The organism is Alkalihalobacterium sp. APHAB7 (assembly GCF_048323755.1).
Lineage (GTDB): Bacteria > Bacillota > Bacilli > Bacillales > Bacillaceae_F > Alkalihalobacterium.
Window position 1 is genome coordinate 1 of the sequence record NZ_JBLWFS010000031.1, and the last position, 40,818, is coordinate 40,818.

37 protein-coding genes and 3 pseudogenes are annotated in these 40,818 nt (G+C 36.0%); 4 read left to right on the forward strand and 36 right to left on the reverse strand.

Annotated elements, in window-relative coordinates; all coding sequences use genetic code 11:
* Positions 1–354: 354 nt before the first annotated feature.
* Positions 355–1,077, reverse strand: a complete 723-nt coding sequence (locus tag ACNSTQ_RS20195) for a hypothetical protein (protein WP_418201562.1) — start codon at positions 1,075–1,077, stop codon at positions 355–357.
* Between the two features lie 277 nt (positions 1,078–1,354).
* Here ACNSTQ_RS20195 and ACNSTQ_RS20200 point away from each other — a divergent pair, with 277 nt between their 5' ends.
* Positions 1,355–2,461, forward strand: a complete 1,107-nt coding sequence (locus ACNSTQ_RS20200; protein WP_418201563.1) for a hypothetical protein — start codon at positions 1,355–1,357, stop codon at positions 2,459–2,461.
* 43 nt (positions 2,462–2,504) lie between these two features.
* The gene (locus ACNSTQ_RS20205) at positions 2,505–3,260 is read left to right on the forward strand and encodes a lysostaphin resistance A-like protein (protein WP_418201564.1); all 756 of its coding nucleotides are present in this window, start codon (positions 2,505–2,507) and stop codon (positions 3,258–3,260) included.
* A gap of 283 nt (positions 3,261–3,543) precedes the next feature.
* Here the strand turns inward: ACNSTQ_RS20205 and ACNSTQ_RS20210 are convergent, their stop codons facing one another.
* The 12 genes and pseudogenes from ACNSTQ_RS20210 to ACNSTQ_RS20265 form a co-directional block, all read right to left on the reverse strand.
* Positions 3,544–5,508: a serine hydrolase domain-containing protein gene (locus ACNSTQ_RS20210; RefSeq protein WP_418201565.1), complete on the reverse strand. Its 1,965-nt coding sequence runs from the start codon at positions 5,506–5,508 to the stop codon at positions 3,544–3,546.
* Positions 5,509–5,981: 473 nt separating this feature from the next.
* Positions 5,982–6,113: pseudogene (locus ACNSTQ_RS20215) on the reverse strand (immunoglobulin-like domain-containing protein); the annotation flags it as partial.
* Positions 6,114–6,138: 25 nt separating this feature from the next.
* Positions 6,139–6,507, reverse strand: coding sequence for a hypothetical protein (locus tag ACNSTQ_RS20220; RefSeq protein ID WP_418201566.1), 369 nt, complete (start codon positions 6,505–6,507; stop codon positions 6,139–6,141).
* A gap of 229 nt (positions 6,508–6,736) precedes the next feature.
* The gene (locus ACNSTQ_RS20225) at positions 6,737–7,030 is read right to left on the reverse strand and encodes a DUF3953 domain-containing protein (protein ID WP_418201567.1); all 294 of its coding nucleotides are present in this window, start codon (positions 7,028–7,030) and stop codon (positions 6,737–6,739) included.
* A gap of 16 nt (positions 7,031–7,046) precedes the next feature.
* A complete protein-coding gene (locus ACNSTQ_RS20230; protein ID WP_418201568.1) occupies positions 7,047–7,874 on the reverse strand; it encodes an AraC family transcriptional regulator in 828 nt (275 codons plus the stop codon).
* 402 nt (positions 7,875–8,276) lie between these two features.
* Positions 8,277–8,441, reverse strand: a pseudogene (locus ACNSTQ_RS20235) (GrpB family protein); the annotation flags it as partial.
* 632 nt (positions 8,442–9,073) lie between these two features.
* Positions 9,074–9,976 (reverse strand): oxidoreductase, encoded by a 903-nt coding sequence (locus ACNSTQ_RS20240; RefSeq protein ID WP_418201569.1) that lies wholly within the window; start codon positions 9,974–9,976, stop codon positions 9,074–9,076.
* A gap of 103 nt (positions 9,977–10,079) precedes the next feature.
* On the reverse strand, positions 10,080–11,063 hold the full coding sequence (locus ACNSTQ_RS20245) for a tRNA dihydrouridine synthase (RefSeq protein WP_418201597.1): 984 nt from the start codon (positions 11,061–11,063) through the stop codon (positions 10,080–10,082).
* A gap of 260 nt (positions 11,064–11,323) precedes the next feature.
* Positions 11,324–11,953: a metal-dependent hydrolase gene (locus tag ACNSTQ_RS20250; RefSeq protein ID WP_418201570.1), complete on the reverse strand. Its 630-nt coding sequence runs from the start codon at positions 11,951–11,953 to the stop codon at positions 11,324–11,326.
* A 15-nt stretch (positions 11,954–11,968) separates the two neighbouring features.
* Entirely contained in the window at positions 11,969–12,241 is a 273-nt protein-coding gene (locus ACNSTQ_RS20255) for a hypothetical protein (RefSeq protein ID WP_418201571.1), read from the reverse strand.
* A gap of 289 nt (positions 12,242–12,530) precedes the next feature.
* Positions 12,531–12,740, reverse strand: coding sequence for a hypothetical protein (locus ACNSTQ_RS20260; protein WP_418201572.1), 210 nt, complete (start codon positions 12,738–12,740; stop codon positions 12,531–12,533).
* 286 nt (positions 12,741–13,026) lie between these two features.
* A complete protein-coding gene (locus tag ACNSTQ_RS20265) occupies positions 13,027–13,842 on the reverse strand; it encodes a PRC-barrel domain-containing protein (RefSeq protein WP_418201598.1) in 816 nt (271 codons plus the stop codon).
* 359 nt (positions 13,843–14,201) lie between these two features.
* On the opposite strand from ACNSTQ_RS20265, the gene ACNSTQ_RS20270 reads away from it, so the two are divergent.
* On the forward strand, positions 14,202–14,822 hold the full coding sequence (locus ACNSTQ_RS20270) for an NAD(P)-dependent oxidoreductase (RefSeq protein WP_418201573.1): 621 nt from the start codon (positions 14,202–14,204) through the stop codon (positions 14,820–14,822).
* Positions 14,823–15,077: 255 nt separating this feature from the next.
* Here ACNSTQ_RS20270 and ACNSTQ_RS20275 read toward each other — a convergent pair whose 3' ends face one another.
* From ACNSTQ_RS20275 to ACNSTQ_RS20340, 14 genes are all read right to left on the reverse strand, one after another.
* The gene (locus ACNSTQ_RS20275; protein ID WP_418201574.1) at positions 15,078–15,290 is read right to left on the reverse strand and encodes a mechanosensitive ion channel domain-containing protein; all 213 of its coding nucleotides are present in this window, start codon (positions 15,288–15,290) and stop codon (positions 15,078–15,080) included.
* Between the two features lie 93 nt (positions 15,291–15,383).
* Positions 15,384–16,337 (reverse strand): calcium/sodium antiporter, encoded by a 954-nt coding sequence (locus ACNSTQ_RS20280; RefSeq protein WP_418201575.1) that lies wholly within the window; start codon positions 16,335–16,337, stop codon positions 15,384–15,386.
* A 55-nt stretch (positions 16,338–16,392) separates the two neighbouring features.
* Positions 16,393–17,004: a protein kinase family protein gene (locus tag ACNSTQ_RS20285; RefSeq protein WP_418201576.1), complete on the reverse strand. Its 612-nt coding sequence runs from the start codon at positions 17,002–17,004 to the stop codon at positions 16,393–16,395.
* A 239-nt stretch (positions 17,005–17,243) separates the two neighbouring features.
* The gene (locus tag ACNSTQ_RS20290; protein ID WP_418201577.1) at positions 17,244–17,771 is read right to left on the reverse strand and encodes a CBO0543 family protein; all 528 of its coding nucleotides are present in this window, start codon (positions 17,769–17,771) and stop codon (positions 17,244–17,246) included.
* A 440-nt stretch (positions 17,772–18,211) separates the two neighbouring features.
* Positions 18,212–19,795, reverse strand: coding sequence for a SagB family peptide dehydrogenase (locus tag ACNSTQ_RS20295; RefSeq protein ID WP_418201578.1), 1,584 nt, complete (start codon positions 19,793–19,795; stop codon positions 18,212–18,214).
* Between the two features lie 23 nt (positions 19,796–19,818).
* On the reverse strand, positions 19,819–21,759 hold the full coding sequence (locus ACNSTQ_RS20300; protein WP_418201579.1) for a TOMM precursor leader peptide-binding protein: 1,941 nt from the start codon (positions 21,757–21,759) through the stop codon (positions 19,819–19,821).
* Positions 21,747–23,699: a putative thiazole-containing bacteriocin maturation protein gene (locus tag ACNSTQ_RS20305; RefSeq protein WP_418201580.1), complete on the reverse strand. Its 1,953-nt coding sequence runs from the start codon at positions 23,697–23,699 to the stop codon at positions 21,747–21,749. The genes ACNSTQ_RS20300 and ACNSTQ_RS20305 overlap by 13 nt, the downstream gene beginning before the upstream one ends.
* Positions 23,700–23,851: 152 nt before the next feature.
* Complete coding sequence (locus ACNSTQ_RS20310; protein WP_418201581.1) at positions 23,852–24,169, reverse strand: heterocycloanthracin/sonorensin family bacteriocin; 318 nt, start codon at positions 24,167–24,169, stop codon at positions 23,852–23,854.
* Between the two features lie 578 nt (positions 24,170–24,747).
* Positions 24,748–25,476, reverse strand: coding sequence for a hypothetical protein (locus ACNSTQ_RS20315; protein ID WP_418201582.1), 729 nt, complete (start codon positions 25,474–25,476; stop codon positions 24,748–24,750).
* Positions 25,477–25,478: 2 nt separating this feature from the next.
* The gene (locus tag ACNSTQ_RS20320; RefSeq protein ID WP_418201583.1) at positions 25,479–26,351 is read right to left on the reverse strand and encodes an ATP-binding cassette domain-containing protein; all 873 of its coding nucleotides are present in this window, start codon (positions 26,349–26,351) and stop codon (positions 25,479–25,481) included.
* Complete coding sequence (locus ACNSTQ_RS20325; protein WP_418201584.1) at positions 26,351–26,725, reverse strand: GntR family transcriptional regulator; 375 nt, start codon at positions 26,723–26,725, stop codon at positions 26,351–26,353. Before ACNSTQ_RS20325 ends, ACNSTQ_RS20320 begins: the two co-directional genes overlap by 1 nt.
* 824 nt (positions 26,726–27,549) lie before the next feature.
* Positions 27,550–30,006 (reverse strand): EAL domain-containing protein, encoded by a 2,457-nt coding sequence (locus ACNSTQ_RS20330; RefSeq protein ID WP_418201585.1) that lies wholly within the window; start codon positions 30,004–30,006, stop codon positions 27,550–27,552.
* A 533-nt stretch (positions 30,007–30,539) separates the two neighbouring features.
* Positions 30,540–31,010 carry a hypothetical protein gene (locus tag ACNSTQ_RS20335; protein ID WP_418201586.1) on the reverse strand — a complete coding sequence of 157 codons (471 nt, stop codon included), beginning with the start codon at positions 31,008–31,010 and terminating at the stop codon, positions 30,540–30,542.
* Between the two features lies 1 nt (position 31,011).
* Positions 31,012–31,791 carry a hypothetical protein gene (locus tag ACNSTQ_RS20340; protein ID WP_418201587.1) on the reverse strand — a complete coding sequence of 260 codons (780 nt, stop codon included), beginning with the start codon at positions 31,789–31,791 and terminating at the stop codon, positions 31,012–31,014.
* A gap of 513 nt (positions 31,792–32,304) precedes the next feature.
* Between ACNSTQ_RS20340 and ACNSTQ_RS20345 the strand changes: the two genes are divergently transcribed.
* Positions 32,305–32,808, forward strand: coding sequence for a hypothetical protein (locus ACNSTQ_RS20345; RefSeq protein WP_418201588.1), 504 nt, complete (start codon positions 32,305–32,307; stop codon positions 32,806–32,808).
* A 528-nt stretch (positions 32,809–33,336) separates the two neighbouring features.
* On the opposite strand, the pseudogene ACNSTQ_RS20350 reads toward ACNSTQ_RS20345, so the two are convergent.
* The 9 genes and pseudogenes from ACNSTQ_RS20350 to ACNSTQ_RS20390 form a co-directional block, all read right to left on the reverse strand.
* Positions 33,337–33,528, reverse strand: a pseudogene (locus ACNSTQ_RS20350) (dihydrofolate reductase family protein); the annotation flags it as partial.
* Positions 33,529–33,654: 126 nt separating this feature from the next.
* Entirely contained in the window at positions 33,655–33,864 is a 210-nt protein-coding gene (locus ACNSTQ_RS20355; protein ID WP_418201589.1) for a hypothetical protein, read from the reverse strand.
* A gap of 271 nt (positions 33,865–34,135) precedes the next feature.
* The gene (locus ACNSTQ_RS20360) at positions 34,136–34,651 is read right to left on the reverse strand and encodes a hypothetical protein (protein ID WP_418201590.1); all 516 of its coding nucleotides are present in this window, start codon (positions 34,649–34,651) and stop codon (positions 34,136–34,138) included.
* A 149-nt stretch (positions 34,652–34,800) separates the two neighbouring features.
* On the reverse strand, positions 34,801–35,313 hold the full coding sequence (locus ACNSTQ_RS20365) for a GrpB family protein (RefSeq protein ID WP_418201591.1): 513 nt from the start codon (positions 35,311–35,313) through the stop codon (positions 34,801–34,803).
* 172 nt (positions 35,314–35,485) lie between these two features.
* Positions 35,486–35,980, reverse strand: coding sequence for a hypothetical protein (locus tag ACNSTQ_RS20370; protein ID WP_418201592.1), 495 nt, complete (start codon positions 35,978–35,980; stop codon positions 35,486–35,488).
* Positions 35,981–36,125: 145 nt separating this feature from the next.
* Positions 36,126–36,953 (reverse strand): DUF368 domain-containing protein, encoded by an 828-nt coding sequence (locus ACNSTQ_RS20375; protein WP_418201593.1) that lies wholly within the window; start codon positions 36,951–36,953, stop codon positions 36,126–36,128.
* A 266-nt stretch (positions 36,954–37,219) separates the two neighbouring features.
* On the reverse strand, positions 37,220–38,347 hold the full coding sequence (locus ACNSTQ_RS20380) for a tetratricopeptide repeat protein (protein ID WP_418201594.1): 1,128 nt from the start codon (positions 38,345–38,347) through the stop codon (positions 37,220–37,222).
* Between the two features lie 136 nt (positions 38,348–38,483).
* Positions 38,484–39,317 (reverse strand): alpha/beta fold hydrolase, encoded by an 834-nt coding sequence (locus tag ACNSTQ_RS20385; protein ID WP_418201595.1) that lies wholly within the window; start codon positions 39,315–39,317, stop codon positions 38,484–38,486.
* Between the two features lie 425 nt (positions 39,318–39,742).
* Positions 39,743–40,818: sulfatase-like hydrolase/transferase (locus tag ACNSTQ_RS20390; protein WP_418201596.1), on the reverse strand; the 1,076-nt coding region annotated here is incomplete at its 5' end.

Consider the following 40,818-nt stretch of genomic DNA (forward strand, 5'->3'; position numbering starts at 1 on the left):
GACTAAATACAACAAAACCTTCCAATAATGTACTTAGGGAAGGTTATTTAGTATGTCTATTTTTAGTATAGCATGTGGTTTTCAAGATTTTTATAGAAAAATATTGACAAACTATTAGCTGGTTTAGTTTAAGTGAATTTTATTCAAAATCTTAAGGAACTCCATAACAATAATAACAAATAATAAGTAATGTCGATAAATCCTTACCATTTTTGAGATATTTAAATAAGGTGTTCAGTTTCGTTTTTTAAGTCGGATTGAGATGGTCTTTCTGTATATCTCCTTAAATGATAAGGGGGCAATTTTTCTTCCAACTTTTAATAACTTAGTAACACTGACTCTCATCTATTCTTATCACCACTCAAAAAAGTATTTAAGTGTTAATGTAATTGATGTGTAAGAAACGATAGCCATGGAAAATGATAGAAAGTGAGCATTGCGCTCCTTTGGTAACTCGTTTTTTAAGACGTTTAAGATCATTGCACCTGAAATGAAGGCATAAATAAACGCTTGCACTACCGATGATACCGTTACCCAAATGGCAAGTCCCCATCCAGTTAATATCCCAAAAGCGAGTACGAATTTTCCAACTTTATTATATTGATCTGGGTTTTCCAGCGATAAGTCATTAGCAACGGCGATATAGTGCAGACCAATTGCAGCCCCATAAAATGCGGCTTGAATACCTTGTACGTTCGATGCGACGACAGTATAAGAAATAAGCATATTGTATAAAGTGTAAAAACCAACTTGGAGCCAAAAAACGGTATTTTTTTCTGCAGAACCTTTGAGTTGTGCATAGGATAAAGATTTCTCAAGGGAATAAAACAACAGTAACCCCAATAGGCCAATAACATATAATTCCGATTCCATTGTTAGTGTACTAGAGTAGTCTTTAAGTTTTTGTTGCTCTTGATGTAAAGAAGGTAACACATATACGAATACATATGAAACTGCTAATCCACCTGAAAACGACAACCATCGTAAACGTTTAAATTGTTCAGATGGAATGATTTTATTTGCTAATAAATGAATGGTAATGAAAAAAACCACAATAATGATAATGTCGATGGACATTACTCTCGCTCCTTAAAATTTCTTTTATCTTTCATATCCCCTTTCACCGCTAAACAAAACTACTATCTTTTTTCACGTTAATTTTCATCATAAGCTAAACTAAAAAATTAATATTTCCTTATTTCACTACATTGTCACACTTCTTTTATCTTTATTTGCTTTTATTGATATATCCTAAATTTGACATTATAAAATACACCGCTAACTTCGGAAATGTCTTCCACTACTGAACTGCTGATGTTTTAATCTTTTCATTCCAATAAAAGGAGTGCAACATATGAAAATAGTCGAAAAAAAAGAGTTTGTCCGTTCCCCAAAACAAACAGTGGTCATTCCCTTTCGTATTAACCTGATCCCGTTAAAAAAGCTAGCACTAGTTAATTTCAAGAAAAATGCTGATAGCAAGTACGTTGGTCTAGAACCCCAGTACATCGATGACAAGGTGATTGGCCAAGGCTACCGGGTCATTGCCTATCGCTCTGATGGCTATGTGGATGTATACGACGAAATGAGCTTGAATGATGATAAAGACGACAGTTTTGATGTAACCGGCAAAGGTCTATGTGAACGAGTCAAAGTAGAGATGAAAAATACTCGTTTTGAAAAGGAAAAGAATTGCGTATTGATTTCCTTTCAGTTTACCGATAAGTATGGCAGAAACATCGACGTGTCTATTGCCGAGAACTCCACGAAGAAAACAAAAGGATTAAATCTATTAGCTCCTGTAGGTTCAAGCACAGAAAACCCTTCTTATCTACCAATATTCTTTCTTTATAATTTTGATTTCGTCCGAAAGAGTAATACTACTTTTCAAATGAACATTGACACAAACACCATAAAGCCAGCAAATTTTCCTGTACCGATGCCAAAGGATTTTCAGTGGCGTTCGTATACTCGTTACAGTGATGACTGTCAACTCATTGAATTTGCGAATGCAACAACAGAACCGCTTGAGGAAATTACCCCTTATGAGGATGGCAAGGTCGCTTTAGACAACGGTTTGGTATATGAATTTTGCGAGTCTAATAGCTTAAAGAAAATTTCACTTAAGCAAGGTGATCACCCTTTAACGGTAGTGTTTACCCGTGGTTTTCCAGATGTGCGTAACTTTTCAGATGATATTGTATTTATGGATACTTTTGAAATCCGTGCTGAAAGTGGGATGGGAGTTGTATCAGGTCATTATTCTGTAAAAAGAGAAGATACACATGTCATCATTGAGTTAGTCCCAAGTGGAGGATGGACACCAAAACCTAATTCTCCTTTCACCAAACTTTTGTTTAAAGAAAAATCAATCTTCTGCAGCTGGCCCAAAACCTACAAATACAAACAAGTTGTCGATGTATTAACACTAAAATCTACCTCCAACTGGGAGAGAATATGAGGATTGGATAATTTAGTGCTTTTAATTAAGGAGAAATGATGAAATGGAGACAGGAAATAAGAACGTTTATGATCAATTAAGTTTGCGCAAGGTACTTCTGCTTATTTTTCTACCTACTTCACTATTAACACTAGTTTATCTATGGGTTGGTCATGTACTTGGTGATACGATACCAACGATTTTACTATTTCTTCTAATAGCCCTGATCATACTTTTTCCAATCCAGCTTTTTGTGGTCTTTCGCGCAAGTAAGAAAGAGTATGGAAGTTATTCATTGAAAAGTGCATTCACCCGTTACGAAAAATTAAGTTGGTGGAAAATTGTCATATACTCTCTTTTCCTTTGGGGGTTCGCTGGTTTAATGAGCATCACTGTTGCCCCAATGGAAGTTTGGCTATTTTCACCCATTTCAGAGCAACTGTTCAACATATTACCACCGTATTTTGACTGGGTGAATATCGATTATTCACAATACTATTCAAGGAACATTCTGCTGTTAACTTGTGTAATTATTTTCATCCTAAATGTCTTTATTGGTCCGATCGTCGAGGAATTGTTTTTTCGAGGCTATCTTTCGGCAAAAATGAGTAGATTCGGGAATTATACACCATTGATCGTAACTGTATTATTTTCTTTATACCATTTGTGGCTTCCATTTAATAATTTGTTTAGAATTATTGCCTTTTATCCTGCTTTCTATATTGCTTGGAAAAAGAAAAATATATACATAGCGATCGTCGTGCACTGTCTATGTAATGCCGTTTCGACCATTGGTTTTATCGCTATTTTGCTAGGTTGATAAAAAAGGATCATTTCACACAGTGAAGTGATCCTTTTCATTATTCACAAATCTTCAATAATCATTAGGATGTCTTTTGACTGTAGTAAATTTTAGATAGCAAAAGACACAACGAAGGATATTGACTTCTCGTTGTGTCTTTATTTTTCTATATGATTCGTCCTAAACGCAGAATGTGATTTCCGAAAAAGATAAAAATCGTGTTATACCTTTTATTCTCGCTTTCTCACATTTCTTGGCTATTAACTACCCAACCATACTAAGATGTGAATTTTACTATTTATTAAAGAAGATTCCAAAAATAAAATATCCACGATAAAACTGCCGAAAAAATTGCAAACATCGTATAATGAACTCTTCCAGCAAGCTTCCAGTACCCTTTCACCCATGAAACGACTGAAAAAGCTAGTACTGCTCCGGTTACTAAAACGATCCCATAGGAAACGATGATGTCTAAAAATGCACTAAATGGAGAAGGATCGGTAAATGCCGATTTCGGAAAACCGTAGACAGGGTCAGGTTGACCATTCGCAAGAAAGGTAACTAGGAAAGTAAAGGTAAGTACACCTTGAATAACAGCCACTCTCTTAGCCCATCTTGAACCTTTGGTAACTTCTAAAACATGTTTTCCGCGTATTTTACGAACAAGAGCCCTAATCCCCCAATATAGAAGACTAGCAATGATGAATAGTAACGACGAAATAAGCATCAAAAAGGTGAACCCACTGGACTCATACCAATCTGCTTTTGAGTAACTCATCGGCCCATCAGTCATAAGCATTGTTTTGCCGTGAGAATCTGTACCAAATACAATCGTACTGAAATCACCACCATAATCACTGCTTCGCTCTTCGCTAGCATTATAGTAAATGCCGGGCTCTACTTCTACGAATCGATTCGTTTCCCCTAAATGATTTACTAATAAATACCCTTCATCATCGACATTAACTCGTATTACCCCAATCATTAAGCTCAAAATGGCATCATCAGTCGTAAATGAGCGCCTATTTTGGTAATACTCCCCGACAAATTGTTTAGATCTTTGTTCCATATTTACAGTTGGTAAAGGCGCTGGTACAGCTACTTCCTCTGAAGGAAAATAGCGGTCCATAAACGCTTCAAAAATACTTACGTTCACAAAATAACTCCCACCACTATGGGAGATAAAGAAACCAACTTCCTCTTCAGGCATTAAATAAAAAGCTGTATCATAAAGCATTGTTCCTCCTGGATGATGGAAAATATCGTTTCCATTAAAGCTCGCTCTAATAAAGCCATGAGCCATGCCTTTTAGACGTGGATGCTGAGTATCAACCTCAGAAAACATTTTCTGAATCGTATCTTCTTTTAAAATAATTTCACCTTCATCATGCCCACCTTGAAGATAGGCCAACATAAACTTTGCCATATCTAATGCACTACTATACATGCTTCCTGCTGGCTCAGAAAAAAATTCAACTTCAGCTTGTAGTAACTCGCTATTTACATAGCGGTAGGGAATAGATACTTGATCAGCTAATCGTATCGGTAGTGGCTGACTGAACGTACTATTTTCCATCCCAAGTTGTTTATAAATATTTTCCTCAATATATTGTGCAAAAGGAACTCCTGACACAACCTCGACAATATAGCCTGCTAAATTCGTTCCATAATTCGAGTAAGCCGTCACCTCACCCGGCACAAAAACCCTTTTAGGCCTGTGTTCACGAACATATTGGCTAAGAGGAATCAAACTATCATCAGATATTGAAAAAACGTCTGTCATATAATCTTCAAAACCTGGCGTATGACTCATGAGATGTCTAATTGTAATGGGCGCCGTTTGAGAATCCCCACGTTGGTATTCAAGCGTATTAGGAATTTCAAAATCCAGGTACTCGTTAATATCCGTATCTAAATCAAGTCTCCCTTCTTCAACTAGTTGCATAATAGCTGTCCACGTAAACAGCTTAGATGTGGATCCAATGCGAAAAAGAGTTTTTTCAGGATCTACAGGCATTTTCGTTTCATAATCCGCATACCCATATCCTTTTGCGAAAATGACTTCTCCCCCAGATACAACTGAAACTGTCATATTTGGAATATGAAACTCTTCCATCTGCCGAGCGATGACCGTATCTAAAAACTCCTCGACATCTGTCGTATCTAATTTTACCGCTGACGCTGCTGCAAGTTTCATATTCATACTAGGATGTAATAAAAAACTTACAATCAAAAAACAACACAACAATCTTCTTAATCTCTCCATTTTTCCACTCCCTTTTGAAGGGGCCGTCCTTGTTCCCATTTACATGTTCGGTCCCCTCGTATCTAATTTTTTCATCAAAATATTGTTTAGTTACCTTAAAGCTTTACATGCAGTTAAGTATAATTTCATCAACCAAAATCCCCATGCTGTTATACGAAATTAACCATAAACAAGAATAAGGGCCAAATGGCTAATAGTAGTGTAAAAATAGATTAACAGTAACTTTTGCAGTTTACATATCATTCTAAAATAGTTAACAATATACTCAAAAAATGATGGCAAATTATAGAAAGTTTTGTATAAAACAGGTATTTAATGTCCTTCAATAATACAATTTAGAAAACAAAAAAAAGGAGCTGCCATGACAACTCCAAATCATCTCTTAACCGACCATATGCTAAATAAATCACAATCAAATAGCTTATTTTAAGTACAATATTTCACAGTCTTCGTAACATCCTATTATTATTTTGCTAATTAATTGTAAACTCCGCTGTCAGATAGTACTTATCATAGTCTCCTGCTTTTCTAAAATCGAGGATATCTTTCACTATACGGTAATCACCAGGATCTAGACTTCCATAGAGCCAATCCCAATCAACTGCCCATTCCCATTCAACTGTTCATTACTTATAAACCACTATTAAGGCGATTTGATTTTATCAAACCTAATACCATATAACACAGTAACCCTACAAAAATAATAGTCGGCGTATATAATAGAATGAGTAAATTTCCAATAGGTAACGGTGTAATCCGAGCTAAAATAAAACTCGATGTCACGATTATAATAAACAAGAATAAGTGCCCAAATAAATATTGTTTAACTATCAAAATATTATATTTATCTTTTCTGTATTTATAAAAATAAAAGATACTCATTGATATGAACAATAATAAAAACGATAATTCAAAAACCTCTGTCCAATCGGCTAATCGGGTAATTGTTTCCATATCTTCTTCCCTTAAATTATTCATTGATTGCCAGTGCTCTGACATATTTATTCGATGACTCCACAATAACATGTATCCTAAATAAAAGAGCAACATGAATAGAAAGTAAATGTAAAACAATAATTTAAATTTACTTTCTTTTTGTTCAAACAACATGTAAAATCTCCTCCTTCTTAAGTTATCCTGCTCTTTAACGAAATAGGAGCCGCCACATTCGACAGCCCCCTGTTCAGCTATTCCCCCTGTTAGTACAAGAAATAGTTCATGAAAAAAACTAGTAATATTGAAGTAATATAGCAACAAAAATTATAAATGCGGAAGCACTAATGTTTACATAACCCCCAAATGATTTTCTGTCTTTTTTAAGTTCAATTAGTCCTAATACAAATGAAAAGACACCTAATAAGTACAACAGATAAGGCATTAAATCAAAATTGGGATTTAAAAGCATATAGCCCCCCAATGTGACAATCAATATTAAAAATATAAGCCTTAATACTTTTAGCAAAGTTTCTCCCCCTAAATAAGTTCTAGCTTTCGTTTGTTTAATAAGTAAAAGAGAGGTCACAAAGACCTCCCCCTAATTATTGCTTTTTCTTAACAGGAACCCAAATTTCCGTTTTTGTATCGTTAATTCCTTTAACAAATTCGGGAGCTTCAGCTAATTCATAACCAGATGTTGGGAACCACTCAGTATATACTCGCTCCCATGTCGTTAATAAAGCGTCTGGCATTTCTCCTGTTGCTTGAAATACTGCCCATGTCTGAGAAGAAATTTCCAAAACCTCAAGTTCTTTGGGACATGGCTTAGTAGTAGCTGTAGCAATATAGTAATCAATGTCTCCATTCTCTTTTGTCACAGAAATATTTAGTATACCTGAAAACGAAGTATTATTGTATGGGTTAACAGCTTCTTCTATTTCCTCGATATGATCCCACATTTTTGGATTGAATTCATCTCCATTAGAAGCTACTGTTTCTTTTTTCCCAACTACGGTAAAAGTCTCTTTCTCAACGAATTTGTAATTCATTTCAACATCTCCTTTAATCGAAATATGGAAGGTCATCCGTGGATACGCTTTTAAAGGAACGTCAGAACTTTTCACTGAACTTGGATTTACCCCATGTAATGCTTGAAATGCTCGTGAAAATGAATCTGGTGAATTGTAACCATACTTCATAGCTATATCAATCACTCTCATATCACTATCTTTTAAATCAAAGGCAGCTAAGGTCAATCGTCTTCTACGCACATAGTCTGCCAAGGTAATCCCCGCTATAAAAGAGAACATTCGTTTAAAATGATGGTCAGAAAAATGTGTAATCTTTGCAACTTCTTTGTAATTAATATCTTCATCCAAATGGTTTTCGATATAGTCTACTGCTGCGTTCATATTTACAAGCAAATCCATATAAATAACCTCCCTTCGCTAATAAGGATAACAAGATAAACATTTAACGTCCCGATATAATCCGTTCAGGTTTGTAGGATGTATATGAAAATTTTAGTTACTTTTTCACGAGCAATTTTTCTTTATTCATCATAATGCCCCAGTTGCGGTACATAAGACATAGAGAATGTTCAACTATCATGCTTTGTTAGTGCTACAACAGCAGTAACAGCTTGTTAAACTAACTGCTTCTTAGTTTAACATCATTTTCCAGTCGATGGGCATAAAAAAACGAACTGTATCTATTGCAGCGATAGCCTTTAATAAGCTACCGCTTCCGTTTTGCTTAGTAAAGATAGCTTTTAAACCTTTTCTAATATTGATTTAACAAAAATAGTTTTCTCTTCCGCGTATTTTATGTTTAGGTTTTGCACTTAAATGATTTATTGACGTACTTCCAATGTGATGTATATCCATTATGTATTGACCTATTGTATCTTGTATTTTTTCTTTCTCTAGTAAAAATTCTTTGTTCCACTCTTTTGTCCAAGGAACTAAGAAGACCTCTCCTTTTGGTAAGCCTAACATCTTATTCCTCCTTTAATTTTCTCATTGGAATAACTTAAGTGAATATATTAACAATCTCATGGAACCACATAAAAATAATACCAAATAATAGCCGAGTATTGTTCTTAGTTTTTATAAAAATTGGTAATAAAAACAATTTAATTAAGAAGTCCAATTTTATTTTTCTTATCAAGGTAATAGTCATACTAATTAAGCTAAATCTTGTTATAAGTTTTGGAGCCTCACGTCCATCATCCGTCACCCCCGAAAATGGATTTACATGGATTGACGCTAGCCAACTTCCTTTAGTTCCTCTTTTCCTTTTTTACAGAAATAATCAAATATCCGAAAACTTTCTGTATCACACAGCGGCGGATGTTCCTACGAACGAAATAGTTACACCTCAAGACATGGGAAACTATTATCCATTCGGTAAATATGTAAACACTATGTATTTTCAACAGATATAGCAAAGAGTGTTGGCACAAGCCATGCCAACACTCTTTTTAGTTACTAAACTTTACTTTTTAATGAACATACATTCGCAACATCTTTCTAAGTTTCATATTATTACCATAAAAAAACAAAAAAAAGAGCCATTCATCCCCCACTTACTTGTTCCACTCGATGAAGATGGGGGGTACTGGCTAATATTATGATAAAGATATTATTTTGTATTTTAAGTCATAACGAACGGATGTTAGCTCCTCTGATACATCCCATAACCTCTTCATCGTTTCTTTGTTATAGACGGTTGGTTTAGGTACTTCGATTGTCGGCTTCCCGGTACGATTGCCTCGACCGTCGGGACCGATGTATTCTCCGCCCACTAATTTCTCATCTGTTGCTGCCATGATTGTAGGTAAGGCACCTTGTTCAGCAGACTGAGCAATTATTTTCATGAGGGGTTTGATATACCAGGGTGTAGTTTCTTTTCCTATTTTAAAGAGATTGGTCGATGATACGCCAGGATGTGCTGCGACACTAATCGTTTTATACCCATTCTCTTTCAAACGATCATCTAGCTCCTTAGCAAACAATAAGTTGGCTAGCTTACTCTGACTATAGAATTTCATCCCTTTATATCCTTTAGAACCATCCAAATTCTCAAAATCTATGACTCCACTTCGATGTGCTATGGAGCTTAATGTTACCACACGAGAACACTCTCCATTCTCGAGTAATGGAAGTAGCAGTCCTGTTAATGCAAAATGACCTAAATGATTACTACCAAACTGAAGTTCAAATCCATCTTCTGTTTTTGTATACGGTGGGAGCATGACGCCTGCATTATTGATCAATAGATCTACTCTCTCATATTTCTTTGAAAATTCATCTGCAAACGCATGTACACTGGATAAGCTTGCTAAATCTAGCTTCATGACCTCAATTTGCCCATCCGGATACATTTGAAGCAATTTTTTCTTTGCTTGTTCACCTTTATTTATCGTTCTTACGGCCATAATGACTGTATCTTTTGTACTGACAAAATACTTCGCTGTTTCAAAACCTAAACCACTATTTGCACCTGTAATGATTACTATTTTATTAGACATATGGGACACTCCTAACAGCCAATTAACTGTTTACTATGAACTATAACTTTTTTGGACCGCAGTTTAACGTCCTACTTCGCCTTTACCTTAAATGGAGACACTACTACTGTTCCCCGATTTCATCGATATCCTTTGATGTAAAACTATCGAGTAACTCACGCACTTCATCTGTTGACTCCGTGTTCATTAGTTCATTTCTTAAGCCACTTGCTCCTCGAAAACCTTTGACATATATCTTAAAAAAGCGATGAAGAGCCTTAAACGGACGTAGCTCTAATCCGGAGTATTTATCATGGAGATCCATATGCAATCGTAAAAGATCGAGTAATTCCTCACTACTATGATCTCTCGGCTCTTTTTCAAAGGCAAACGGATTATTGAAAATACCGCGGCCGATCATCACCCCATCCACACCATATTGGTTGGCGAGCTTCAACCCAGTTTGACGATCTAGAATATCGCCATTGATCGTCAATAGCGTATCAGGTGCCACTTGGTCACGAAGTTTCTTGATCTCCGGGATCAGCTCCCAATGAGCATCTACTTTGCTCATTTCATCTCTGGTGCGCAGATGAATGGAAAGATTAGCAATATCTTGTTTCAATATGTGTGTCAGCCATTCGTGCCATTCGTCGATCTCCGTGTAACCAAGCCTTGTCTTGACACTAACCGGCAATCCCCCGGCTTTTGCTGCTTGTATTAACTCGGCTGCAACTTCCGGACGACGGATAAGGCCACTTCCCTTCCCATGCCGTGCCACATTAGGTACAGGACAGCCCATATTGATATCCACACCCCTAAACCCAAGTTCCGCCATACCAATACTCATTTGCCGAAAGTGTTCAGGTTTATCTCCCCATATATGGGCTACAATGGGTTGTTCATCCTCTGTAAAAGTCAAACGCCCGCGTACACTTTTGTTTCCCTCGGGGTGACAATAACTCTCACTGTTTGCAAACTCTGTAAAAAACACATCCGGTCTGGCTGCCGCGCTTACTACATGACGAAAAACAACATCCGTTACTTCTTCCATTGGTGCCAGTATAAAAAAAGGTCGTGGTAAATCACGCCAAAAATTATCTTTCATCTTCAAATTCCAATCCTTTCATTATGGGATACCAGGCTAAACCTCTCCCCCAAGATAAAAATGTCCTTGCTTCTTTTAAACTTATACCATGCTTTAGCACTTTTTATCAAACTCTTGGGTGCCTGTGAACATGTTCAACAATAACAATTGTGGATTTAGCTTCGATAAGCTCTAAAATCAGCATATCTGATTTCCAAAACAAATAAACGACCAACATGGTTGATCGTATTACTTATTGTGTATTTGCTACATATAAAAATTTAAAACTCTAATTTAATAAACGGTTGAAAAAGCTTAATCCCTTTGCGGTTGACAGGAAGCCATTTCATATCACAAAGTAAATGGGAGGCATACCCGATCAACCCTGCTGCCATCAACATATCCATCCCCACAAACGCTTGGAATTCAGATAAAATCCAGCCAAAAAAGGCAAATCCCCAGATGCTGTGAGTGATGCCGCGGTGAGGCGCAAAGGCGGATATAATCATATAGATCGCAAGGCCGATAATCCAAAAGTGAGACAGTAAGATACCAACTACTAATGTACATGAACCCGTGAGTATGAGCATGGATTTAGGCTTAATAATCAGTTGTGGTAATACGATTAAACTACATCCAATGACCATTCCTACTATTTTTTCTGATCCGTCCAATAGCCAATAGCCATATCCGGTAATCATTAATCCAACAATACCTAAAAAGGCATACACCAGCGTAACTGGGATCGTTAGTTTTCTAGTAATCTTACTGTTCGTATCCATATCAGGGATAATGGATGCTATTGCACAAGTTGTGACTATTCCTATCGTCTCAACCAGATCATATTTGCCGATGTATGCAAAGGCTCCCCCTAGTGCGACACCGACTACTAAATGAGTTGATCCTTTCATTGAACGTCCCTTCCATTAAAACAAACTAATTTGTTCCTCAATCATTTTTGGCTTCTTTTCTTCAATCACTTCATTTTCTTCTTCTACAATTTGCTCTTCTTCTTCAAGGTCCATTAAATGATCTACTTCTTTAACTCTGCGAGGTTGATAGTTAAACATGCCAAAATAGAAGCTGCAACTTGGACATTGATGTACTTTATTCGGCCTTAACCTTTTGGACAATTCCTTTCTTTCCTCGACGGATCGTTCTTCTTCTATGGCACATGTTCCACACATGAGAGATATCAATATAAACAGTCCTCTCTTTTGTCATTTGGTTAATCATAACATAATGATACGATCATACATTCGTCTATGTGTGAATTATACCAGTATATAAATAAATAGAACACTCATTCTACTAAATTTATTAAATAAATTTACCGGTCTTCAATATAAGCTTCTGTTATTAGCCAGGGAAAGCGACTTCAAAAATAGTTCTAGATTGAGGTTCGCTCGCCGTTAGCTTACACTATAAAAAAAATAGCGCCAACTTCTAACTAAATAGAAACTAGCACTTCGTCTTTTCGGTATACGTTTAGCGTGACGCTTTGGGTGGTTGGCATACGTCACATTTACGTTGATTATTATTTTTAAATTTAGTAAATGTTTTTTCAAAATGGCTACCACATGCACATTTAAACAGTAACTTTTGAGAAAAACCCAAATATTCCGTCGATATCAACTTACTTTCCGAATTCTTCTCAACAAATTCTTTAATTTTACCGATTGTCCATCGTTTATTCATTCTCTTACACAGCAAAGTGGAACTGACCCCTTTACCTCTTGGTTTCATCGCTATTTTGCTAGGTTGATAAAAAAGGTTCATTTCACATGGTGAAATGAACCTTTTTCATTATCAACGAATCTTCAATAACTATAGAGTTATTGAAAAAGAGAGTCGTATTAATTTTGTTAATTACTCTCTAATGTTATAAATGACTATAAATCAACTGTATCTAGTAAGGGAAACCTTGTTCTTAAAGGCTTCCCTTACTGTTAATTCATTGCACAACGTTGAAGTTTATTAAGCCCTAATAATGAGTGGATTGTCTTTCCTTCCAATAGGCTTCTTTTCCATAGCTTCTATATAAATGTTCTTCATAGTCACGAGTAAACGGCATTCCTGGTTCATATGGAGGTGCATTTTTAATTTGGTCATTTGTTAGATGAACGGAAACTGTTTTTGTATACCAATCAACGCTTTGAATCGACTCTGGTGGTATTAATACTAACCTTCCTGGTAATATGGTACTTGTTTCTACCAGAATATAACGAACAAACCAGCTATCACCATCAATAACCAAGTCTGAAACACGTCCAATTTCGCCGTCTATTGCTTGTATCTTGTATCCTGTAAACTCACCTTGTATTTCGTTCATACTTCTTAAATGCGATTCTTTTTCTAGTTCTCTATCTAATGGATTTTTTATTTGACCACTATCGTAAGCATTTATTAACCCTCGTGGAGTTTGAAAAGAACCCCAAAGTCCTTGGTCTGCCCAATAATAAGGCCAGTCAAAATAATCACTAATCATTCTTTCGTGCTTTTTCGATACCGGTTCTATTTCATTCACTTTCGGACTATCCTTAATCTTTTCTTTCGTTTCTTTAATTTCGACTTGGCGATTCAGCTCATTAATGTTGTCCATTCCAAGCGGAGAAACCAACACCTTTTTACCAGGTAACCACTTTAATGTGTCCACAATTAAATAACGAACAATCCAATTCTCATCATCCATGTAAAGATCTTTTACCTTCCCTAATTCACCATCAGTTGCTTTTACATTATATTGCTTTAAGACAGAAGCAAAATGTAAAATAATATCCCTCCTATTTACTAGACTTATATATCCTTTTCACATTTTTCTTATAAGTAAACATGTTTATTTTTGTAAAATTATAAGGTCGTTTATGCCTAAATTCTATAACAATAGAAACCTCCTGTACCCACTTTTTATGATACATGAGGTCCTCGTAGGTTACTATTTAAGTGGAATAATGATTTGTGAACCACTCGTTATTTCATACGGAACAACCATTTCTTTGACTATTGCTGTTGGTTAATTTATTCTGATCAATTGTTGATAAGCGACAGCTCTTGATCGGCTATCGCATCCCATTAATGATAGATACAAAATCCTCAAAGTACTTCTTTAAATAACTTTTATAGTAAACTATTAGTATGTGCAAAAGGAGGCTCATTCTTATGAATTTACTGATTTTAGGTGCAACTGGACGAGTTGGAAGTCAAATAGTTGCTCATGCCCTTCATGACAGACATCATGTTACTGTATTAGTTCGCACTCCAGAGAAAATTCAAATAAAAAATCAAAATTTAACTATTTTTCAAGGTAATGTTTTAAATAAAGATGATATCGTACGTGCAATGCATGGGATTGATTTAGTTATTAGTGCTCTAAATACTGATGGTACCACCACTCTATCAGAAAGTATGCCACTAATTATCGAAGCAATGGAAAAAGAAGGTATAAAACGAATAATAACTATAGGAACTGCAGGTATCCTGCAAAGTAGAACCACCGCAAATTTACTGCGTTATCAGTCAAGTGAATCAAAGCGTAAGTCAACCCGTGCAGCGAAAGAACATCATAAAGTTTACGATATGCTTAAACATTCAACCCTCGAGTGGACGATTGTCTGTCCTACCTACTTGCCGGATGGAGAAAGGATTGGCAAATATCGTATAGAGCGAGATTTCTTGCCAGAGGATGGAGTTGAAATATCTGTACCGGATACAGCAGAATTTACATTTAGCCAGATCAAGTCGAGCGATTATATAAAATCACGTGTAGGTATTGCCTACTAACAATATTCAATCACAAGGAATTCTAAGTAAAGAGATGTGTAAAAATAACATCTCTTTTTTTAGTAAACTGGATCGTTAAAGTGAAATTATTCACATATTTTTTTACATTTAACCATTTATAACTAATTTATTCATGCATTCATCGACCTTACACTAAAAAGGAACGATCCTCTTTCTTAGAGAATTGTTCCAAGTATCTTTGATTGAAATATGAACATGTAAATCAGTTTTTTAAACAGCCGTTCTGCTTAAACATTAAATTTTAACAAAATGAAACATTTTCTGATCAATGACATCTCCAGCACTGTTATTCAAATATATGCGGTCACCTACTTCAAAAGGCTTTTGAAGTACGATAATGATTAGGGCCGCTATGTTTGTAAAAATTTCTCGCAACGCTATCGCTAACCCAGCAGAGATGAACCCTATATATATGGTTAAATCTAATCGTGCTTCTGACCATATCAAAGTTAATATTGCTACTATAATTGCAAAGTGCAGAAAATAGAGCCTTTTTCGCGTGGTATAGTAAGCGTTACTATCTTTAATACTCTTAAATGATCAATTCCTAATAATGATAAATATCATATAAGCTAGATAAGCTATTACTAACAAAGAACCTTCAATCTTACCAATTGTATATTTTGTTCTTGAAAATATTAGTAATAACACTGTTAAAATAATCATTAGAATCACATCAAAGAATAGTTTGCTATCTACATTAAGAGGGGATATTGTAGCCGCTGCCCCAAGAACAAATAAAATATTAAATATATTACTGCCCACTATATTCCCAAGGGCAATGTCACTTTCTCTTTTAACCGCTGCTGTAATGGACGTAATTAATTCAGGTAATGATGTACCAACAGCTACAATAGTAAGCCCTACTAACGTCTCGCTCATACCAAATGAAACGGCAATTTCTGTTGCACCCTTAACAACAAGATCTCCGCCAAAAATAATGGCAGCCAAACCACCCAGGGTAAGTATTATATTCCTTCTCCACGAAGTAGCTTGAGTAGGGGGAATTGCAACATCTTGTTCTCTGCTGCGCCTTGCAACTTCAAAAATATAATAAAGAAAAATCGTAAAAAATAACAATAAAATTAAGCCGTCACTTCTCATCAAAAAATTAGAACTTAAGGACTGTAAAAACACATCACTTATTAAAACCAATAACACTACACTTGCCAATAAGGTAAAAGGTATTTCTTTTTGAATAGTACTACTCTCAACACGTAAAGGTGTTATAAGTGCGGTTAACCCTACTACAAGAGTAATATTAAAAATATTACTCCCAACAACATTCCCAATAGCAACACCTGCATTTCCTTCTATGGCAGCTAAAACACTTACGGTTGCTTCAGGTGAACTTGTTCCAAAGGCTACAATCGTTAACCCTATTAAAAGCGGTGAAACACGTAATGCTTTCGCTATATTGGACGAACCTTTGACAAAGAGGTCAGCACCTTTTATAAGCAATGCAAACCCGACTAATAAGCCGATATATTCCATTACCATCTTCCTTTTTCATTTATATACGATATAGCCTTAACATTAAATAAAAACATTATAAGAAAAAATGAAGAACCTTCCTCTTATATAGATAGGATATTCCATTCATGATCACTTTTGGAATTCTCTTTGGAAAAATTGTAGAACTATAATATTTATAGGCTTGTTTTAAATGCGCCCATTGTAAACAACTTCCTTTTTGTTGAAAACGAGCAACATCAATCAACTTGATTTTGCCTTCTGTTGTTAGCAGGATATTTCGCAAATGAATATCCGCAGGGTTTAACCCTTTTTCTTTTGCTAACTTGAGAGCATTGTCAATTTCAATAATGTGTTTATTTTTTATGATTATCCCTTTTTCTAAACAATTAAAAAGGGTGTATCCCTCAATAAAATCAATAACAAGGTAATTTTCTCCTGATTCATACATTGTGGGGTAAAATGGATTGCTCGATAAAATGTTATAAACTTCTGCCTCCCTTTTTACAATAAAGGTATGAGAAGGAAAAAAGACCTTTAATACTAGATTTGTAGATTTAATTTTAAATGCAAATGCACTCCTCCCCATACCAATTAACTCCAGATCTTCATCTTTTTCAGATAAAACGACCTTTGACCCACTCTGGTTATATTTTACACTTTGAGCTAAATGACAATATTTTTTCATATTGCAACTCCTAAATCATATTTTTCCAATCAAAAAAACCTCTACCACAATTGGTAAAGGTTTAGAAAAATATAAAAACCTTTACCTAGCTTTGGTAAAGGTCTTGCTAACAACATGAGGTTGCCAATATTGCCGAGAACATTCGTTCTGTAATGACGACAAATATTGTAAAAGCTACTCCCCTTTAAGGGATATTTAATTAAAGTAATTGTATTTTTTTATGTTACTTTTGTCAATAGCTATTCAATCCTTTCGTTATGTAACCCTGTCTTACTCTTACTTTCAAATACGTGTTGCTGCAAATTAGAAAAGTATCTGATTATAGCCATTATTATACGAACAGATAAATATTTAGTAAAAATTGAGATATATGTATGGTACCATTTCCATCCATTTTTCCATTTTATTAAATTTGTATTTTTTTCTAACCATGTTTCGAATAGAGACATTGGAGTTATAAATAAAAATAGCTTCAAAAAGGACTGCCATGCATTATTCTTATATGTAGCTTGGTTATAAATAACATTTAAAAGAGGACACAGTACAAAATCAAACGTACAAGATACTAAGAAGTAATTTTTAAATTTTTTTACTGGATATTTTAGTTTCCCTCTTGTTACAAGGATATTGTCAATGATCCCTGAAACAAAACCAACGATGAAATAAACAATTACCCAATCTTTTAATGGTTTTTTTCTAAAAAAAACAAAAGGTATAGCTAAAATGCCAAAATAAAACATATAATTAAGGAATTTTTTTTCGTTCATAAGTTTACTCCCCTTTATAAGCTGATTCACTTTATAAGTTGCTTCCATAATTAATTTTCTATACTCTGGAAGGTGTCGGGGAGAAAAGTACTCGATCCGCTGTCCCAATACAGACAAATACCAAGCAAAAGAGGTATTAGAAAAATTAGGAGGCAAAATCGAAAACCGTCACTTTCAATATGAAAACACTATAGCAGCATTTTTTGCATTGCACAATTTGAAATAGGTAAATATATTTCCTCTTGAATTAATGGCGCTGACGGTCTATTAAGTATTAATAAATCTGTTCAACCTCACCTCCTTTAAGCGTAGTTTGTTCAAAAGCGGCATAAAGGAGGCGTTTTCCGATTTTCTATGACCTTTATCTAATTCAATACTAATGAAATCCTATTCGATAATTATTCATTCTCTCATAAAAATAGTGCGTTCCTCTTGTTTACCTAGCTAAGTAATCTCCCTTTCAACCAGGCACGTGGACGATATGGTCCGACGGGAATTTGGATCAAGCTCGTTTTCCCCTTCGAATCAATCCTGTAAAGGTCATCACATTGGTTTGCATCAAACCCTAACAACGGATGTCCTCCCATTCCTAAAGCACACGACACCAAGAGCAGCCGTTGCACGAGAATGCCCGCTTCCATTTGTTGAATACGGTATCCTCTAAAGCCTAATCGCTCTTTCAGGTGGCCCTTGCCTCCAACGAGATGCATACAGAGAGGAACTTGATACAAATTGACATTGGGAAGCGTTAAACCAGATTGTAAAAATTCACGGTAATCCCCCTCGGCTATCCTCCGAAGTGCATGAGTGCCATTATCATAAGAATAGACACCATTAGGAATTCCCTCTACATTATAAAAACTGCCATATAAAGAAAGACGAGTCTCAACCTTTCCCTCAGTATCGTCAAGGTCATTGTGATATGAGAAAGAAAATGTCTCTTTTAACAAAGTAGCTACCTGCGTTTGGCTCACTTCTCCTAACATAAAATCAAGATCAGGAGAATACCGCTCCCGGCAAACAGATGCGAGATCGTACGATAAGGATTTTGTAACTGGCAGCAAAACCATTTCCCTATCTAACGCCAGTTTCTCACAGTTATTATTTTTTAATTTCACAAAAGACTTCGGTGTTTCAAACATCGATACTTCATTCAGTTTTCTCACCATCGGATAGTCTAGGACCTTCTTTGAACGATTATAGGAAACATGATCTAACAAAGGCACTTCCTGGCACAATTCAGATGCAGCAACCTTTTCTTCAATTTTTTGAACGTCGTGTACACAAGTAATGGATGGTTTCATACTCAATGGGATAACGGCATATACACTTTCCTCTTTTTCGGACAACCCAAGCAAATGATTAATAGACCGATCAAGAAATTGATAACATACCCGTGTAAAGAAACCCATCCGATCGGCCACTTCTAAAGATTGCCCAATGACCACACCAGCATCTAAGCCTTGAAGTCTATAGGAAAAATTATTGTATTTATGAAAATTTTTCCAAAAAACAATTGAGACAAAAGCGATGCAAAAACAATCCGAAACAGGAAGACCGTTTTCAAGACTTCTAGATAAGTAGGTATCGTAATTCCCTTCTCGTAACAAAACAAGACGATGATGCGCTGCATCATAATGGTAAATTCCCTCGGGAACGTTATCCAGTTTTACATAAACATATAATTCATTAGGATACATCGCTCCTCCAGAAGGAACAAATCTCCGTAAAGACTGAGTAAAACTAGCATTTTTCTCCTTAGTTCCGTCCATGACAGGAGATTGAGAGTATTGAGTAAGGCCGTATACATACCATAAAAAATGCCCAAGCTCTTCAAGACTAGGGTTTTGATCCTTTTCTTTCTTCTCGAGTGTTAAGGGTACTTCTGCAGAAAATGGGATCGTTGGTAAGCCTCTGTACAATTTATAAGGAAGTGGCGCATCTCCCCAATCTACCTCCCAATTGGGCGGAAAGATTTTATCCGTTTCAAAATGCAGTTGATGTAGAAATGTTTCTAGCTCCAATTCTTTGTCCTCCTTCTCTTCCACTATGGGAATGGATGGGGAAATGGATTTAGCTGTTCATACACTAACGGTTTTTTCTCATAACCTAGTTGCATAGGTACGTTGAGGACCCTCTCCAACCCTTTCACACGGGTGAGGTGATGGCCGAATGTCATTGGCAACATCCCTGGAATTAATACTTTGACACAGTGTAATCCGTTCCGTTTAGTTACAGACGAGCTTTGGTCAACTACAATAACATCAAGGTTTAAACGGCGGAACCTTTGAAGGATTTCTTCAAGATCTTCTTTTAAATCAGCATTAGCCGGCGGTTCCTGAAATTCCTCAGCAAATGTACGTAACGGACGTAGACCATCCAATAAAAAATTAAATCGTTCCTCTGCTTCTTTTAAACCGTACACCATCCCATGATCCTCCATCGTACGTACCGCAAACGGGTCTTGAAGCATCCTTTCATATTTCTGTCGGTTTTTCTCCAATTTTTCGTCATCCCTAAACATCATTCCTGCAAGCTCATAAATCGAACTTTTTACAGCTCTTATCGGATCAGGGTTAGCACCTGCTGCACAAATAATGTGTACGCCCTTGGATCTTCTGTTTTTTGCCACTGCCCAAACACTTGGAATCCCATGTTCCATCGTTGAATTGTAAAAATAAAGGTCGTAACCGGTAACTTCAGTAATACGGTCGACCATCAGCTGTAATTCGATATCGTTAGCTGAACGTAGATCAAGCTGCGGGAGGGGGAGCTTTGCATACCAGGTGATCAAAAACGAATCTCGCTCGACAACCTCCATAATGGCATGGAAAATGGCTTCTTCTAGCGTTCCCCCTAATGCACAACCGTTTGATGTTTCATATACAAAGCCATCCCCGCATCCTAAACTATAGTAGGCCAGTAACTCTGGTACCAAAATCGGACGTTCTTGTAAGAACGAGTAACCCCAGACCCAATTCATGGGAGTATCAGGTTTAAATGGTTTAAACGGAAAATTAGGCTTTTCATATTGATTTGTTTCATGTACACCAACACTTGCCGGATTGAGTGCGATCTTTTCTAATTGTTGATAACAGTCTCGAACAACTGTTCTCTTTCCTCGAGATTCGATTCCGCAATATCGTTCCAAACCTTCTAAAATGGCAGTTAGCTCACTCATTTCATAAGAATTAGACCTTCCTGCTACCCCCTCATCGCCGCCAAACATCGGCATGTTCACTAACACATCTGCAAAAGGCAGCTTGATATCTTGCATTTTACCATTCATCAGCCCCGTACGATAATCAAGATAATCTTTGACTAGCACGGTTTTTAATTCATCTATCGAACGGGTACGATAATCGCCACTATTGATTTTAGGACTAGATTTTAACCGGATTTGCGCTAATTCTGATGTATCATCGGGTAATGAACTGCACATCGGGCAGGATGGGTTTGGCAAGAAAAAGTGACGGGAGGTCGATAACGTTCTCAGGTTGGTAATGTACACGTTTTCTTCAAAATGACTGGATTCACCTTGAAGTATCCTTTGTACTTCATTACTGATCAAAGCTGCCATTTGTGACAGTCCGATTCGTGTGGCCCAAGCGTCTTGCAGTCCCCCTTCTTCTGCTGGCATTCTCCTTTTAATCTCCCACATTTCTTGACGATCAGGTCCCGCTATCATCCGTCGCATATCAGCACAACTCGAACATCCCGAAGTATCAGAGCGTACGAATGGACCAATAATGCCCTCGCCAAATGAAATGAAACCTCGAAGCCATGGAATACCTGCCTCCCTGAATCTTTCTTCTGCTTTTTGATGAACAGATGGATGCCAGAAATCATGGAGCACTAGGGCTAATTCGGCTTCATCCGGAAGGTCTTCTACTAAACTTTGACGTTTTATGTGATAGTTTTCGGCCAATTGATGATAGACCGTTTCTGCTAATAAACCACTTCCATCCATTAGAATTAGGGCTGCCATTCATATTCCTCCTCTCGAACCTTTACACCAAACACCCCTGCTAGTTCATCCTTTAAAAAAGGTTCGAACGATAGATCATAAATATCTAATCGTTTTCTGGATTGTTTTAAGACCTGAATGGAAGATTGTAAGAGCTCTAGTGGAGTCATCCCGTCACAAGAAGGAATGTTGAGTTTGGATTTCTTTTTATCTACAAATTCGGCTGGCACCGTTTCATCCCTTACTAGTGATTTCACCTCGTCCGGAGTATTTAAAAGTGCTTGTTCTAACGCATAGCGTAATGCCATCGTTCGATTTAAACCTGCCCTTGCATACCATCGACCATTTGATTTGATCCGTATGACTGGGAAGCCGAGAATATCGTCTCTTAAATCGATACTCGGTGGTCCATATAAAGTGGTCAACGCATCTAAATAGTATCTGACTTGCTGATCTTCTATTGAATCTAGCTGCAGTTCAAAGAGCAAGTTCGGTTGATCCACCTTTCGTTCTCTCAACTTTTCATCTAAATGGTTTTGCAGTCCGCGACATACAGCCTCTTCTATTGTTTGCCCTGCACCGATACTCATAAAACTTTCTGGAATGCTAGATTTATATCGCTTTTCTTGTGGATTGATCAATTGTGACACATACATTTCAATGCCTGTCAGTCCGGCATGTCTTTTTGCTTGCTCATGTGTAAACCCCGCACAAACAACTTCTGGAAGAAGTGTTGCTGGACCGTCACTCATCGGGCTAACGGCTTGAACGTAACACTGTGCAAGAGGAAGCTGTGGCAAATCTCGTTCCTCCCATGAATGAAAAATTCCTACCTCTTCGGACGTTAATCGACTGAAATATTCCAACAGGGTACTAGGTGAAGTATTTCTGTTCACTTCATGTTTAATCTTTAAATCAAGGTCTTCAATCAGCCTGGGCGTTAAAGGACTAGACGTAACCAACGGGTGTGTGAGGTAGGATAACCAGTTTCCTTCCAATGTTTCAAGATCAAGTAAGTAAATTTGGTTGTTTTGAGTTAGGCCTTCAATTCCTACAGCCTTCTTAAAAAATTCAAATACAAGGACATTTGCCATAATGGATCCAGCTGTTGAAGAGAAATTGGCAGACGGATCAGCTTCTTGAACGGCAGATTGATGAAGGCGTCTCCATGCCGATTCCCAGCATCCATCTGATTCCTGATGAACCATTGGACCCGCCAGCCCTACTTGCTCTAAACATACGGCAGGTAGAAATACCTTCCTTTCCTCTTTGCAAACAAGGTTAAGATTTCTTAGTTCATCTACATTTCCGTCCTGCGATACATACAATACACAATCATACGGTTGCACTACTACTTTCCAAGCACTTCTATCCTCGTCGTTTTCAAAAGAGACCTTTATTACATCAACCTCGGAATCATCTTTTCGGGCATTCTCCACCATTTCTTCGATCCTGTCTAGGTTTGTAGGCATCGATTGAGTCGATATAAAATGAAATTTAGGTAGTCCTGATTCGAGTAATGCACCCACCAATGAAACTAAAATCGGACCAGCGCCGACAGCCAAAACTTTAGCCTGACGGTATTCTTGAAAGTGATACGCACCAGAATCAACAAAACTCTCGATAAATTCAATTTGTGAAGCGTACTTTTCAACAACCGTACGATTTAATTGATGTGGTCGATCCTGACTGATATCCCGTACAAAGCCATTCTCGTACAACGTTTCACCAATCTCATATACCCTCTTCTTATACGGTTCCGTTAGTCCCTTGGTCAAGTCTCCCAATGTTTGCTCCCCGTTAAACATCGGCATCAGTGTTTCAATCCACTGATAGATGGTACTCCCTTTTAGACGGAATGAGCTTTCGTTATTTCTAAAATACACACCACCTTCTTGATCGGATATATAAAATGTATCTTTTTTTACCTTCAGACGTGTGGAAGCGTTAATTTTTGTCATTCAGCTCCTCCTTCATCATCAAACCAAATTAGGCACTACCATTTTATGTAGTTTTATTTGTCCATTATGTTTAACTAAAAAAGGTAATGCCCCTGCAATAAACGATGCAGGGACACTTTTTTCCATTAGGTACTACATTTATGAAATAACGTTTAACCTCCGTAACAGTTATGACACCTAAAACAATTATGGCATCTAAAACAGTTATGACATCTAAAGCAATTAAAGCAGTTAAAGCAGTTAAAACAACTAAAGCAGCCGAAGCAACCAAAGCAACTAAAACCGCCACAACGATGGAAGCCTCCACAACGATGGAACCCGCCGCCGCCAAACGCACCCAGTTGGCGTGAATTTTCACTATCCATAGGAACTAACTCACCAACTTGGTATTGTTCCATTCCTAAATTTTGCAATTGGTTTTGAAAGTTATTCATTTTTTTCTTCTCCTTTGTATTTATTTTCAGGTTCATCCGATGCCTGACGAGAGAGTTGAACCAAACTATTTATCCATTTTGAATGTAAAACCATCAGGCATTCCGTGTACTCTCTTCAACAAAATATGATACCTTTTAGGTGATTGTTACTGATGTCAGTGCCTAAATCTTATTGGTGGGATCGTCTATTCGGGCTATGTAGAAATTCATTTTCGATGATGATTCGTTCTCATTCGTGTATAAATCGAGAACCCCCCCTAGGATTAAGAAATACCCAAAACACACCAATCATTGTGCTAATTGGTGTGTTTTGGGTATTTGCTTCACTATTTCATATATTCATAGTGGCCTATTGTATATCATCTATTTCCTTTCTCTTGGCTAATTCTTCGTTGGAAGAATATAAAGATAGGAAGAGGGATAATAATCCAACCTAAACTTTTAACAAAACTATTTAAAGTATCTTGTTTAGAATTTACTTCCGTTACTTGCGTGTTTCCATTGGTTTTTGATTCGAGAATAAACGTTGGTACATCAATAAGGAAACGCTTAAGATGCCTGACACCTGTTCATTTGAATTTCACTGTTAGATGAGATGGGACAGGCACCCTACACTAATCCAACTTAATCGGCACGCGTTTTGTTAGTTGTCGGAGGAGCCACAGTCCGACGACAATTAAGACGGCCGTTACCACCATTGCAAGGGGCAACCCTAAATCTGGATATGGAATTTTGATAAACCCGAACAAGGTTAGTGATCGGTCCCCATTTGACCCTAGATCCGTCACACCTACATAAATTATTGCACCAATAATACAAAGGGTCCCACCTATACCGCCATAGCGATAAAAACCAATGCTAATTAGCCAACCGGCGAGATAATAAACGACGATCGTCATGGTGTAAGCCACGAATGGTACGATCCAAACCGACCCCATATTCCAACTGTCCCCATGATTGGTGCTAGGTAAATATGGAGTAAACATCCCCACAAACTGAAGCAATCCTTGTAACACATTAGCAAGTAGCATAATCACAAACGCCACCCCAAAAGCCGCCGCAGCCGACCCGAGAAAATAATCCTTTCTCGTAATCCCATTCCCTACAAAATATCCAAGGAACGAAAAACACGATAGTATTCCAATGATCAGCATAAATATTTTCGCAGGCTGAAAACTAAAAGTAAGGAAATGCATCTTAAACTCTTCTACGTTGGTGATAAAAATGGGTAAGACGAGATAAACAACAAAGACAATCCCGATGAACCAGAGAGCCCACTTTACTTGAATAGAAAAAAGATCTATCCCTACTTTTGCTGTAGTTGAATTCCGTTTCAAACTCATAACTAATTCTCCTCCCCTGTTAAATGGATAAATAATTCTTGTAGAGAGACAGGTCCAATCTCTAACCCTAGTCGCTCCCCTTCTAAACGCTTTCCTTCACTCATCTCCCCGTACACCATCACCGATTTCGTATCCCCAAGCTGTTTCGTGTTTAACTGCTGCATACAAGCTACAAACGAATCGACTGTCTTCGAGGAACCAGTAACCGAAGTCCCTCTAGTAATGAACTGATCGAACGACTCATCTATAAGCAATCTCCCATCGTGAAGCAACAGTACATGATCAAACAAATACTCCATTTCCGACACAAGATGTGTCGAGAGTATCATTGTCCTCGGATGAAGAGCTTGCTCCTCAATCACTTCCTTGTAAAAAAGTTCACGTGTGGGAGCATCCATCGCCAAATATACTTCATCGAATATCGTCACTTGGGTTCGACTAGCGAGACCGAGGATAGCATTCAATGCCGATTGTTTCCCCTTGGAAAGTTTATTAATCGGTTTGTCTAAGGGCAGTTTAAAACGAGTGGCTAGCTCCTCCGCGTAGCTCCGGTCAAAATGAGGACGGTACCGCTCTGCAAAATCAAAATATCCTTTCACCGCTTCATCTTCATCGTTATAATCCGCCTCATACACGAATCCTACATGGGGCATGATTTTTCTGTTTTCAAAGGGAATTTCTCCTCCAATCGTCAATAATCCAGAGGTAACTTCCCGATAGGAAGCTAATAAGGATAATAAGCTGGTTTTACCAGCACCATTTCTCCCAAGCAAACCATACGTTTTTCCATACTCCAGGGTGAAGGAAATATCATTCAGTACCTCAAACTCTTTAAAATTTAGACTCACATTTTTCGCCACTATATCGAAGTTCATTAAGATCTCTCTCCCTTCAATTGCTTGATTATGTTGGTGATATCCTTCTCCGATAAGCCCAATTTCTCCGCCTCTTGTATCATCGGAAGGATAAATTCATCGGCAAAAACGAGCTTCCTATTCTCCAGCAACTTCTCTCTCGCTCCTTCGGCCACGAACATCCCAACCCCTCTTTTCTTATAAATAATCTCTTCGTCCACCAGTAAATTAATACCTTTGGAAATGGTAATATGATTTACTTTATAGAATTGCACCATTTGTGTCGTCGAAGGAATCTGGTCATGCTCCTTCAATTCCCCTTTCACAATTTGGTCTTCAATCCGCTCTTTAATTTGAATGAAAATCGGCTTCTTATCGTGAAACGAAATGGCCAACAGCCATCCCCCCTTCTATCCTTAATAACCTTTAATGTCCTATAGATATATAGTTTTATAGTTATATATATGAGTATATAACACTTAAATAAATTGTCAAGAGGATCCATCAAAACTATCCCTTTGTTTCTTGAATTCATGACAAGGGAATAGTCCAAGATGCAACAAAGGAGGAACCCCTATAGAAGGTTCCTCCTCGTCCTTTTTAATGTTTTTATATTCACGCTCAGATGCACAGGGACGGTCCTTGTGCTTCTTTCGTTTAGAGAAAGAATATAAGCAAGAGCACCGCCCCTCTTGTATTCATTTTTTTAAAATAGACGATGGTCATACAAGAAATCCTTTATCAACCATAGAGTCATCACTTAACTCATCAAAACCGAACATTTCTTCTAAATTAACAAAATAATTATCTTCCTCTTTTGTATGCGGACCTGAGAGGCCTCTATTTGTGACAAAATCAATGATTTCACGCTCTTAAGGACTTGATAGGCCCTTATCTTGGAAAGTTGCGTTAGTTTTCACTTGATTCATAGGAAATAAGGGCCCCTCAGTTACCAAACGCCTCTAGAATGTCCATTCTTATCGAAATAAGGGTCTCCAGAGTCCGCAAACGTTATAAACCAAAAAAATCAAAAAAAATTTTTTTTATGCGTCAGATTGAGACAAATTTTTTGGAATGGTAAATATGTTGAACCTCGCTATTACCAATGTTGTTGTAAAGATGATGGACACGAAAAAAACGAGAACATGCGGAATAAATGATTTCGTTTTTTAGTTGTCCTTCCTGCATAAAAAACAAAAAAGGACTGAAATACCCAGTCCTATAATAATTTCTTTAGTATTGTTCTTTCAAAAGTTTTTGGACATAGGGGCTTACTGATATAATACCCTTGGCCCTTTGTACATTGCAGGTCTTTAAGAACCGTAAATTGCTCCTCGGTTTCTATTCCTTCAGCAATAATTCTTAAATTTAAGTTTCTTCCTATATCAATGATACTCTTAACCATAGAAAGAGCATTTGAATTCGTTGCCAAGTCTTGAATGAATGAACGGTCTATCTTTAAACGATCAATAGGTAAATGTTTTAAATAGCTTAAAGAAGAGTATCCAGTACCAAAGTCGTCTAAAGCAATCTTTACACCTTTTTCTCTAAGTTGATTAAGTACCACAATTGAATCATGAGGATCATGCAAAATACTTTCAGTAATTTCTAGGACAAGATGCTTTGCATCTAAACCCACTTCATTTAGGATCTGCTCAACGATATGGTGGAAATTTCTATTTTGTAATTGACGAATAGATATATTAACCATTACCTGTAAATTTTTATGTCCTTGATGTATCCATTGTTTAATTTGTAGACAAGCTTCTTTTAGGACCCATTCACCCATTTCTTGGATGATTCCGGTTTCCTCTGCAATAGGAATGAATTCAACTGGTGATATAACACCTAATTCTGGATTATTCCACCTTAGTAGTGCTTCTGCACCAATCAAATCTTGAGTTTCCAAATTAATAATTGGTTGATAATAAATTTCCATTTCATGATTATCGGTTGCATTTCGTAAGTTCTTCTCAATTGAAACTTTCCGTTGGAGAATTTGGCTCATTTCGCTTGTATGAAATTGAAAATTATTCCTACCTTTAGCTTTAGCCATATACATTGCCGTATCTGCAAACTTTATCATAGCATCAATGGTATTGGCATCATCTGGATATAAGCTGATTCCAATACTAGGCGTAATAAGTACATCTCCAACACCCACTAAATGTAAAGGTGAGCTAAACTGAGCTATTATTCTGTGAGCAATGCGATTAACTTCTTCTTTTTCCACATTCTTTAACAGTATAATAAATTCATCTCCACCTAAACGAGAAACCATGTCTTGATCACGAATCGACAATTGTAATTTTTTAGCAACTTCCTTTAATAATTGGTCTCCTACGTCGTGCCCCATCGTATCATTGATAAATTTGAAACGGTCTAAATCTATAAATAATACAGCAAAAGATAGATTATTTTGTTCAGATTCAGTTAAAACCTCTTTTAATCGCTCACTTAATAATTGACGGTTAGGGAGATTGGTTAGACTATCGTAATAAGCCAAATATTGAATTTTTTCTTGCAATTTCTTTTGGTCGGTCAAATCTTTTGCAATACCATAAACACCAACAGTTTTCCCATCTACTACAATAGGTACATTCGTTATACTAAGGCTGATGAAATCCCCTTTTTTATCGAGGAGTGTACATTCGTAATTTCGGGGTTCTCCCTCCATTGTTTTTTGAAAATGCGTTAAAACAATGTTTATATCTTCAGGTCTTAATAAAGGTATAAATGAAGTACCAATTAACTGTTCAGGTGTATATCCAGACAAGTTATAACATGCAGCATTGGCACTGACAAAATTCCCTTCTAAGTCAAATACAAAAATAGCATCAGGATGAAATTCAAATAGAGATTGGTATTGCTGTCTACTTTTTTCTAATTGTTCTCGAATCCTATTTCTTTCCGTAACATCCTTCCCTACAGCCATAATAGCTTCTTGTCCTCGATAAACAACGTTAATTGCTGAAGATTCCACTATTCTTGTTTCTTCATCTAATGTAGTAATCTTTGTTTCAATAAACTCTAATTTTTTTCCACTTTTAACTTGGGTAATCCTTTTGATTACACTTTCTTTACTATCAGAATGGATTAAATCCAAAAAACACTTTCCAATGATGTCATTAGAATCCTTAGCACCTATTATTTCAGCTGCTTTAGGATTTACGAATAAAATACTCCCATCTTTATGAATAAGGATTGGATTAGGAGTATTTTCAATGAGTTTATCATAGTTTTCAATAGTAACTTTTAGTTCTTGCTCCAGTACTTTTGGAGCAGTTATATTTACAGCAATTAGAAATGTTCCGATCACTTCATGATTTCTATCTTTTATCTGATTACCATTTATCAAGTAATAACTAAGTTTATTATCTTTTTTAGTTCTTACACATAATTCATAATCATTAACGGCTTCACCATTCAATAAACGATAGAGAGGGAGATCAACCACTTCAATGGGAGTTTTTCCATCTGGATATAATAGTGTAAAGAATTTTGACCAGTCTTTAGGCGTAAGATCCTCATCTGGTAACCCATACATTTCTCTAGCGTATTTGTTTACATATGTTAGTACCCCATTAGCATCGGTAATAATAATCGCAGTCTGTGTGTGCTCTAAAGATGATTCTAATAATAAGTTGCTTAATGATTTTTCAATTTTATTTTTCATTTCATCACCAAACTTTGATATTTATGATAATCAATCTTACCATAAAACATTTTTAAATAAAAAACCGATTAGAAATGCCCTTCCCTTTCTTCCTATTTGTCTAAACATAAAAATTATCATACATAACGTTATAAAAAAATAACTATTTTTTAGTGATAAGAACTTGCTTCGTTTAACTCTTATTCAGAAAATCATTTATAGAAAACATTTTACTGCGCAGTATCAATCTACTACGCTGTAACTAATGACAGTTTTTCTTTTCCCCTTCAATAACAGAAAATCGATAATTAGAAGGTTTACTTATTACCACCTAAATAAGACGGTACCCCGTCACTCTATTACAGCAATAAAAAAACACACCAATCATTGTGCTAATTGGTGTGTTTCAAGTATTTCCTTGTTATCATCATTTCATAAATTCATAGTTTCTCTATTATATATATTTACTTCCTTTCTCTCTGCTAATCTTCGTTGGAAGAATATAAAGATAGGAAGAGGAATAATAATCCACCCTAAACTTTTAACGAAGCAAGTTAGTCTTCTACTTTAGCTACACCCAAAGCAAGGTGTTCCCAAAGCACCTCTTCAACTTTCTCGACAAGTTCAGAAGGACATTCTACAACTAAAACAACATCTGCCTTTTTTCCTTTTAGAACTCTCCTTCTTTTATGTACAACTTTAAAAATAATGTAATCAATAATAAATCCAATAACGAACCCTACGGCTCCACCGATTAATCCCCAGTATATTGGACCCCACTCCAATACAAAACCAATACTTGCCCCAATAACAGAAAATGCCGTCCCAATTGCGGCACCTTTATCAAACATACTAACACCATCGGCTCGGTGAAGGGTGTCAAACAATCTCCTTTCTTCCACTCGATTAATGAGCGGGACTGCGAGAATATGCTCATTCTTTATTCCGGCTTTTTCTAGGGATGTAATTGCTAATTCAATATAAGTGGAATGTTCAAAGGTTGAAAAGACTTGCAATACTCTCACCTCATTCTTTTTGGGGAATTTTCACTCGAAAGTGTTGATATTTCTTCTTTAAAAATTTCCTTTGTTCACTTTCAAAGAGTTTATTGTTTTCAACGGTATTCACATATGAATCATAAACTCCAAAGCCAAAGTGCGAAGGAATAAATAAAAACCATTGAGGGTCTAAGACTGCTGTTGCTTGTCCAATCTCTCCTATGAAAAGATAATGGATAGCAACAAGTACATTTGAATAGTACACAAATACAATCATAAAAATCATAGTGAAAGCTGCTGTTAAAACTCGATGAATATACAGTTGTCCCAAACCTGGGGTAAACATTGACCATAATACTGCCATAATAGGTCTTCTTTTGTCTAAATAATTTATTTCTACAGCTCCAATATTGTAAGAGGCAAAATCAGCATTTTCCCGTTCGGCTAAGATAAATACTTTGTTCATATCAACAGTAGTGCGGTAACTATCCCATATTCCGAAAAAGTAAACAGGGAGATAGAGGAGCATCCATCTCGGTTCTAATACTTCCTTTGCCATATTAATGTTACCAGTAAAAGAATAGACTATAGCAAGATTGATATTTGCCATGTTATTAACGACAATTTCCCAAAGAAATAAGGCATACCCCCTAAGGTATTTAGATAAAAGAAGGTGACCAAAACCAGGAAATGCTGCTGACCACCAAGCAATGATGTATGGATTTCGTAAATGTAATTGTGTTGTTCCAATAGCACTAACGTGGGCTTTAAAACGTCTTTCCGTATTAGTAGGGTTAAAATTTTTCACGTTTGATAACTTCCTTAACTACTTAGTATCGACCTTTTGTTATATCATTTACAAAAAATGGTGATTTATTCGTATAGCCCTCTATTGATTGGTATATAACTTTAAAACATAAACAATTTAATTTTAATTAATGGTAATGGATAAACCTAATCAAACAGTGTGTTGACGGTTTTATGGTTTTATTGATATTTATAAATTCCTCTCTAATAGCTGACCCCGTTACTCGGATACAGCAATAAAAAAACACACCAATCATTGTGCTAATTGGTGTGTTTCAAGTATTTCATTTCATATATTCATAGTTTCTCTATTATATATATTTACTTCCTTTCTCTTGGCTAATCTTCGTTGGAACAATATAAAGATAGGAAGAGGAATAATAATCCACCCTAAACTTTTAACGAAGCTATTTAACGCACGTTGTTTATTATTTTCAATTTGCTGCTCGACCATCGCATCATATTGTCTTCTTAGTTCTTCTTCTGTAGAAGTGCATTAGGGGCTTTTTTTATCTTGCTCAAGTATGGTCCTGAAGTCATAGATCCAAATATTCCTTACCTTGATTCTGACACCCAAGTTGGATTTGCCACATTTGGTGCACCACACGCTGTAGATTTCGTGTCGAGAGCTGCTCGGCCAGCTTTACTAGCAGCATGGTTTCAAAAATGGCTTGTCCACCGGCGTCTTCGTCCAGAGGCATTCGGCGGACGTATTCATAACAAACTAACGGGTGCTGCTGATTACCCTATCCATCCCGAGGTTCTTAATTCCGAAGCATTAGCGTTAATTTTCGAAAAATATGGCACATACCTGCTGCCACAGGCATATCCGGAAGGCAGTCCTACCCATCCTTCCTATCCAGCAGGCCATTCTAGTTTTATTGGGGCAACGGTCACAATGCTAAAAGCATTTTTTAATGAAAGTTTTGTTATTCCTGATCCTGTCGTAGCAAGCAGTGATGGGCTATCTTTAACGCCTTATGAAAGGTACTCTTACTATTGGAGGAGAGTTAAATAAACTGGCTTATAATATTTCAATAGGAAGGATGCTGCTGGCGTACATTTCCGTACGAGCGGTATTAATGGTTTAAAACTTGGAGAAGCAATAGCGGTCGGAATCCTTCGTGATTACAAGAAAACGTATAATGAGGATTTTAAGGGTTTTACTCTCACAACGTTTAACGGTAAAAAATTAAAGATCTAAAGGCATTTACTCTGAAACTGTCCCCTGTCAGACAGTGCAAATAAGGAAGATGCAGGGACGGTTCTAGAGCTTCTTTCGTTTAGAGAAACAATATAGACAAGAGAAGAACCGTCCCCTTTGCTTTAGATTTATATAAAATAAATGCCTGTTCGGATTGCAAAATACAATCGAACAGGCATTTTATTCATTCAAATTATTTATCTGTTTGTTTATGCTTCTTTTTCAAATACTCCGCACGTAATTTTTCAAGCTGCTGCTTTTTATCAGATTTAGCAGGCTTCTGTTTTTCATGATACTTTGTCACAGCTACCTTACTTTTGGCACACAATAAGAACACTATTATCACTGATTAAAATCATTAAGCTGATAACATAGTTGAACTACACCAGTGGAAAACCTTTTTGTTTCAACCAGGTTTAGATTGACCCTTTGCTTAATGTCAATAAACAAGGGTTTTCCCTTTCCCAAAATAATAGGGTGAACAGATAATCTAAATTCATCTACAAGCCTTAAGTTTATAAAGGATGTAATTAACATCCTCCTTAAGTTAGCCACAACAAAATAAAGAAATCTTAAAAGTTCTCTTTCTCTTAACGAAATAAAAAAATAGCGCCAACTTCTATTGAATAGAAACTAGCACTTCGTTTATTTGCTATACGTCTAGCGTGATGCTTTTGCTGGTTGGCACACGTCACATTTACGTTGGTTATTATTTTTAAATTTCGTAAATGTCTTTTCAAAATTGCTACCACATGCACATTTGAATAGTAACTTTTGTGAAAAACCAAGGTATTCCGTCGTTAGCAACTTACTTTCCGAATTGTTCTCAACAAATTCTTTAATCTTACCGATTGTCCATCGTTTATTCATTTTCTTACACCTCTGTATTTTATCTCTAGGCGGACGCTTATCTTAGCATCCGTTCAATTATGAGCAAAAGTCTAATTTCCTAAGCTTCTCATTATAACATGAGCTATTACAAAATGAAACAGAACGTTAATTTAACGGGTACTAGGTCATTATGTTCTAACTACCTGTTCTTTTTAGGGATTGCATGAAATAATCTTTGTACTGCGTAACAAAGATCATTTATAAATGATAACTCTTGTTGAACAAAAGCTTCCTTTAGTTGAATAAGAACTTAGCTTTCTTCAACATCAATAATAATTTCGCCAAATATTTCATCACCAATATAAACATTTAGCTTCCATAATCCCGCTGTTGGAAATTCAATATTTGATGGAATATGCGAATCAGCACCATTATTAGGAACAATCCCCATATCTCGGTACTCCCATACTTTGTTGTTAGACTCCATTAAGACTTTATGCTCTTCTCCTTTTTCGTTAATCCCAACAACTCTTAATGCTCCTTTCAATTCTTCTCTTTCTCCCCAGAAATGCCACATATATTTATAAACTTCCCCTTCAATAGTTGGGTGAGCTTCTGCTTCTCCCTTTTTACCAGAGCCAATTAATAAACCAATCCTTCCTTCCTCTCCAACCAAAACATATTCTCCTTCTGTTCCATCTCCAAATGTAACAGGAATATTAAAAGTTGAACTTACTTCCCATCCCTCTTTTTCTACTGTTTCTGTTTTTTCAGAACATCCTACAAACATTCCTAGTAAAAGCAAACAAAAAATAATTCTTTTCATAGTAACCTCCGTATAAATTGGGTGAAAATTACACCGTCTCTTAAACTAATCTGCTCTTTAGTTTAACATTATTTTCCTTTTAGTTGATATAGTAAAAAGCACCCCTTGTTAAAGGAAGCTTCCGTTAGCACAATAAAGATTTAAAATAATTATTCTTCTTTCTTAGCTTTTTGTAGTACACTATGGATAAAGGAAGCCTTATTTTTAGTATATAAAACTCTATCAAATCGAAACTTTTCAGCTAAATTCACCTTTAAATGATGATATTCTTTTGAAACATCAGGATTACTTCTTAAATAATCTCTGAACAAAATTTGATTGTTACAGTGTTCTCCTTCAAAATGATAAAAATGCAAATGATGTGTACCGGCCCTCCATTCTCCCTTTCTAAAGAAGCGTCTTTCAGGAAATTCTTTATGATAAACAAATCCATATCCTATTTGTTTCAAAGGCAAAATGATTTTGTTAATTACCTCCAAGTCATTTACTCCAATAGCAATATCTAAAATAGGTTTAGCCCCTAACCCTTCAACAGATGTACTTCCTATGTGTTCAATAGATATAACCTTGTCTGATAGTATTTCTTTTAGTCTCACTTTTTCATTTTCAAATTGTTTTGTCCAATTTGGATTGTACTCTTCAATTGTAATCTCTTTATCCATTCCTTCCCCCACTAATTGTTAGTAAATGTCCCTTGCTCAACAAATCTACTCCTCTGTTTAATACATTTTTCCATAATAAAGAGCGTAAAAAATGGGCCGTAGCAATTACAACCCGTATTTCCACTAAAACTTCCGTTAGTAATATAGGGTTACTTGAATAAGATACAAATTACTATTCATGTATTACTAAATCAACTTCATCACCTTCATAAGATAATGCAACAAAATCTCCTCGTTCAAACGTGGTTTCTGTAAATGCAATCCAAAAAGAAATGGTATCATTTACCCTTATATATTTAGCTTCCTGTCCATGAACTAACACGTCTTTTACATCTGGATTATTACTTGTGAAGTAAGAAAAGGAAAAGGGAATATCATGATTATTTGATGCTGAAAAGCCTCCCTTTTTTATATCAGAACCTCCAGATCCATCTACCCAGTCTATACTTTTACCTGATAACTTAAATGCTTGGTATCTTAACATTTCATGGTCAGTATAGAAAGCATAGACGTAATTACCTTTAACCTCGTAGTGAATAATTGATTCTGAAGAAGCATGCTGAATTTGATGTTCGATACGCTCTTCAAAACTAATTTGTTTTTCGGAACAACCCATCAGAAAAAATAACATTATGCTTATAAGAACACTTACTTTGACACAATTCATTTTTACCTCCCAGTTAATTCATCTTGTTCCACTAATTCTGCTTCGTTAGCGGAACAGCGATAGCAGTTATTCAGCTAACGCTCCTCGTTTGTTGAAGTGTATTTTTTCACATACTAAATATCTAATCCCTAAAATAGTAACACTACTAAAATTTATTGTTTTGAGTTTGCTTTAAAGTAATTATAAAAGCAATACCACCAAAAAATGTTATCAATGACACTACGATAATTGAAGTGCTAACTATACTATCTAAATGATACCAAAGCGCATAAATTGAACCACTAACTAACCCAATCATCGCTGCATAGGTTTCTACCGTATAATTTGTTAATAAGTACCGAATAAGCCTACTCGTCAAAAGAACTCCTAATACTATACCTGAACCAATCGCTAAAATGATCGGCAAATCAAAGGACATTAATGATGCTGTTGCAATATCATATATACCTAATATAATCAGTATTAAAGCACCACTTATTCCTGGGAGAACAAGAGCGGTACTTGCAATAAACCCTGCAACGGCCAAGAATATATAGTCGGCAATAGCTAAATTATTTAAATCCATTTGATTTATGCCGCTTAAAGGTTGACTGACTACTACAATGCTTAAAAACAAGAACATGATTATGTAATGTTTTAATTTAATTTTGTTTTTAGAATGATTGAGTGTTTCTTTCCAAAGGTAGGGCAAGAAGCCTACAATAATACCAATAAAAAACATAAGCGTTGGTGTGCGATAGTAACTTAATAAATAATTGATAATAAAGATAGAAATAGCAAATCCAATGACCATACCTGTCCCAAATGTAAATAGAAAAGGTAAAGCCTCTCTTCTATGTTTTGTTGTCAAAATACTTAACGAATATATTAGTCGTTCATAAATTCCTAAAATCATAGCAACTGTACTGCCACTAATACCAGGAACGGTTTCTGTTATTCCAACCGCCATGCCTCGAAATATAATACCCAACATTCTTTTCAACACCTTAATGTTTTTAATTTAATTATTATAATCTTATTATCACAATTTTAATTTTAATATAAATTTTATTTTTATTTAATAAAAGTAGCGTCCCTAACTGCTAACTAATCTGCTTCGTTAACACAATAAACAATAGGAGGTGCCGCATCGACAACTCCTTGTTCCGCTCTTGCTTCCGTTACCTTAATAGACCATTTAAACCCATAAATAATATAAGCTATCACTTTTCTTATGTCTTGAATTACAGTAATCATTAACTATTCGGAATTAAATATTTTATCAAAATGACTGTCTCCTTGTTCAGATATTTCCTTTGCTCTTTCTGCAAAATAGAATGCTTTTTCTTTATCATTTAATTTTAGAGCGTATTCAGAAGCACTACTCCACATCCAACTAGAGTGATTGTAATACATCCGTTTCTTTAATATACTAAGAGCTTTTTCCCAGTCTTGCTCCTCTACGTAGATCGATTCTAAAATATGGTAAACAAAATCTGCCTGATAATAATAAGGACCATTAACATTATCGTAATCAAGTAGCGACTGTTTTAAATTAATTAGATTATCTTTTTCCTGAGCTTGGTGCATTACTTGATTAATAAATTCATTATCTGGGTTCAGGATTTTGTGATATGTTTCTAGTGGTTCTCCTGTTGTTTCGAAAAATCCAAGAGAGAAGCTTTCTGTTTCCATAGTAGAATGAATTAAATTTAATATTACACCTTCACCATAATCTTTTATTAGTCTCTCTACTGTAAACTGACTCATAATATACCATTCGCCGATACTAGAATAATCGTGCCCTCTTCTAATTTTCATTTCCGAAAAAGGAATGACATTCCATTGATTAATTGATTGGTTAAAGGGGACAGGAGCAAAACGGTGAGCAAAAGCTTCTGCTACACCTTCATGAAACCATTCTGGAATATCAGTAACTTCCATTTGCAATTCAATCATATTAGTCATCATATGAAAATGAGCATATTCATGGGTTAAGGCGTGTAATATTTCATTTTCAGTTAATTTACTATTAATTATGGCTATATTTTTATTTTGTAAGAATATGGCGTTAGACTTTCCTAGCATCTTCTCAAGAATAGAGTCTGCTTTTGGTAAAAAAACAGTTAAAGTAGAGTTGTTTGATCCACCGAACCACTCATCACCTAAGTTGTTTATCTCTGACACCTTATCTATTAGTAAGTTAATTGTTTCTTGTTCATTCTCTTTGTATTGAAAAACAATATTTCCGACTTCCTCTGTTTCAAGGTTTTTTTCATAAGCTTTTATGATGACTGAAGTAATAAAGGACGATCTAAATAGTATTAAACACAGTAGAAAGAAAATAATTAAACTTATTAGAAGAAAAATCCTCTTTTTCTTACTCAAAACTTCACATCTTCCCCCTTAAAATTACCATTATTTTATTGCTGTTTTATTAATGCTATGCTTGTTCAACTATCCTGCTCGTTAGCAGAACAGCGATATTCGTTGTTACGCTATCGCATCCCGTCAGTTCATGAAACTATAAAGTTGACTTAACAAACTCTTTGAATTTACCTATCTCCTCAACAAAAGGATTGTGATTACTTCTTTCAAAAGTAGTAAATTTTGCACCTGGTATTAATTTGGCAATCTCTACTCCATATTTATAGGGACATTGTGCATCGTATTTGCCCGCATAAATATAACTTGGAATTGATACGTTAACTAGGGATTCTCTCAAATCAAATTTTGGGTTTTCTGTATTTATAAAATATTCTAAACGGGCACCTACTGTCTTACCACTATTGGGTAATTCTAAGGCCTGTTTAAGTTTATCTTCAGAATAAAAAGACATTTTACTCCATTCATAACTTAACTGCTTTCGAGTATCTATGGTAGTTGTTAAATCATTTAATTGCTTAATAATCTGCATTACACGAGGGTAGTTTTGATTTTTATTACAATATATACAATCTACATCTGAACTATATTCTTTACTTGCTGACGCTCCGCCCGCAACAATCTTTGTTAGTGAAGATGGTGCCATTATAGAATATTTAAGAGCGAGCATTCCCCCTGTTGAATGTCCGGCAAAACCCCACTTCTCATAACCTAAAGCAATTCTAATTGCTTCTAAATCCTTCACCGAGTTATACATACTAAACTGTTCTTCTGTTTTTGCTTCGACAGAATTACCACATCCACGTAGATTGATTAAGTAAACTCGATAGAATGATGTAAATGGATTCGCAAAAGTATTACCACGCTGATCAAAAGCACTATATAAATGAGTTACGCACAAAGGTTCACCGTTACCTGATACAAACAATTCAAATTTCCCTCTATCTGTATCAATAAACATCTTCTCCCACATATTTTCTTTTTCTCCCTTACTTTTTCTCTTAATCTAATTTACTCAATAGCTTTATATATAATCTGTTTCTTATTGCACAAACCTGCTTCGTTACTTTAAGTACAATATTTCACAAAGTCCATTATATTTTAACATAAATATCCATTTTAAAACTCATTAGGTTATTCCAAATCTCACTTTATTTAATGCGTAGTATGATTCAACAACGTAATCCAAGAGTTAACCTGGACCGTTTGCAGAAGGCAGATCTTATTGAAAGTCAATCAATTTTTTAATAGCATCTTGATTCTCAAAACTATGATTTCTGGACGGATAGCAATTGTTTCTGGCATTTAGCTAATCTATGATTTGGTGGGAAAAAGGTACCTGATACCCAATGAAGTAATGCACTACAGCGCTGGAGGTCAAGCACATTTCCCATGTAATTAACCACATGAAGGAGTGAGTCTTTTTTGTTTGCGTTGTTCTTGAAGAATACCTGTTAGAAGTTTTTGAATCATTTTTGATTCAGGTGTTTCATGTATAGGGTGTGCAAGGTTTATTTCCTCAAACGGATCCCGCGTTATATTGTATAACTCGAATTGATCAGGCACTGGCTGAGATTTAGTGGTTGTGATACAAATAGCAGCCTGAAGATCCTCAGAAATATCTGTGGCTTTCTTCTGGGTAGTTTCAACATCTTCAACGCCTGGATCACTCCAAAATTGTGGATTATCGAAATACCGAGTAAACTTCCAAATTTCCTTTGAGTTATTTTCTCCTGTTGGTAGTTTGACGATGACAGTTTCCAAATGATTAGGCTGTCTAACTGCTTCATATGGTTGGCCAGTTAGGGTGTATTGATTTAAACCTTTGGAAAATTCATCATCTGTCATAAAGTAAAGAGCCTCATCACCTCGAGTAAAATATGAACTTCCATTAATTAACGAAGTTAGGTCACGACCTACTAAGGGATGGACCTCTGTATGATCTGTTTTCAATTTTTCTTGGACTTCTTGAACATCAATGTCCGCTAGTCCTAATAAAGTAGGAACAATGTCCACATGACTTGTTAGCATATCCGTTTGTTTACAGTCAGCAAAGTATTTAGGACTGTGAATAATGAGTGGAACATGAAGTGCTTCCTCATAGGCATTATGCCATTTTTGAAACAACCCTCCATGGGCCCCAACTAAACTGCCATGGTCTGCAGTAAATACCACAATTGTATTTTCATAGAAAATAGATTGTTTAAGTGCTGTAAACACTTTATACATTTCATCATCCACCTGCTTATGAAGTGAATAGTATAGCTGCCTGTAGAAAGGTGTATCTAATGTAGGTTGTAATGCCTGTTGATAAACGTCTCGGTAATTACGTTGGGCTGAGGGCTTGGTAAGAAGATCCTCGTTTGCTGTCGGGGCTGGTGGTATAAAAGGAACTGTAGGATCTACTGAAAAATTATATGTTGGTAGTAATTGTGTGAATAACCCATATAGGGTAATATCGTGCGGATTTACAA

Coding starts and splice junctions, on each gene's coding strand:
- ACNSTQ_RS20205 (WP_418201564.1), top strand. CDS start 2,505: ATGGAGACAGGAAATAAGAACGTTTATGATCAATTAAGTTTGCGCAAG.
- ACNSTQ_RS20315 (WP_418201582.1), bottom strand. CDS start 25,476: ATGAGTTTGAAACGGAATTCAACTACAGCAAAAGTAGGGATAGATCTT.
- ACNSTQ_RS20230 (WP_418201568.1), bottom strand. CDS start 7,874: ATGGATTTGCTTGTAAATATGAACGCAGCAGTAGACTATATCGAAAAC.
- ACNSTQ_RS20195 (WP_418201562.1), bottom strand. CDS start 1,077: ATGTCCATCGACATTATCATTATTGTGGTTTTTTTCATTACCATTCAT.
- ACNSTQ_RS20360 (WP_418201590.1), bottom strand. CDS start 34,651: ATGAAAAGAATTATTTTTTGTTTGCTTTTACTAGGAATGTTTGTAGGA.
- ACNSTQ_RS20210 (WP_418201565.1), bottom strand. CDS start 5,508: ATGGAGAGATTAAGAAGATTGTTGTGTTGTTTTTTGATTGTAAGTTTT.
- ACNSTQ_RS20365 (WP_418201591.1), bottom strand. CDS start 35,313: ATGGATAAAGAGATTACAATTGAAGAGTACAATCCAAATTGGACAAAA.
- ACNSTQ_RS20300 (WP_418201579.1), bottom strand. CDS start 21,759: ATGGCAGCCCTAATTCTAATGGATGGAAGTGGTTTATTAGCAGAAACG.
- ACNSTQ_RS20370 (WP_418201592.1), bottom strand. CDS start 35,980: ATGAATTGTGTCAAAGTAAGTGTTCTTATAAGCATAATGTTATTTTTT.
- ACNSTQ_RS20200 (WP_418201563.1), top strand. CDS start 1,355: ATGAAAATAGTCGAAAAAAAAGAGTTTGTCCGTTCCCCAAAACAAACA.
- ACNSTQ_RS20245 (WP_418201597.1), bottom strand. CDS start 11,063: ATGAAAGATAATTTTTGGCGTGATTTACCACGACCTTTTTTTATACTG.
- ACNSTQ_RS20385 (WP_418201595.1), bottom strand. CDS start 39,317: ATGTGGGAGAAGATGTTTATTGATACAGATAGAGGGAAATTTGAATTG.
- ACNSTQ_RS20220 (WP_418201566.1), bottom strand. CDS start 6,507: ATGTCAGAGCACTGGCAATCAATGAATAATTTAAGGGAAGAAGATATG.
- ACNSTQ_RS20260 (WP_418201572.1), bottom strand. CDS start 12,740: ATGAATAAACGATGGACAATCGGTAAAATTAAAGAATTTGTTGAGAAG.
- ACNSTQ_RS20285 (WP_418201576.1), bottom strand. CDS start 17,004: ATGAAAAAATATTGTCATTTAGCTCAAAGTGTAAAATATAACCAGAGT.
- ACNSTQ_RS20375 (WP_418201593.1), bottom strand. CDS start 36,953: ATGTTGGGTATTATATTTCGAGGCATGGCGGTTGGAATAACAGAAACC.
- ACNSTQ_RS20240 (WP_418201569.1), bottom strand. CDS start 9,976: ATGTCTAATAAAATAGTAATCATTACAGGTGCAAATAGTGGTTTAGGT.
- ACNSTQ_RS20310 (WP_418201581.1), bottom strand. CDS start 24,169: ATGAACCTGAAAATAAATACAAAGGAGAAGAAAAAAATGAATAACTTT.
- ACNSTQ_RS20270 (WP_418201573.1), top strand. CDS start 14,202: ATGAATTTACTGATTTTAGGTGCAACTGGACGAGTTGGAAGTCAAATA.
- ACNSTQ_RS20290 (WP_418201577.1), bottom strand. CDS start 17,771: ATGAACGAAAAAAAATTCCTTAATTATATGTTTTATTTTGGCATTTTA.
- ACNSTQ_RS20320 (WP_418201583.1), bottom strand. CDS start 26,351: ATGAACTTCGATATAGTGGCGAAAAATGTGAGTCTAAATTTTAAAGAG.
- ACNSTQ_RS20280 (WP_418201575.1), bottom strand. CDS start 16,337: ATGGAATATATCGGCTTATTAGTCGGGTTTGCATTGCTTATAAAAGGT.
- ACNSTQ_RS20330 (WP_418201585.1), bottom strand. CDS start 30,006: ATGAAAAATAAAATTGAAAAATCATTAAGCAACTTATTATTAGAATCA.
- ACNSTQ_RS20305 (WP_418201580.1), bottom strand. CDS start 23,699: ATGACAAAAATTAACGCTTCCACACGTCTGAAGGTAAAAAAAGATACA.
- ACNSTQ_RS20250 (WP_418201570.1), bottom strand. CDS start 11,953: ATGAAAGGATCAACTCATTTAGTAGTCGGTGTCGCACTAGGGGGAGCC.
- ACNSTQ_RS20355 (WP_418201589.1), bottom strand. CDS start 33,864: ATGAATAAACGATGGACAATCGGTAAGATTAAAGAATTTGTTGAGAAC.